This window comes from Microbacterium sp. Z12_35 (assembly GCF_058310475.1).
In genome coordinates this window covers 1,746,199-1,803,869 of the sequence record NZ_JBZEGJ010000001.1, presented here as the reverse complement: position 1 = coordinate 1,803,869, position 57,671 = coordinate 1,746,199, and the positions used below count along the sequence as shown (strand labels likewise).

Annotated in this window: 45 protein-coding genes (1 of these 45 running past the window's edge); 26 read left to right on the top strand and 19 right to left on the bottom strand. The window is 69.5% G+C overall.

Annotated elements, in window-relative coordinates; translation table 11 throughout:
* Positions 1–195: 195 nt before the first annotated feature.
* A complete protein-coding gene (gene coaA / locus AC4FS1_RS08760; protein ID WP_491154240.1) occupies positions 196–1,149 on the top strand; it encodes a type I pantothenate kinase in 954 nt (317 codons plus the stop codon).
* Between the two features lie 205 nt (positions 1,150–1,354).
* Here the strand turns inward: coaA and AC4FS1_RS08755 are convergent, their stop codons facing one another.
* Positions 1,355–1,675, bottom strand: coding sequence for a hypothetical protein (locus tag AC4FS1_RS08755; RefSeq protein ID WP_491154239.1), 321 nt, complete (start codon positions 1,673–1,675; stop codon positions 1,355–1,357).
* Positions 1,676–1,826: 151 nt separating this feature from the next.
* Positions 1,827–2,435 carry an acyltransferase gene (locus tag AC4FS1_RS08750; protein WP_491154238.1) on the bottom strand — a complete coding sequence of 203 codons (609 nt, stop codon included), beginning with the start codon at positions 2,433–2,435 and terminating at the stop codon, positions 1,827–1,829.
* Positions 2,436–2,647: 212 nt separating this feature from the next.
* Here AC4FS1_RS08750 and AC4FS1_RS08745 point away from each other — a divergent pair, with 212 nt between their 5' ends.
* From AC4FS1_RS08745 to AC4FS1_RS08705, 9 genes are read left to right on the top strand one after another with little or no spacing between them, the layout of a single operon-like run.
* Positions 2,648–9,067, top strand: coding sequence for a DUF4082 domain-containing protein (locus AC4FS1_RS08745; protein ID WP_491154237.1), 6,420 nt, complete (start codon positions 2,648–2,650; stop codon positions 9,065–9,067).
* Positions 9,068–9,113: 46 nt separating this feature from the next.
* Entirely contained in the window at positions 9,114–10,166 is a 1,053-nt protein-coding gene (locus AC4FS1_RS08740; RefSeq protein ID WP_491154235.1) for a Gfo/Idh/MocA family protein, read from the top strand.
* Between the two features lie 28 nt (positions 10,167–10,194).
* The gene (locus tag AC4FS1_RS08735) at positions 10,195–11,190 is read left to right on the top strand and encodes an NAD-dependent epimerase/dehydratase family protein (protein WP_491154234.1); all 996 of its coding nucleotides are present in this window, start codon (positions 10,195–10,197) and stop codon (positions 11,188–11,190) included.
* On the top strand, positions 11,187–12,335 hold the full coding sequence (locus AC4FS1_RS08730) for a DegT/DnrJ/EryC1/StrS family aminotransferase (protein WP_491154233.1): 1,149 nt from the start codon (positions 11,187–11,189) through the stop codon (positions 12,333–12,335). Before AC4FS1_RS08735 ends, AC4FS1_RS08730 begins: the two co-directional genes overlap by 4 nt.
* A 5-nt stretch (positions 12,336–12,340) precedes the next feature.
* Positions 12,341–12,967 (top strand): NeuD/PglB/VioB family sugar acetyltransferase, encoded by a 627-nt coding sequence (locus AC4FS1_RS08725; RefSeq protein WP_491154232.1) that lies wholly within the window; start codon positions 12,341–12,343, stop codon positions 12,965–12,967.
* Positions 12,964–14,094, top strand: a complete 1,131-nt coding sequence (locus tag AC4FS1_RS08720) for a DegT/DnrJ/EryC1/StrS family aminotransferase (protein ID WP_491154230.1) — start codon at positions 12,964–12,966, stop codon at positions 14,092–14,094. Before AC4FS1_RS08725 ends, AC4FS1_RS08720 begins: the two co-directional genes overlap by 4 nt.
* Positions 14,095–14,099: 5 nt before the next feature.
* Positions 14,100–15,338 carry a glycosyltransferase family 4 protein gene (locus AC4FS1_RS08715; protein WP_491154228.1) on the top strand — a complete coding sequence of 413 codons (1,239 nt, stop codon included), beginning with the start codon at positions 14,100–14,102 and terminating at the stop codon, positions 15,336–15,338.
* Positions 15,335–16,876 (top strand): oligosaccharide flippase family protein, encoded by a 1,542-nt coding sequence (locus tag AC4FS1_RS08710; protein WP_491154226.1) that lies wholly within the window; start codon positions 15,335–15,337, stop codon positions 16,874–16,876. Before AC4FS1_RS08715 ends, AC4FS1_RS08710 begins: the two co-directional genes overlap by 4 nt.
* A complete protein-coding gene (locus AC4FS1_RS08705; RefSeq protein WP_491154224.1) occupies positions 16,869–18,029 on the top strand; it encodes a glycosyltransferase family 4 protein in 1,161 nt (386 codons plus the stop codon). The genes AC4FS1_RS08710 and AC4FS1_RS08705 overlap by 8 nt, the downstream gene beginning before the upstream one ends.
* Here AC4FS1_RS08705 and AC4FS1_RS08700 read toward each other — a convergent pair.
* Positions 18,026–19,258: a rhamnosyltransferase WsaF family glycosyltransferase gene (locus tag AC4FS1_RS08700; protein ID WP_491154222.1), complete on the bottom strand. Its 1,233-nt coding sequence runs from the start codon at positions 19,256–19,258 to the stop codon at positions 18,026–18,028. The two genes, AC4FS1_RS08705 and AC4FS1_RS08700, sit on opposite strands and share 4 nt — an antisense overlap.
* 122 nt (positions 19,259–19,380) lie before the next feature.
* Here AC4FS1_RS08700 and AC4FS1_RS08695 point away from each other — a divergent pair, with 122 nt between their 5' ends.
* The gene (locus tag AC4FS1_RS08695) at positions 19,381–20,247 is read left to right on the top strand and encodes a DUF6492 family protein (protein WP_491155686.1); all 867 of its coding nucleotides are present in this window, start codon (positions 19,381–19,383) and stop codon (positions 20,245–20,247) included.
* Positions 20,248–20,257: 10 nt separating this feature from the next.
* On the opposite strand, the gene AC4FS1_RS08690 is transcribed toward AC4FS1_RS08695, so the two are convergent.
* From AC4FS1_RS08690 to AC4FS1_RS08645, 10 genes are all read right to left on the bottom strand, one after another.
* The gene (locus AC4FS1_RS08690) at positions 20,258–21,043 is read right to left on the bottom strand and encodes a chain-length determining protein (protein WP_491154220.1); all 786 of its coding nucleotides are present in this window, start codon (positions 21,041–21,043) and stop codon (positions 20,258–20,260) included.
* A 3-nt stretch (positions 21,044–21,046) separates the two neighbouring features.
* Positions 21,047–22,609: an O-antigen ligase family protein gene (locus AC4FS1_RS08685; RefSeq protein WP_491154218.1), complete on the bottom strand. Its 1,563-nt coding sequence runs from the start codon at positions 22,607–22,609 to the stop codon at positions 21,047–21,049.
* A 186-nt stretch (positions 22,610–22,795) separates the two neighbouring features.
* Positions 22,796–25,321: a DUF4082 domain-containing protein gene (locus tag AC4FS1_RS08680; RefSeq protein ID WP_491154216.1), complete on the bottom strand. Its 2,526-nt coding sequence runs from the start codon at positions 25,319–25,321 to the stop codon at positions 22,796–22,798.
* A gap of 86 nt (positions 25,322–25,407) precedes the next feature.
* Complete coding sequence (locus tag AC4FS1_RS08675; RefSeq protein WP_491154215.1) at positions 25,408–25,950, bottom strand: VanZ family protein; 543 nt, start codon at positions 25,948–25,950, stop codon at positions 25,408–25,410.
* Positions 25,947–26,975 (bottom strand): TolB-like translocation protein, encoded by a 1,029-nt coding sequence (locus AC4FS1_RS08670; RefSeq protein WP_491154213.1) that lies wholly within the window; start codon positions 26,973–26,975, stop codon positions 25,947–25,949. The genes AC4FS1_RS08675 and AC4FS1_RS08670 overlap by 4 nt, the downstream gene beginning before the upstream one ends.
* Positions 26,972–28,291, bottom strand: a complete 1,320-nt coding sequence (locus AC4FS1_RS08665; protein ID WP_491154211.1) for an MFS transporter — start codon at positions 28,289–28,291, stop codon at positions 26,972–26,974. Before AC4FS1_RS08665 ends, AC4FS1_RS08670 begins: the two co-directional genes overlap by 4 nt.
* A 5-nt stretch (positions 28,292–28,296) precedes the next feature.
* Entirely contained in the window at positions 28,297–28,866 is a 570-nt protein-coding gene (locus tag AC4FS1_RS08660) for a hypothetical protein (RefSeq protein ID WP_491154209.1), read from the bottom strand.
* 222 nt (positions 28,867–29,088) lie between these two features.
* Positions 29,089–30,918, bottom strand: coding sequence for a glycosyltransferase family 2 protein (locus AC4FS1_RS08655; protein ID WP_491154207.1), 1,830 nt, complete (start codon positions 30,916–30,918; stop codon positions 29,089–29,091).
* Positions 30,919–31,166: 248 nt separating this feature from the next.
* On the bottom strand, positions 31,167–32,045 hold the full coding sequence (locus AC4FS1_RS08650; RefSeq protein ID WP_491154205.1) for a WecB/TagA/CpsF family glycosyltransferase: 879 nt from the start codon (positions 32,043–32,045) through the stop codon (positions 31,167–31,169).
* 2 nt (positions 32,046–32,047) lie between these two features.
* Complete coding sequence (locus AC4FS1_RS08645) at positions 32,048–33,598, bottom strand: sugar transferase (RefSeq protein WP_491154203.1); 1,551 nt, start codon at positions 33,596–33,598, stop codon at positions 32,048–32,050.
* Between the two features lie 425 nt (positions 33,599–34,023).
* Between AC4FS1_RS08645 and AC4FS1_RS08640 the strand changes: the two genes are divergently transcribed.
* Together AC4FS1_RS08640 and AC4FS1_RS08635 are read left to right on the top strand one after the other, a co-directional pair.
* On the top strand, positions 34,024–34,572 hold the full coding sequence (locus AC4FS1_RS08640; protein WP_491154201.1) for an LPXTG cell wall anchor domain-containing protein: 549 nt from the start codon (positions 34,024–34,026) through the stop codon (positions 34,570–34,572).
* Positions 34,573–34,613: 41 nt separating this feature from the next.
* Complete coding sequence (locus AC4FS1_RS08635; protein WP_491154199.1) at positions 34,614–36,332, top strand: DUF4012 domain-containing protein; 1,719 nt, start codon at positions 34,614–34,616, stop codon at positions 36,330–36,332.
* A 38-nt stretch (positions 36,333–36,370) separates the two neighbouring features.
* Here the strand turns inward: AC4FS1_RS08635 and AC4FS1_RS08630 are convergent, their stop codons facing one another.
* The gene (locus AC4FS1_RS08630) at positions 36,371–36,916 is read right to left on the bottom strand and encodes a hypothetical protein (protein ID WP_491154197.1); all 546 of its coding nucleotides are present in this window, start codon (positions 36,914–36,916) and stop codon (positions 36,371–36,373) included.
* 577 nt (positions 36,917–37,493) lie between these two features.
* On the opposite strand from AC4FS1_RS08630, the gene AC4FS1_RS08625 reads away from it, so the two are divergent.
* The 9 genes from AC4FS1_RS08625 to AC4FS1_RS08585 all read left to right on the top strand — a co-directional run bounded on the left by AC4FS1_RS08625 (position 37,494) and on the right by AC4FS1_RS08585 (position 45,578).
* The gene (locus AC4FS1_RS08625; protein ID WP_491154195.1) at positions 37,494–38,171 is read left to right on the top strand and encodes a GTP cyclohydrolase II; all 678 of its coding nucleotides are present in this window, start codon (positions 37,494–37,496) and stop codon (positions 38,169–38,171) included.
* Between the two features lie 69 nt (positions 38,172–38,240).
* Positions 38,241–40,091 (top strand): glutamine--fructose-6-phosphate transaminase (isomerizing), encoded by a 1,851-nt coding sequence (gene glmS / locus AC4FS1_RS08620; RefSeq protein ID WP_491154194.1) that lies wholly within the window; start codon positions 38,241–38,243, stop codon positions 40,089–40,091.
* 145 nt (positions 40,092–40,236) lie between these two features.
* Positions 40,237–40,665, top strand: a complete 429-nt coding sequence (locus tag AC4FS1_RS08615; RefSeq protein WP_491154192.1) for a holo-ACP synthase — start codon at positions 40,237–40,239, stop codon at positions 40,663–40,665.
* Positions 40,662–41,786, top strand: coding sequence for an alanine racemase (gene alr / locus AC4FS1_RS08610; protein ID WP_491154190.1), 1,125 nt, complete (start codon positions 40,662–40,664; stop codon positions 41,784–41,786). The genes AC4FS1_RS08615 and alr overlap by 4 nt, the downstream gene beginning before the upstream one ends.
* Positions 41,783–42,286 (top strand): tRNA (adenosine(37)-N6)-threonylcarbamoyltransferase complex ATPase subunit type 1 TsaE, encoded by a 504-nt coding sequence (gene tsaE, locus AC4FS1_RS08605; protein WP_491154188.1) that lies wholly within the window; start codon positions 41,783–41,785, stop codon positions 42,284–42,286. The genes alr and tsaE overlap by 4 nt, the downstream gene beginning before the upstream one ends.
* A gap of 280 nt (positions 42,287–42,566) precedes the next feature.
* A complete protein-coding gene (tsaB, locus tag AC4FS1_RS08600; protein WP_491154186.1) occupies positions 42,567–43,199 on the top strand; it encodes a tRNA (adenosine(37)-N6)-threonylcarbamoyltransferase complex dimerization subunit type 1 TsaB in 633 nt (210 codons plus the stop codon).
* A complete protein-coding gene (gene rimI, locus AC4FS1_RS08595) occupies positions 43,196–43,816 on the top strand; it encodes a ribosomal protein S18-alanine N-acetyltransferase (RefSeq protein WP_491154184.1) in 621 nt (206 codons plus the stop codon). The genes tsaB and rimI overlap by 4 nt, the downstream gene beginning before the upstream one ends.
* Positions 43,813–44,892 carry a tRNA (adenosine(37)-N6)-threonylcarbamoyltransferase complex transferase subunit TsaD gene (gene tsaD / locus AC4FS1_RS08590; protein ID WP_491154182.1) on the top strand — a complete coding sequence of 360 codons (1,080 nt, stop codon included), beginning with the start codon at positions 43,813–43,815 and terminating at the stop codon, positions 44,890–44,892. The genes rimI and tsaD overlap by 4 nt, the downstream gene beginning before the upstream one ends.
* Positions 44,889–45,578, top strand: coding sequence for a hypothetical protein (locus tag AC4FS1_RS08585; RefSeq protein WP_491154180.1), 690 nt, complete (start codon positions 44,889–44,891; stop codon positions 45,576–45,578). The genes tsaD and AC4FS1_RS08585 overlap by 4 nt, the downstream gene beginning before the upstream one ends.
* 147 nt (positions 45,579–45,725) lie before the next feature.
* Here the strand turns inward: AC4FS1_RS08585 and AC4FS1_RS08580 are convergent, their stop codons facing one another.
* Entirely contained in the window at positions 45,726–46,916 is a 1,191-nt protein-coding gene (locus AC4FS1_RS08580) for a class I SAM-dependent methyltransferase (RefSeq protein ID WP_491154178.1), read from the bottom strand.
* 193 nt (positions 46,917–47,109) lie between these two features.
* Between AC4FS1_RS08580 and AC4FS1_RS08575 the strand changes: the two genes are divergently transcribed.
* The 4 genes from AC4FS1_RS08575 to AC4FS1_RS08560 all read left to right on the top strand — a co-directional run bounded on the left by AC4FS1_RS08575 (position 47,110) and on the right by AC4FS1_RS08560 (position 52,367).
* The gene (locus tag AC4FS1_RS08575) at positions 47,110–47,946 is read left to right on the top strand and encodes a hypothetical protein (protein WP_491154176.1); all 837 of its coding nucleotides are present in this window, start codon (positions 47,110–47,112) and stop codon (positions 47,944–47,946) included.
* Between the two features lie 82 nt (positions 47,947–48,028).
* Positions 48,029–48,868 (top strand): hypothetical protein, encoded by an 840-nt coding sequence (locus AC4FS1_RS08570; protein ID WP_491154174.1) that lies wholly within the window; start codon positions 48,029–48,031, stop codon positions 48,866–48,868.
* Positions 48,869–48,960: 92 nt separating this feature from the next.
* Positions 48,961–50,853, top strand: coding sequence for a dynamin family protein (locus AC4FS1_RS08565; protein ID WP_491154173.1), 1,893 nt, complete (start codon positions 48,961–48,963; stop codon positions 50,851–50,853).
* Positions 50,853–52,367, top strand: a complete 1,515-nt coding sequence (locus AC4FS1_RS08560) for a dynamin family protein (RefSeq protein ID WP_491154171.1) — start codon at positions 50,853–50,855, stop codon at positions 52,365–52,367. Before AC4FS1_RS08565 ends, AC4FS1_RS08560 begins: the two co-directional genes overlap by 1 nt.
* Here the strand turns inward: AC4FS1_RS08560 and AC4FS1_RS08555 are convergent.
* The 4 genes from AC4FS1_RS08555 to AC4FS1_RS08540 all read right to left on the bottom strand — a co-directional run.
* A complete protein-coding gene (locus tag AC4FS1_RS08555; protein WP_491154169.1) occupies positions 52,302–52,814 on the bottom strand; it encodes a hypothetical protein in 513 nt (170 codons plus the stop codon). The two genes, AC4FS1_RS08560 and AC4FS1_RS08555, sit on opposite strands and share 66 nt — an antisense overlap.
* A gap of 121 nt (positions 52,815–52,935) precedes the next feature.
* A complete protein-coding gene (locus AC4FS1_RS08550) occupies positions 52,936–53,676 on the bottom strand; it encodes an IniB N-terminal domain-containing protein (RefSeq protein WP_491154167.1) in 741 nt (246 codons plus the stop codon).
* A 128-nt stretch (positions 53,677–53,804) separates the two neighbouring features.
* Positions 53,805–56,357, bottom strand: coding sequence for a LuxR C-terminal-related transcriptional regulator (locus AC4FS1_RS08545; protein WP_491154165.1), 2,553 nt, complete (start codon positions 56,355–56,357; stop codon positions 53,805–53,807).
* Between the two features lie 18 nt (positions 56,358–56,375).
* Positions 56,376–57,671, bottom strand: the 3' portion of a protein-coding gene (locus AC4FS1_RS08540; RefSeq protein ID WP_491154163.1) for an Hsp70 family protein. Its footprint extends 708 nt past the window's final position; only the last 1,296 of its 2,004 coding nucleotides appear in the window; the start codon falls outside the window, past its right edge; it ends in the stop codon at positions 56,376–56,378.

The window sequence follows — 57,671 nt, the reverse complement described above, 5'->3', positions numbered from 1 at the left end:
GTGGGAGGTGACGCAGCATCCCGGGTCGAGGAGATCTGCCCGGACGAGGATGGATGCGGGCCGGAGCATCCTCGCGTCGGGAGATGTCCTCGCCTCGGGCAGGGTGGGGCCGGGTGCGCGGGTGTGTGGGGCGGGCGTTCGGGCAGGCACCCGCGCGCCGCCCGGGCGCGGATCGCGCGGGAGTAGCATGGGCGCGTGCCCGCCGCCGGAACCGCCGTGCCCGCTCCGTCATTGAGCCCGTACCGCGAGATCGATCGAGCCGAGTGGTCGCGTCTGGCCGCCGGGATGCCGCAGCCCCTCAGCGAGACCGAGGTCGTGCAGTTGCGGGGCCTCGGGGATCGGCTCGACGTCCGCGAGGTGCACGAGGTCTACCTGCCCCTCAGCCGGCTGCTGAGCCTCTATGCGAAGGCGACCAAGCAGCTCGGAGCGGACACCGCATCCTTCCTCGGCGAGCAGGACGTCACGACGCCGTTCGTCATCGGTGTCGCCGGGTCGGTCGCCGTGGGGAAGTCGACGATCGCGCGTCTGCTGCGCGAACTCATGAGCCGCTGGGCCGACACGCCACGGGTCGAGCTCGTGACCACGGACGGGTTCCTCTACCCCAACGCCGAGCTGGAGCGGCGGGGCCTCATGGACCGCAAGGGTTTCCCCGAGTCGTATGACCGGCGCGCGCTGCTGAACTTCCTCAGTGAAGTGAAGAGCGGGGCCGAAGAGGTGCGTGCGCCGTTCTACTCGCACATGCGATACGACATCATGCCTGACGCGCACGTCTCCGTCCGCCGGCCCGACGTCGTGATCGTGGAGGGGCTGAACGTCCTTCAGCCCCCGCCCGCGCCGAATGACGTGGCGGTGAGCGACCTGTTCGACTTCTCGATCTACGTCGATGCTGACCCCGCGAACATCGAGCAGTGGTACGTCGACCGCTTCCTCGCGCTGCGGAAGGCCTCGTTCAGCAACCCGAATTCGTACTTCCGCGTGTTCGCCGACATCAGCGACGACGAGGCCGTGGAGCGCGCCCTCGGGTATTGGCGCGACATCAACCTGCCGAATCTGCTCGAGAATGTGCTGCCTACGCGGCACCGGGCGAGCCTGATCCTCGAGAAGGCCGCCGATCACACGGTCGAGCGGGTGCAGCTCCGCAAGCTCTAGCGAGGCCCCTTCGTCTCGGTCGCTGCGCTCCCTCGCTCAGGGCCCGGCCGGGCGGCCCGTCCGCCCCCGCCGGTCGAGCGCGGGCGTCCCGTCCCGGGCCTGTCCGCCCCGCCGGTCGAGCGCGGGCGTCCCGGGCCCGTCGAGTCGCCATGAAACGCGCATTCTCGCGCGAAAACCCGACGTTTCCTGGCGAGTCGACCGGGGGTTAGCGGGTGCGGCGTTTGGCGGGCTGGAGCGCGGGGACCGAGGCGAAGTACTGCGCGACGAAGAGGGCCATGCCGAGCGCGCCGAGGGCGAAGGGAAGGCGCGCGGACAGGGCGGTGCTCCGGCGGTGCAGGAGCCCGGCGACGCCGAGGTTCATCGCGCCCCACACGATGTTCGCGGTGGGGGAGGACAGCCCACGCCCCGGCGGGTCAGCGAACGGCGTCGGGAAGGGCTGCCCGCGCAGGCCGCTCACCGTGTGCGGGATGGCGTTGACCGTCAGTGCGCCGGAGGCGGCCTGACGGAGGAATCGGCGGACGGACATGTGCCTCCTGGGTCAGGGATCCGCCCGAGCGTAGCCGCGGCCGCCCTGTCCCCCCGCGGGGCTTGCCTTCTCCCGGTCGAGTCGCCAATATCCGTCCCTTTTTCCGCCGAAACACCACATTTTCTGGCGAGTCGACGGGGGTGGAGCGGGGTCAGGGCGCCAGGGGATGCAGCGTGCCGGCGGACTCGCGGTAGCGCTCGCCGGTTTCGGGGCAGACCCAATCGTCGCCATCGGCCGTGAGCGGACGGCCCGCCCGGCCGACCCAGCCGATCCGCCGCGCGGGTACCCCCACGACGAGCGCATAGTCGTGCACGTCCTTCGTGACCACGGCGCCAGCCGCCACAAGCGCCCACGCGCCGATGCGGACGGGCGCGATGCACACGGCCCGCGCGCCGATCGAGGCACCGTCGCCGATCTCGACGCCGACGGCGTGCCAGTCATCCGCCGACTTGAGCTGGCCGTCCGGCGTCACCGCGCGCGGGAACTCGTCGTTCGTGAGCACCGCGGCCGGCCCGATGAAGACGCCGTGCCCGAGCCGGGCCGGTTCGTAGACGAGCGCGTAGTTCTGCAGCTTGCATCCGTCGCCCATCTCCACGCCTGGACCGACGTACGCCCCGCGTCCCACGATGCAGTCGGCGCCCACGACCGCGTTCTCACGCACCTGCGCGAGGTGCCATACCTTCGTGCGGTCACCCACGCGGGCGGCCTCCGCGACGTCGGCGGTGGCGGCGATGAACGGCTGATCTGTCGGCGAAACCATGGATGCTCCCTCTCCGTGCCCGCGGATTCTTGAAATTGCTCGTGCACGCGTCTCCACAAACGCTATACTCACGGCGGGGAGACGCACGATTCCAGCACCGGTCACCGGGCAGGGGTCGTCGTCATCGTTATCCGCCTTCGGGCGGACTGGGGTCCGCCGGGGGGCGGAAAACCCGCACGCGCTCTCACGTGCGGCGGGTGGTCTGGGGAAAAATGGGGAACTCGACGCTCGTCGTCCACAACCGACGTTCGCCGCGCGCACGCTTCGCCGCGCTCACGGCGCTTGCTGCGCTCGTCCTGTCGCTGCTCGTGGCGCTTCCGCCCGCAGCCCGCGCCGAAGCATCCAGCCCCTGCGGCCCCGACGTCAATGCGATCGAGTGCGAAAACCGCGAACCGGGCACCGACCCCGAGGTATGGGACATCGACGGTGCCGGCGACGCCAGCATCCAAGGATTCGCCACCGACATCAGCGTGAATGCGGGCTCCCGCATCGACTTCAAGATCGATACGGATGCCGCGGACTACGACATCGACATCTACCGCACCGGCTGGTACCAGGGCCTGGGCGCGCGCCTGATCGACAGTGTTGAGCCCTCGGCTCCGCTGCCGCAGGTGCAGGAGGAATGCCTCTCCGACATCTCCACGGAGCTGTACGACTGCGGCACGTGGGACGTGTCGGCAGCATGGAACGTGCCGGCTGACGCCGTCTCCGGCGTCTATGTCGCTCGCCTCGAGCGCGGCGACACCGGCGGTGCGAGCCACATCACCTTCATCGTCCGCCGCGACGGCAACACCTCCGACGTGCTGTTCCAGACGTCCGACCCGACCTGGCACGCGTACAACAAATACGGCGGATCGAACTTCTACCAGGGGGCGGCCAACCGCCGCGCCTACAAGATCAGCTACAACCGCCCGTTCGCCACCCGCGGTGGCATCGAGGCGCGTGACTTCTACTTCGCGTCCGAATACGCCACCGTCCGCTTTCTGGAGCGCAACGGCTACGACATGAGCTATATCGCCGGCGTCGACACCGATCGACGCGGCGGAGAGCTGCTGAATCACAAGGTCTTCCTGTCCGTCGGTCACGACGAGTACTGGTCGGGTGCGCAGCGGGCGAATATCGAGGCCGCCCGCGATGCCGGGGTCAACCTGCAGTTCCTCAGCGGAAACGAGGGCTACTGGCGCACGCGCTACGAACCCTCCACCGTCGGTCAGGCCACCGATCATCGGACACTCGTGTCCTACAAGGAAACGTGGGGCGACTACCACGACCACGTCGGCGGGGGCAAGATCGACCCGAGCCCCGAGTGGACCGGTACATGGCGCGACCCGCGGTACGCCGGTCCCGAGATGGGCGGTCAGCTGCCGGAGAACGCCTTGATCGGCACGATGTACATGGTCAACGACGACTACCTGCCGGTCACCGTGAACGCCGATGAGGGCAAGACGCGCTTGTGGCGCAACACCAACCTGTCGAACCTCGCCGCCGGCGCCTCCGTGGCGCTGGCCCCCAACACCGTCGGGTACGAGTCGAACGAGGACGTCGACAATGGTCACCGTCCCGACGGCCTGATCCGTCTATCGACGACGACCGGGCGGGTTCCGCAGTACCTCGTGGACTACGGAAACACGGTCGTGGAGGGTGCGACCACCCATCACGTGACGCTCTACCGCGCGGAGAGCAATGCGCTGGTGTTCTCAGCGGGGAGCATCCAGTGGGGATGGGGTCTGGACAGCGAGCACGACGGCGACAACGCCCCGGCAGCAGACCCCCGAATGCAGCAGGCGCAGGTCAATCTCCTCGCCGACATGGGAGCCCAGCCCGGATCGCTGATGAACGGGCTCGTGGCGACTCCCGCCAGCGGTGACCGTACTCCGCCCGCCACGACGATCACCTCGCCGGCTGCGGGCCAGCAAGTCACTCACGGTGCCATGGTGACGGTGACCGGGACCGCCTCCGACACCGGAGGGCGTGTCGCCGGCGTGGAGGTCTCCACCGACGGGGGAGACACCTGGCACGCCGCCAACGGCACGACTCAGTGGTCGTACTCGTACGTGCAGCAGGGCTTCGCCGAAACCCCGATCCTTGCGCGGGCCATCGACGACAGCGCCAATTTCTCCCGCGCGGGGGTCGGCGTCAACGTGGATGTCACCGGGCCCTACACCGTCTTCGCAGGGGAGACGCCGTCCCTCGCCTCATCGCCCGACGACGAGGCCGTCGAGCTCGGCCTCCGCTTCAGTGCGGGGGAGGATGGGTTCGTCACCGGAGTGCGCTTCTACAAGGGCCCCTCGAACGGTGGAACCCACACGGGCTCCCTGTGGGACGCGGGCGGGCGGCGCCTGGCGCACGTGTCCTTCGTCGGCGAAACGTCGACGGGATGGCAGACGGCGCTGTTCGATCAGCCGATCGCTGTGACAGCGGGAGCATCGTACGTGGTGTCGTACACGGCGCCCAACGGTGGGTACGCGTACTACGAGGACTACTGGCCGTATGAGTCGACGCCGAGCTACCCGCTGGTGGTTGCACCGAACGTCGGGGCCTCTGCGGCCGGGGTCTTCGGTGAGCCGGGGGGCTTCCCCAACCGGGCCTTCAACGCAGGTAACTACTTTGTCGACGCAGTCTTCGAGGCATCCGCCTCGTCACCGGTCCGACTCGCAACCCAGAGCCCGGCATCCGGAGCGGGGAGCGTACCGACCGACTCGCCGGTCACCGCGATCTTCACACGCGATGTCACGCCATCGTCCGTTGCGATTCAGGTGACGCCAGAGGGCGGCGCGCCCGTCGCGGGAACGGTGTCCTACGACGCGGCCACCCGGACGGCTCGCTTCGCGCAGGCGGAGCCCCTCGCACCGCTGACGCGCTACTCGGTCACGATCTCCGCGACACCGGTCGACGGGTCCGTTTTCGATCCGGGCGGCGAGTGGACCTTCCGGACCGCGGCCCAGGCGCCGCCGGCCGGCGAATGCCCGTGCACGCTGTATACCGATGACGACCGCCCCACCATCCAGTCCGACCCGGACGCCGACAGCGTCACCCTTGGCGTGCGGTTCACGCCTTCCAAGGCAGGGCACATCAGCGCTCTCCGCTTCTTCAAGGGCGCCGGCAACACGGGCCAGCACGTGGGCGTCCTCTGGCGTGCCGACGGTTCAGAGGTCGGACGAGTGACCTTCTCCGGCGAGACGGCGACCGGTTGGCAGACGGCGTACTTCGACCGTCCGCTCGAGGTCGAGGCGGGCGTGGAGTACGTCGCGTCCTACACCGCACCGAACGGCCGATACGCAGTGACGGCAGGGGCGTTCACGCAGCCCTTCACCCGCGGACCGCTGACGGTACCGGCTCGCGGCGGCTCCTTCACCTACGACGGAGCCTTTCCCGCTCAGCGCTCGACGACGAGCTACTTCGTCGATGTGGTGTTCGACGACACCGCAGACGGCCCGACGCTCATGGCTCGGACCCCGCAGGCAGGGGCCATCGATGTGGCGAGGTCGACGGACATCTCGGCCACGTTCGATGTGCCGCTGACGACGGCGCCCACATTCACCGTGGCGGCCGACGGGACGGCAGTCGCGGGTGTGGTCCGACTTTCGACTGACCGGCGGACAGCCACCTTCGACCCGTCGTCGGCGCTACCGGCCGCGAGTGAGGTCTCCGTCAGTGTCTCGGGCATCGTCTCCGCGGATGGCGCCGGCCGCGACATCCAGTGGGAATTCCACGTCGTCGCCGGCACGGTGACGTTCTTCGGGTCCGACACCCCGGTCGCCACCGCGGCGAACGACGGCAGCTCCCTGGAACTCGGCATGTCGTTCCGTTCCGCCGCGAGCGGGGCAGTGACGGCACTTCGGTTCTTCAAGGCCGCGGGCGACACCGGCACCCACACAGGCACCTTGTGGTCAGCTGCCGGGCGTGCGCTGGCCACCGTGACCTTCCGGGACGAGAGCGCGTCCGGATGGCAGCGGGCCGTCCTCTCGCAGCCGGTGAGCATCGAGGCGGGCGTCGTCTACACCGTGTCCTACCTTTCTCCGCAGGGCAGATACGTCAACGCGGTGGACTACTTCACCAGCGAGATCTCGCGGGGCCCCCTCACTGCAATGGCCGTCGACAACGGCAGCTTCCGATATGGAGCGGGCGGTGTGAAGCCGGATTCGTCCTGGCGGGCGGCGAACTACTTCGTCGATGTCGAGTTCGTGGCCGGCGCAGACGGCTCGCCGGCCGTGTCTGTGACGTCCAAGACGCCGCAGGGAACGGATGTGGCGACCAACGCCGCCATCCGCGCGACGTTGTCGGCCCCCGCCGATTCCCCGTCTCTGTCGCTCAGCACCGGCGGCAACCCGGTAACCGGCGGCTCCGTCTACGCGAGCGACAGTCGGACGATCAGCTTCAACCCGTCTACGGCGCTCGAGCCTGCGACGACGTACACCGCGGTCGTGCGAGTGGGCGGACAGGTCCTCGACCAATGGACGTTCACGACGGCGACTCCCGAGCTCGGCGGCGTGACCCAAACGCTCTTCGGCGATCGCCTTCCGGCAGTGGCCGCGACCACCGATTCGGACCCGGTCGAGGTGGGCACGGCATTCACCGTCGCCCGCGTCGGACAGGTGACCGCTCTCCGGTTCTACAAGGGCCAGGGAAACAGCGGATCGCATCTCGGCACGCTGTGGAACGAAAGCGGCGTCGCGATCGCGTCGGTGCGTTTCGAGAACGAGACCGCATCCGGGTGGCAGCGCGCCGTGCTGACGACGCCGGTGACGGTGACGCCAGGTCAGACCTACGTGGTCTCCTACTTCGCGCCCAACGGGCGATACGCCGTGGAGACGGGATACTTCGCCTCCGCCAAGACCAGCGGATCGATCACCGGTCCCGCGCAGAACAACGGCCGCTTCCGTTATGGCGCGCAAGGGGGCTATCCGACTCAGTCCTGGGGCGCGGCGTCCTACTTCGTCGATGCGGAGATCGTCTTCGGCTCGACCACCCCCTCGCCGACGCCGACTCCGACGCCAACCGCGACTCCGACGCCGACCGCGACTCCGACGCCGACCGCGACTCCGACGCCGACCGCGACTCCGACGCCGACCGCGACTCCGACGCCCACCGCGACTCCGACGCCCACCGCGACTCCGACGCCGACCGCGACTCCGACGCCGACTCCGACGCCGACGCCGACTCCGACTCCGACGCCCACGCCCACGACGCAGACGCTGTTCGGCTCCGTCACGCCGACGATCGCCTCATCCAATGAGTCGGATCCGGTGGAAGTCGGCACTGCATTCCGCGTGACGGCGCCCGGCAAGGCCACGGCTATCCGCTTCTACAAGGGCCCCGGCAACTCCGGCACCCACCGGGGCACTCTCTGGGGCGCAAATGGTGCACAGCTGGCCCGCGTGACCTTCTCGGGCGAGACGGCTGCCGGTTGGCAGCGTATGGCGCTCTCGACACCGGTGGACTTGGTGCCTGGCGTGACGTACGTCGTGTCCTATCTGGCGCCGAACGGCAACTACTCCTACACCACCCGCTACTTCGCGACCGAGCGCGTGGCAGGGGCGATCGTCGGACCGGCCGGGAACAACGGCCGCTTCCGATACGGCACCGCGGGAGGCTACCCAGAGGAGTCCTGGCAATCCGCGTCGTACTTCGTCGACGCAGAGGTGACCTTCGGGGGTTCTGGCACGACGCCGACACCGACGCCGACACCGACACCGACACCGACGCCGACCGCAACGCCGGCACCGACACCGACGCCGACCGGCACGCCGACACCGACGCCGACCGCAACGCCGACGCCGACCGCCACGCCGACACCGACGCCGACCGCAACGCCGACGCCGACGCCGACGCCGACACCGACGCCGAGCGCCACGCCGACGCCGACGCCAACCGCGATCCGTGTGAGTGCGCAGAACCCCGCCGGCGGAAGCACCGACGTCGCGCCGACCACGACGGTGTCGGCGACGCTCCAGCCCGCCCCCGCAGCTGCGACGCTCCGCGTGTCCGGGCCTTCCGGCACTGTTTCGGGAACCAGCGAGTACAACGCATCCAGCGGCGTCGTGAACTTCGTCCCGGCGAAGCCGTTGGAGTGGTCGACTGGCTACACCGCCACGGTGACCTCGTCCGCCGGCACGGTGAGCGGCGGATCGTGGAGCTTCGCCACCGCCGCCGCACCGCCCGTCGTCGACGCTCAGACGATCTTCGGCGACGCCACCCCGCAGCATCCATGGTGGGATGACCACGACAGCGTGCAGGTGGCCACTCGTTTCACAGTCAACTCGCCTGGAGAAGCAACGGGCGTTCGCTTCTACAAGGGTCAGACCAACACCGGTCAACACACGGGTTACCTCTGGAACGCCGCGGGCCAGCGCATCGCCGAGGTGGAGTTCGTCAACGAGACCGCCTCGGGGTGGCAGACGGCGAAATTCACTGCACCGGTCGCGCTCGTCGCTGGTACGGAGTACCGCGTGGGGTTGTACAGCACGACCGGGCGGTACGCCGTCGACGTCGGAACGTTGGCAACCGAGACACGCATCGGACCGTTCACGATCCCGGCCAAGGGGAGTGCCTTCGTCTACGGTCGGGAGTATCCGGCAAGTCTTTCGACCCACAACTACTGGGTCGACATCATCTTCGACGGCGCCGGCTGACGGCACGTCGATCATCTGGGGAATCACGAAGTGGATTGGGGAATCCGTGACTGACCGTAAGAACATCGCCGTCATCGGCGCTGGCTATTGGGGACCGAACCTGGCGCGGAATTTCCGCAACAGCAACGACTGGAACCTGGCCGCGATCTGCGACCTCGACGTCGACCGCGCACGCCGCGTGGCGGAGAGCGTCGGTGGCGTGCCTGTCACGACGAGCCTGAGCGAAGTGCTGGCCGACCCGCTGATCGACGCCGTCGCGATTGCGACGCCGGCGGGCACGCACCACAGGATCGTCATGGCGGCGCTGGATGCCGGAAAGCATGTCATCGTCGAGAAGCCGCTTGCCGACAGCAAAACGTCGGGGCAGGAGATGGTGAGCCGCGCCGCGGAGCGGGGTCTCGTTCTGATGGCCGACCACACCTACTGCTACACGCCCGCGGTGCTGAAGATCCGCGAGCTGATCGCCGAAGGGTTCCTCGGCGACATCCTGTTCGTCGACAGCGTCCGCATCAATCTGGGTCTCATCCAGCCCGACGTCGACGTGTTCTGGGATCTGGCGCCGCACGACCTGTCCATCATGGACTTCGTGCTGCCCGGCGGTCTCGACGTCACGAGCGTCTCGGCACACGGTGCGGACCCCCTGCAGACCGGCAAGGCGTGCGTGGGCTACCTCGCCATGCCGCTGGCCGGCGGTGCGATGGCGCATGTGCACGTCAACTGGCTCAGCCCGACGAAGATCCGTCAGATGGTCATCGGCGGAACCAAGCGGACGCTCGTGTGGGACGACCTCAATCCGCAGCAGCGGGTGAGCGTCTACGACCGGGGAGTTGACATCGCGGAGGTCTCGAAGGCCACCACCACCGATGCGCGCTCCGCGCACATCTCGTACCGTCTCGGCGACACTTGGGCTCCGGCTCTGCCCGAGGGCGAAGCGCTCGCGGGCGTGGCGACGGAGTTCGCCGCCGCCATCCGCGAGGGGCGGACCGCACGCACGGACGGAGCGGCCGGACTCCGGGTGCTTTCCGTTCTCGAGGCGGCGGCGGCGAGCCTCACCGGCTTCGGCGCACCGCAGCCCATGACGGCGTCTGTCGCCGCGTAGTTCACGAATTCACAGGGGAGAGATTCGAATGGTGAACATTCACAATGCCGACGTGCTGGTCACGGGTGGCGCAGGAACGATCGGGTCCACACTGGTCGACCAACTCGTCGCTGCAGGGGCGGGTCGGGTGCAGGTGATCGACAACCTCGTGCGCGGTCGCCGTGCCAACCTCGACGATGCTCTCGCTACCGGGCGGGTCGAGCTGATCGACGGAGATATCCGGGACGCGGCGCTGGTGGACGAGCTCACGGCCGGCAAGGACCTGGTGTTTCATCAGGCCGCCATCCGCATCACCCAGTGCGCGGAAGAACCGCGCCTTGCGCTCGAGGTGCTGGTGGATGGCACGTTCAACGTCGTCGAGGCTGCCGCTCGTCACAAGGTCGGCAAGCTGATTGCCGCCTCGAGCGCGTCGGTGTACGGCATGGCGGAGGAGTTCCCGACGACCGAACGCCACCACCACCACAACAACGACACGCTGTATGGCGCGGCCAAATCCTTCAACGAGGGTCTGGTGCGGAGCTTCCGCGCGATGCAGGGCCTCGACTACGTCGTGTTGCGCTACTTCAACGTCTACGGCCCCCGCATGGACGTGCACGGCCTGTATACCGAGGTGCTCGTGCGCTGGATGGAGCGCATTGCCGACGGACGTCCGCCGCTGATCTTCGGCGACGGCACGCAGACGATGGACTTCGTCTGCGTCCCCGACATCGCGCGCGCCAACGTCCTGGCCGCGGAGAGCGACATCGTCGAGGGTGTGTACAACATCGCCAGCGGCTCCGAAACGAGCCTGTTGGGCCTCGCCGAGGCGCTGCTGCGAGCGATGGACTCCGACCTGGACGTCGAGCACGGGCCCGAGCGGGCCGTCAACGGCGTGGTCCGCCGGCTCGCCGACACCGAGGCGGCGCGCCGCGACCTGGGCTTCGAGTCGTCGATCGAACTCGAAGAGGGCCTTCGGATGCTCGTGGAATGGTGGCGCCCGCTGCGCGACGAGATCTCCGTGGGCCGGACGGTGGTGGCGGCATGAGCGTCGTCCAGGAGTCGCGCATCAATGTGATGACGCCGTGGCTCGGCGCCGAAGAGGTAGCCGCGGTGACCGCGGTGATCGAGTCGGGCTGGGTAGCGCAGGGCCCCAAGGTCGCCGAGTTCGAGAGGGCCTTCGCCGCCGCGATGCAGGCCGGTGCGGCGGTGGCCGTATCGAACTGCACCACCGCGCTCCACCTCGCGCTCGTCGTGGCCGGCGTGGGAGCCGGGGACGACGTCGTCGTTCCTTCCTTCTCGTTCATCGCGACTTCCAACGCCCCGACCTACGTCGGCGCGCGGCCGGTGTTCGCCGAGGTCGACGCGCTCACGGGCAACGTCACCGCCGATACGGTCGAGTCGGCGCTGACGCCGGCGACCCGCGCCGTCATCGTCGTCGACCAGGGCGGGATCCCGGTGGATCTCGACGCCATCCGCGCCGTCTGCGACCCGCGCGGAATCGTCGTGATCGAGGATGCTGCGTGCGGCGCCGGGTCCACCTACAAGGGGCGGCCGGTCGGCGCGGGGGCTGAGCTTGCTGCGTGGTCGTTCCACCCGCGGAAGATCCTCACGACGGGCGAGGGGGGAATGCTGACCACGAGCAACCCGGAGTGGGCAGCCCGGGCACGCATGCTGCGCGAGCACGCGATGAGCGTCTCCGCCGCCGACCGGCACGCGAGCCTCGTCTCCCCGCCGGAGGTGTACGCCGAGATCGGCTATAACTTTCGGATGACCGACCTCCAGGCTGCCGTCGGCATCGCGCAGCTCGCGAAGCTGCCCGAAGTGGTGGGACGCCGTCGGGTGAACGCCGCGCGCTATCGTCGAGAAATCGACGCAATCGCCGGGCTCCGTCTGGTGGCCGATCCCGACTGGGGCACGAGCAACTTCCAGTCGCTGTGGGTCGAAGTCGAAGACACGTATCCGGTGGATCGCGAGCAGCTCCTCGCCACGCTGGCCGACGCCGGGATTTCCGCGCGCCGGGGGATCATGGCCGCGCACCGCCAGCCCCCCTACCGTCACCTCGCCGCGGAGGGCTCATTGCCCGTCACGGAGCGGCTCACCGACCGGACACTCATCCTGCCGCTGTTCCACACTCTGACGACAGCGGATCAGGATCGCGTGATCGCGGTGCTGCGCAATCCAGAGGGGTGACGGTCATGGGGGACGGGGTTCTGCTCGTGGGGGCGAGCGGCCTCGCGCGCGAGGTGCTGGCCGCCGGGATCACCGGCGTCACCGGCATCCTCGACGACGACGTGGAATTGCACGGCCAGGAGGTCGGCGGTGTGCCCGTTCTCGGGCCGATCGCCGATGCGGCAACCCGCAGCGAACAGCTGCTCGTCTGCATCGGACCGAGCGCAGGCCGCCGCGAAGTGGTGCGCCGGCTCGGCCGGCTGGGCGTGGACTCCGACCGGTATGCGACCTACGTCGCACGGTCGGTGCGGATCGGCTCCACGAGTGACGTCGCGGCGGGCAGTATCCTGCTCGATGGGGTCGTCGTCACGGCCGATGCGCGCGTCGGCTCCCACGTCGTGGTGATGCCGAACTGCACCATCACTCACGATGACATCTTGGAAGACTTCGTCACGCTGACCTCCGGGGTAGCGCTGGCGGGGGATGTGCGGGTGGGGGAAGCCGCGTACATCGGAATGAATGCGGCGGTGCGACAGGGGTTGTCGATAGGCGCCGACGCAACGGTGGGGATGGGGGCAGTCGTGGTCTCCGATGTCCCCGCCGGTGAAATCTGGGCCGGAGTACCGGCCCGCCAACTGGGGGAGAAGAAATGACCGAGAACGTTCCATTCCTGGATCTGTCCGCACAGCAGGCGGAGATCATCGACGAGGTGCTGCCGCGCTGGCGTGAGCAGTTCCGCTCGGCCGCCTTCATGGGCGGACCCGAAGTGGCCGCCTTCGAAGAGGAATACGCCGCCTACCTCGGCGTGGAGTCGGTCATCGGGGTCTCCAACGGTACCGACGCGCTCGAACTCGCCTACCGTGCCGTGGGCGTCGGCCCCGGCGACGAGGTCATCATGCCCGCCAACACGTTCATCGCGACGGCGGAAGCTGCCTCCCGCATCGGGGCGGTTCCCGTCTTCGTCGACGTCGAGGACGAGCACCTCCTCATCGACCCGGACGCGGTCGCCGCAGCCGTCACCGAGCGCACCCGGGCCATCGTGCCCGTGCACCTGTTCGGTCAGACCGCCCCCGTGGAACTTCTGACTCCGATCGCCGAGCGCCACGGCATCCCCATCATCGAGGACGCCGCCCAGTCGCAGGGGTCATACTCGGCGGCGGGCCGCTCGGGAGCGATGGGCCGCGTGGCGGCCACGAGCTTCTACCCCGGCAAGAACCTCGGTGCGGCCGGCGATGGCGGCGCCGTGATGACCAACGACCCCGAGGTCGCTCAGGCCGTGCGCGAGATGGCCGCGCACGGCAGCGCGGTGAAGTATGTGCATCACCGCGTCGGGTTCAACGCACGCCTGGATGCGGTGCAGGCCACCGTCCTGCGGGCGAAGCTTCGGCGCCTCGACGCATGGAACTCCGCACGCCAGGAAGCAGCGGCTTGGTACGGGCAGATCCTCAGCGGCATCGAGGGTGTCCGGCTCCCGTCCGTGCGGCCGGGCAACTCCGATGTGTGGCACCTGTACGTCATCCGGCTCGAAGAGCGCGACCGCGTGCTCGCCCAGCTGACAGCCGACGGCATCGGTGCCGGCATCCACTATCCGACGCCCGTGCACCTGACCGAGGCCTACGCCTCTCTCGGGTACCGGCGCGGGCAGTTCCCCGTCGCCGAGGCGGCGGCCGACCGCATCCTGTCGCTCCCGATGTTCCCCCACCTGCTCGAGGAGCAGCAGGAACGAGTAGCGGCGAGCCTGGCTCGCGCCGTCGTGCGCGAGCCCGCGCTGGTTCGATGAAGGGGATGACCCGCACCCGTGAAGGTGGTCGGGTGCTCGTGCAGATGAACGGGCTGGGTCTGGGGGGCACGGAGATCAACGCCGTCCAGTTCGCGGCCGCGGTTCGCGAGCACGGGTATGACTCGATCCTGGTCGGACCTGCCGACACGCTCCCGGCAGGCCCGTCGATTCGGGACGTCGCCTCCGAGTACGGCATCGAGGTGACGCCCTTCGAACGACCCACATCGGCCGTGCGAGCCGCGCGTCTGCTCGACGGGCTCGCGACAGAGGCGGGAGCGGATCTGGTGCACGTGTATGGGCAGGGCACGATCCGCGGCGCTTATCTCGGTCCCTGCCGGCTGGCACGGCGTCCGCTCGTTCAGACGGCGTACGAGATGGCCATCGACCCCTACACGCTCGACGCACCCGAACTGATCGTCGGCACACGCTACCTCCTCGAGGAGTGTGAGGCCCGCGTGGGGGAAACGACGCTCATCAGTCCGCCCGTCGATCTCGACCGCGACACCGCCGACGCCGCGGACGCGCAGCGCTTCCGCGCCGACTGGCGGATCGCCGCGGATGAGACCGCCGTCGTCTGGGTCGGCCGGCTCGATCCGGAGATGAAGGCGCCCGCCGTCCGCACTCTCATCGATGCCGTCGCCCGCATGCGCGACGAGCGCGTGCGGCTCGTCATCGTCGGGGGCGGCAGGTCGGAAGCGGAGCTACGGCACCGCGGCGAGCAGGCGAACTCCCGGCTCGGTCGAGACGCGATCGTCTTCACCGGGGCGCTCGGCGACCCACGCCCCGCGTACGCTGCCGCGGACATCAGCGTGGGCATGGGCAGCTCGGCAGCCCGGGGTCTGGCGTTCGGGGTTCCCCTCGTCGTCATCGGGGAGAACGGGTGGTCTCAAACCTTCACGCCGGGAACCGCCGCCGGCCTGTTCCGCAACAGCTTCTGGAGCGCAGAGGCACCGCCGGATGCGGCGGCCGATCTCGCCCGTCACCTCACAGCTCTGGTCGCCGACCCGGCTCACGCAGGGGCGCTCGGAACGTTCGGCCGCGAATTCGCTGAACGCGAGTTCGGTCTCACGGCAATGGGCGCTCGCCTCGCCGCGGTCTACGAGCGTGCACGCACCAGCTACACCGGGCGCATGTGGCTTCACGACCTCCACCGTGAGCGCCGCGCAGCGACGCACCTCGTCCGTCGTCGCCTGGGGTTCCCCACGCGAGGACGCGAAGACGGAGAGTATCGGTACCCGATATGACGACACACGCCGGCGAGGAAGCGCCCGAGCAGGCGGGCCCTGCGACGTCCGCGTCGAGTGCGGCCGCTGAGCCATCGCTCGCCGCACGATCCAAAGCGGGGGTCGGGTGGCTCGCAGCCCAGACATGGGTGGCGAAGGCGGGCGGCTTCCTGACCCTGGTCATCCTGACGCGTCTGCTCACGCCCACGGATTTCGGGCTCGTCGCGATCGCGATGACGGTTCTGCCACTGGTGTACCTCATCGCCGACCTGGGTTTCGGTACCTATGTGATGCAGCTTGCTGAGCTGGACCGGGTGACGACGAGCACAGCGTTCTGGTACTCGGCCTCGTCCGGTGTCGTGCTCGCGGGCGGGCTCGCCCTCTGCGCCCCGCTTCTCGAGGGACTGTTCGGTGTGCCCGGGGTCTCCATGGTCGTCCTGGGTATGACTCCGGCGATCCTTCTTGTGGCGATATCAGCGGTGCCCGTCGCCCTGCTGCGTCGAGGCATGCGGTTCCGCGCTCTGGCGCTGCAGTCGGCCGCTGCGGCGCTCATCGCTCAGGCGGTCGCCATCGGGCTGGCGTTGGCCGGTGCGGGTGTGTGGGCGCTGATCGCGCAGACGTGTGTGGCGCAAGCGGTCATCCTCGTCGGCGCCTGGATCGCGGCTCGCTGGAGACCCGACTTCACGTTCGGGCGGCAGACATTTGCGACCATGGTCCGTTTCGGTGGCAAAGTCGTCGGCGTGAACGTCGTGGCGGTGGTACGCATGTGGGCGGAGAATGCGATCATCGCGAACGTGCTCGGGGCGGCGGCCCTGGGGCGGCTGAGCGTCGCCCAGCGCCTGGTGCAGACCACGCAGGAGATCGCCTCTTCCGCCGTCTCTCCGATCTCCACGGTCGTTTTCGCGCAGGTGCGGGATGATCCGGAGCGTCTCCGCCGGGGATACGCGCGCGCATTGGGGCTCGCTTATCTCACCATCACGCCGGCACCGACGGCGATCGTCGTGCTTTCGCCGATTCTGGTCCCGTTGCTCTTCGGCCCGCAGTGGGGCGAGAGCGCGATCGCGTCGCAGGCCCTTGCCCTGGCGGCCATCTTCACACTGGGAGCGGTGCTGGATCACGGACTGTTCTACGGGCTCGGCAGGCCGGGGACGTGGCTGGCGTACGCCACGGTGATCGACACGATCACGGTGGGGGCCACCGTGATCGCCGTCTGGTCAGGCATCGTCGCGGTTGCGATCGGCTTCGCCATCGTCGCCGCGACCGCCACGATCGCGCGCTGGGTGCTCGTCGCCCGCGCGATCGGCTCTTCGGTGTGGACCGTTGCGCGACCGCTGACCTCCGCCCTGGTGCTGGCCGTGGTCTCGGGGGCGGCGGGGTGGGGAGTACTCGTCCTCGCATCCGGACTTCCGGCGCCGCTCGTCGTCCTGGCGGCGGGCCTCGTCATCCTGTCGGTGCACGTGCTGCTGGCGTTCGTCCTACTCCCGGCGTCGGCGCGAGAAGTGTTCACGTTGGTCCGCGGCCGGGTCGGCCGGGCAGCGCGGAAGGCGTCCGATGCGTGACAGGACAGAGGTCGCGCGCCCCCGAACGCAGGCGGCCATAGAACGCATCGCGTTCCTCTACCCCGACCGTGGCCCTCTCACACCCGCCCACTGGTCGGGAACGCCGGCTGCTCTCCTGTCGGCGTTCCGTGGGCGGGGACTTGACGTGCAAGAGGTGGGTTACGACGTTCCTCGCGCCATCTCCGCGCCCGTGCACATCCTCGCTTCGCTGCGGTCGCGCGGCACAGCAGAAAGCGACCACAGCCCGGTGAAAATGGGCGCCAGGGAACGCGCCATGAACGCATCGTTGCGCAGGATCGGCGGCATCGACGCGGTGGTGGCGGTCGGCACCGACTCCTATCGCCTCGGCCGACTGAGCCTCGCCGGTACCCGGATAGCCACGTACGACGACGCCACGCTGCAGACCATGTGGGCGCACCCGCACTCCGACACCCGGGCGGCGATGTTCCGCGAGGCGGCGGTGCAGCGATGGATCCACGTCCAGCGCGGCTCTTCCCGTGCCGCGACCGTGAACTGCGTCAGCACCGGGTGGGCCGCCAGATCGTTCGCGGAGGACTATGGGCTTCCCGCAGGCAAGGTACGCGTGGTCGGGATGGGACACCGCCCCCGCGCTGCTCAGCCCGGCATCGACCGGTCTCCGCATCCGTCCTTCTTGTTCGTCGGGGTGGACTGGAAGCGCAAGAACGGCGCCGCGGTCCTGCGCGCCTTCACGCGCGTGCGCGAGCGGTTCCCGGACGCCGAGCTGCACCTGGTGGGCGAACATCCCCCCGTACGCGCGGCCGGAATCATCGATCACGGACTGCTGCGGCGGGACGACGACGACGCACAGCGGCTCTTGGACCGGCTCTACCTGTCGTGCACCGCGTTCGTGCTTCCCAGCATGTTCGACCCCTCGCCCATCGCCTACCTGGAGGCCGCGTCCGCAGGTCTCCCGGTTGTTGCGACGATCGAGGGCGGCGCCGGAGAGCTTCTGCGGGAGGGCGCGATCACGGTCAACCCCTCCTCAGACGAAGCGATCTTCCAAGCGATGGTGACCCTGGCAGATCCCGGAGAGGCGGCCCGCCGCGGCGCGCTGGCCGCCCAGGCTGCGCAGTCCGCCACGTGGCACCACGTGGCCGGGCGGATACTCGACGCGCTCGAGCAGGCCGGCTAACCCCTCTCGGAGTCGCCCGCGACCGGGACGGGGGCATCCACTTCCTCGGCGATGATCGCGGCCAGGCGGCGGCCGGTCTCATCCCAGCCCGGCGTTGTGACACTCGCCGAGACGGCGCGGTGGTACTCGTCGCCACTGCCGGCGGACACGGCGGCGCTCAGCGCTTCCGCGATCCCCGCGGGGGTGGGGACCGCCCACGCGACGTGCGGATTCGGGAGGTCCGCGCGTGCGAGCGGGGAGTCGTTCACGACCGGGACCACTCCGGCGGCCAGCATCTCTTCGGCGACGAGAGAGATGTTGGTGAAGGACAGGGCGATGCCGGTGATCACGGTGTTGTACAGCTCGTTGAGTTGCTCCGGCGGCACGCTTCCGTGGTTGACGACCGGGAACGGCAGCTCCCGGGGCGGATCGCCGTAGGTGTGGATGGGCTCTTCGGGATGCCGGCGGTGAAACTCCGCAAGCGCCATCACCGCCAGCCGGTGCCCGCGCCGATCGTTGCCGCGCTTGGAGTAGAAGAGCACACCTGAACGGCGGGTTGCCGGCTCCAGCAGCCGATAGACCTCGGTGTCGCATCCGAACGGTACGTGGTCGGCGGCGATGCCCATCTCAGAAGCGAGCACATCGCGGACCATTGCCCCCAATGCGACGTTGCGGTGCCCGAGCCGGTAACTGTCCTCGGCGATCGCGTATTCACTGCCGCGGGGATAGAAATACGGCTCGAAGTCCTGGATGAAATACACCACCGGTTGGCCCGGGAGCCCGCGGCGCGCGGCCACGTGTGCGGTCGGCCACGAGGACGCGACGATGGCATCGAACCCCGCCAGCGTGTCCCCGACCGTCTCGATGTCGCAGGTCAGCCACGGCCAGGCGGAACGGACCACCTGTACGTTGCGGGCGTGGTCGCTGTGGTACCGGTCATAGAAGAGAAGCGTGTTCTGGAAACCGGCGGCGCGGGCCGCCTCCATCATCCGGAAGAGCGTCGTGTGTCCGCCGGACCCCGCCCCCGGGGGGACCACCATCCAGCCGACCCGGCGGCGGCCCGGCAGGCGCGTGGCCGGCCCGGCGGCGCCGGCGACAGCCTGGGAGTCGGCGATGTCACCGGGGAGGAGCGGGAAATCGAGCTCCGCGGCATGGAGGCGATCACTCCAACGTCGCACCGCATGCTGTGCGATCTCGCGAGGGCTCTTACGTGCAAGACTCCGGAACAACTGCCGGACTGATGCGGCCATTTTCTCCCCAGAACGTCGGCTGTGTGCGGGCAACCGAAGGCGCGTCACGATTCCCTCGACGAATGTACGCCCTGCTCCGGCAGGCCGCGACGACGAACGGTAACGTTACGCGCGTGCCGACCATGGAGATCATCACACCCAGCTACGCGCCCGACCGTGAACTGGCCGGTGACCTCGTCCGGAGCGTCCGCCGCTTCGCGCCCCAAGGGACGCGCCACACAGTGATCGTTCCCCCCCGCGATCTGGCGATGTTCCGGCCTCTCGAGGCGGACGGAGCCACTGTGAGGAGCACCCGCGAGGTCATGCCCCGGGGGTTCTTTCGCATGCCCTTGGCGAACGCGTGGCTCAGTGCGCGGTCGCCCTGGCCACCTGTGCGGGGATGGATCGCTCAGCAGATCGTGAAGCTTCAGGCGGCAGCGAACAGCACCGCGGACACGGTTCTCGTCGCCGACTCGGACATCGAGTTCGTCCGGCCGTTTTCGCTCACCGATTTCCTCATCGATGGGCGCGTCCCGTTGTACCGCCTCGAGGATGCCGTCACCAGCGCGCTGCCGCGACACATGATCTGGGATGGCGTTGCCCGTCGTCTCCTCGGATTGCCCGCCAGTACGGATCCGGCCAGATCCGATTACATCTGCTGGCCGTGCGTATGGGACCCCGCTGTGGTGCGGGGTGCGCTGCGCACCGTGGAACGGACGACCGGCAAGCCGTGGGCGGTTGCGGTCGGCCGGGAACTCCACTTCTCCGAGATGGTCCTTTACGGTGTCTACGCGGAACACGCCGCCACCCTGCACTCCCCGACGCCATTCACCACAGACATGCACTGCCCGAGCTTCTCCGATGAACGTGCGCTCGACGAGCCCGCATTGATGGGTTTCCTCGGCACGCTGGACCGAGGGGACGTCGCCGTCATGATCTCCGCCAAGTCAGGCACGGATCTCGAATTGCGACGCCGCTCGATCGCCGCGATCGCACACTCCGGACGCTGACGGCACCGGCCTACTGGCCGCGCACTTCGCTCTGCACGATGACCGTCGCATCCATCGGCTTGTAATGCACGCGGCGGCCCCGACGCGGGGGCTTTCCCGAGGGCGTGTCGGACTCGGTCTCGTCGGTCGAGTTGCGCTCGCGGGCGGCGCGCATGGCACGCTTCGCGCGCACGTTGGAGGTCCACGTGCCCAGCGAGATGGCGCCGAAGATCAGTACCAGGCCGGCGATGCCGACCACCACGACGGTGCGCAGACGGCTCGACAGCTTCTCGGTGGGCGTGCTCGGTGCGGAGACGGTGATGGCGGTGAACAAGAAGCGCTCATCCGCCCCGTTGACCGTTTGGACTTCATGCAGGTATGTCGTCAAGAGGGCGCCGAGTTCGTTGACAGCCTGCAACGACTCCTTCGGAGTGTCGCCCGCGGCCGAGATCGAAACCACGAGACCGCCCCCGAGCGCACCCGAGTTGACGATGTAGTCCGTGCTCATGCCCATGTCCTCGAGCTGGTCTGCTGTCTCCTGCGAATTCAGTCGCGTGATGACGACGTTGGCCACCAGGTTCGGATCGGATGAGCGGAGGTACGGGTTATCCGAGTTCAACTCGAGCAGCGACGGGTCTGCTTCGATCTCCTTCTCGGAAGGCAGTTTCGGGTTGGCCAACGCGAACGACTGCGTGGAGTCGTATGTGCGTGGGCCCTCGACATAGACGAAGACCGCCGCCGCGATGGCGATGACGATGGCGGGCAGGGCGAACCACTTCTGCCGCCATACCGTGCGAAGTACTGCTAAAGGATCCATGTCTCATTCCCCCAAGTTGTGAGACGTGAACAGCGCCCGGCGGCCGAGAAAGCTCGTCTCGCCTTGCACCATTCTCCAAACCGCGCCCGACAAGCCGACGAGCAGCGGATATACCAGAGCAAAAACCGGAAATGACAATGAGTCGAAGGTCACTGAGCAGACGGCCCCGACAGCCAGGCCGCCTGCGACCGCGCCTGCCAGAGCGCGTAGGGCCGGGGCCTTTGCCGCGCGTGCGGCGAGCACAGTCGTGAAGGCCGGCAACCAGAGGTAGACGATCAGGAAAGTCAAGCCGATCAGACCGAGGCTGACGGCCCCGTTCAGATACTGGTTATCCAGAATCTGCAGCGCGTTCTGCGCCTGATAGTTGCCGGGGCCGAGACCGAACCACGGATTCTCATCCACCAGCCGGACCACGCGCGGATAGTTGTTCGTCCTCGTCGAGATCGACGGGTCGGAGTTGTCGGCGGTGAGAGCGCTCGTGAGCGTCCCGATGAATCCAGGAACCGCGATGAAAAGGAACGTTATGGCGAAGGGAAGGGCGATCAGAACGACGCGCCTCGCGGCACGTGGCATGAACGGCACGAAAACCGTCAGAGCGACCGCCGCCCCGAGGGTGCCTGACCGCGAGACGGTCGATGCGATCGCGAAGACCAGGAGGGCTGTCTGCAGCCAGTGGAACCACCGCTTGCCCTTCGGGTCGTACAGCGCCCGCCAGATCGAGAGGGGGAGCAGCATCGCGCTCACCACCGCGAACTCGATCGAATGGAAGGTGCTTCCCGCCACACGCATCAGGTTTCCGCGCTGCTGGAACGCGGTGTCACCGCCGTTGTAGGTGAAGCCGGCCATCGCGGTCTGGATCCACTCCATCGGGTTGATGTGGGTGGTGAACTGCACCAGGCCCACGAGGCTGCAGAAGAACGCCCCAGCCAGGATCCAGCGGGTGAACTGCAGGACGTCGCCCATGGTGCGCACCGTCTCGCCGGCCGTGAGGATGAGGCCGATCGACGCGGCCACCAGGATCATCCACCGGTCCGCGGACGCCAACGCCGTTTCGTTGGTCCGGCCGATCCACCCGCCATGAAGCGCGATGTATGACCCGCCCACGGCGAAGAAGAACATCACTCCTGCGAGCCGGCCGGGGAAGCGCATTTCCAGGGGGCGATGCAGGTTCCACAGCCAGGACGCGAACCAGAAAGCCAGCAGAACGCAGCACAGCATGAGCGGCACGGTCCCCGCTGCACCGATCACGTCAATGACCATGCTCGAGGGGAAGAAGAAAATCGAGAAGGCTGCCAGGCGCAGCAGCAGCGGCACGCTCCCGCGCTGCCCGGCGAGCGGATTCTGCGCAAAGCGGGATTGCACGTGTCGCGCGCGAGCGAGCGAATGCTCGCGATCGCGCGCGGCGCGATCGTCGTATGTCGTCGTCACTGTGCCCCCCCGGACGCTTGGCTTGTTATCGAGGTCACGGCCGCAGAGGCCGATCCACCGAATCTCGTGCGCGGTCGATCGACTCGACAAGCGCCTGTGCGCTCGACTCGCTGGTGAAGTGCGCGCGCACGCGACCACGCCGTCGTGCTCCGAGTGCGCGCGCTTCGTGCGGCGCATCCCGCAGGCGGCGGATGGTGGAGAGGAAGTCGATCCTCTCGCCGGCAGCTTCCGGAGCCTCGATCTCGCGCCAGAAGAACGCATGTGTCTGCCCAGGGACCTCGGGCACCAGGTAGCCCGATCCGTTGCGAGGCGTTCGGCGACGGGTCATTCGATCGCCACCCGGTAGATATGGACCGTGTTCTCGGCCGCGAACCGGTCGGTGAACGTCCCGCCAGCCGCATCGAGGGTGCGGTTCTCGCCGACGACCTCGACTGCTCCGCTCAGCCCCGCCGGGAGAGCGAAGGACCTCTCGCCCGTGCCACCATCGGTCATCGCGAGAATGTAGGCCGCACCGTCGTACGCCTTGAGGGACGTTTCGAGGCCCTCACCGAAGCGCCACGTATACGTGGGCGAGTTGATGACGGGGGCCAATTCGGCGACCCCTGCATTGATCGCCGCAACGCCATCGCGGAGGCCCTCTCCGCAGTCGATCAGCGAGTAGTTCCCGCAGCCGTCGTTGTTGTGCTGGAAGTAGGCGATTCCGGCGGCACCGTGGATGATGCCGTTCCAGACGGCACCACGGATCTGATCGACCGTGATCGTGCGCGCGCCGGCTTCCGTGAGGTACGGCTGCGCTGTTTCGACGAACACCCAGTTCGGCTTGGATGCCGTCGGCGCCATAAAGGTCTCCATCCGGTCCTGCTGCCACCCGTACGCGCCCGCGGACGACGGATTCTTGCCGGCGGGCCAGAAGGGCGATCCTCGGAACAGATCCTGGACGTGGGGGCTCGTATACGCATACTTGTCGACGCTCGAGACGTCGACGAGCGCGAGGTGGTCGTCCATCGTGTTCGGTGACCAGTAACTACCGAGCACGCCGTTGCCGAAGTTGGCCTGCAGGAAGCGTCCGTCAGCCTTCGCGCGCATCTCGGCGACGAAACCCTTCTGGATCTCCAGGCTGCCCTCTTCGCCGGCGGTGCTGTCGCAGCCACCCAGGCCCATGTCGCACTCATCACTGACGTGCCAGCCCACCACGAGCGGATCATCGCCGACCTCGGCGTCGGTCCACTCGGACTGCGCCAGGACCGAGATGCCCTGACCGGTGATCGCGCTCACTCGTGAGCCGTCGTGCTCGGCGCCCATGAACGTGTTGATCCCGATATCGGCGAGCGCGCCGGCGTGGGACGGTTTGCCGAAGAAGACCGAGATGGGGAAGAAGGACGCATCGGTCCAGCCGGCCTGTGTGGCCTTATCCCACTGCCCGTAGTACGCCGGGCCACCCCACCAGGCCTCGGTCGGTAGATCGAGCACCGATGTCTCCCCCGGAGCAGTCGGTGACTCGGAAGGCGACGGGGATGCCGTCGGCTCCGAGCTGGGCGTCGCGGTGCTGGTCGGCGTGGGAGACGAGGTCTCGGCCGGGGCGAAGCGCACATCCACGTAGTAGTTGGAGTTGCGGTAGTTCTCTGTGGGGAACGCGCCGGACCCGTAGGCGTACACACCCGCGCCCGCAGGGACCGAGAAGTACTCGTTATCGATGCCGACGTCGAAGTAGTGCTCGTCGGCCGAGTACAGGCCTTCCCGCGCGAGATAGGACACGGTGTACCGCTCGCCCGCGACGACCTGCACCTGCTCCGACAATTCGGCTGTCTGCCACCCTTCGCCACCACTGGCGGGGAAGTCCACGCGTGCGAGAGCAGTGCCCTCCGCGTTCCACAGGGTGCCCACGTGCGGGCCGATGTTGACGGCAGACCGGTAGAACCGCAGCGCGGTCATGGCGCCGGCGACCTTGGGGATGAACACCATTCCGAGTTCCACCGACTCGCGGTCGGGGTCGACGGCCTGATCGGGCTCGGTGGCCTCGGGGAAGACCCCCTCTTCGGCGGCGCTCGGCACGGGCTCAGGAGTGACGGTGGGTTCGGGCGTCGGCCCGCCCGTGGGTTCGGGCGCGCTGGTCGGCGCCGGTGAACCCGTCGGTTCCGGCTCGACCGAGGGTTCGGGCGTGGGCTCGACCACTCCCGGTCGGAACGTCACGTCGACGTAATAGTTCGAATCGCGGTAGTTCTCCGTCGGGAAGGCACCAGGACCGTACGCGTACACCCCAGCGCCCGCGGGAACCGACAGAGACGCGGTCTCGAGGCCCTGCTCGAAGTCGTGCTCGTCAGAGGCATAGCGCCCCGTGGGTGCGAAGTAGGACGCGACGTAGGTCACCCCTGCCGCCACGGATACCGCGGGCGAGATCTCGGCGTTCTGCCATCCCACGGACGTGCTGTCGGCGAAGTTGATCCGCGCCAGCACCTCTCCCGCCGGACCCCACAGTGTCCCGACGTGCGGTCCGAGGTTCGCCGCGGTCTTATAGAAGCGAAGCGCGGAGATGGTCCCGTCGACCTTGGGTGAGAACCTCATTCCCAGCTCCACCGATCGCGTGTCGGGATCGACGGGCGTTTGAGGAGTTGCCGAGTCGGGGAAGACACCGCCCGGTGCGGTCGACTCGGGGACCGTCTGGGTTTTCACCATCGCGAGGTTCAGCGTCCCCTGCTGCAGCGTGACTGGCGCCGACGTCTCGGTGTCAGCGCTGCGGGGGACCGCATCGGATCGCGGGGTCGCCGCATCGGCGAACACGCTCACCGTCGCGGGCCTCGCCCCGGGAGAAGCATCGACGCCGGCGCGATGCACGATCAGCGATGCAACCATCAGCAGGGCCGTCGCCAGGGCGAGGCAGGTGAAAGCGAGGCTCGTGTGTAGCAGCCGCGCGTGTGACGGGGAAGGTGTGATTTCCATTAGGGGGCGCTCCACGGCTCGATGGCGTGCGTCGGACGCCCCTCCGGAGACCGTACCAGCGTTGACCCCGCTTGTCCCGGGATACTGATCCTTTTCTCGCGTCGACGACGCGCGGCCCGCACGGCCACGACGAGGACGGAACCCACCGCAGCGCCGAGCACGTTCGCCAGAACGTCGCGTGCGCTCGCCATGCGACCCGGTAGCAGGATCTGTGCAAGTTCCGCGCCCGCGGACAACATGACCGCCGCCGCGACCCCCGCCCACGCGGAACGGAACCCGAGCGCCACGAGGATGCCGAGGGGTGCGAACAGGACGACATTGGCGCCGAACTCCACCCATCCCTGCCGTACCGCGGCGATTCCCACGTCATCTCGTAGCCAGGCAGTTGTCGCCGTGACGAGTCCCTCCGGGGAAACGGGGGAGAGGAGGATCACGATCGCGCCCATGAGATAGATCGCCAACGCCGCCAGGACCCAGGTCGATCGCCCTCTCCGGCGAGACGGGCCGACGGTCACCGCCGGCAGCCCGACGTCGCGGCTCATGAGTCGCTCCGAACGACCGAGGGCGACCAGGCGTGCTCGATGAAGATGGTCGGGTCACTCGAGCCGTCGGCGGCGAGCTGCCACACGTCAGTGTCGCCGACGGCGCCCTCACGCGGCATCCCGTACAGGATGGTGTCGGCGTCGAGCCACTCGATCTGGTCGTCGATGCTGCGGGACTCCGGGAGGACGGTCACCTCGCCGGTGGCGAGGTCGTAGATCGACGGCGTCCACCGCACGCCCGCGCCCGACCCCGAGGTGACCCGTTTGAAGGCGACCCGGGTGCCGTCCGGTGAGACGGACGGGCACTCCACGTTCTCCGCCAGCGTCGTGAGCGTGCGCGCGGAGATGTCGCCGCGCACCAGGTAGGTGGCCCCCGAAGCCGTCAGACCCACCGTGGCGTAGAAGGTGGTGTCGTCGACGAAGGTGACGCCCCAGAAGTTGCGATCCTGCGGCGCGGATGCGGCCCCGTCGACGAGGAGACTCCACTCCTCGAGGTTGCCCATGCTCTCGCCGCCGGATGTGCGGATGACGGTCTCGGTGGAGAAGCCCACCGCCGCGTAGGAGTGCCCGGTCACGAACGACGTCGTCGCCACGAGTGACCCGTCCGCCGAGATCCGGGTGCGGCTCGGGATGCCCGGGAGCGGCCACTGCTCCAGCTGGTCGCCGTCGCGTGAATACAGCGTCGCCGAGTACGAGGGGACGATGCCGCGTTCGATCCGCAGGCACGAGAGCTCGACGTCCGTCGCGTCGACGCGGTCGCAGGCCACGCTGTCGACGACCCGCGTTCCATCCGGATCCGACAACGGGACGCGCGCGATGTGCCCGTACCCCGAGCCGGAGGCGGTGTTGCGGAAGACGACGTGATCTCCGTCGATCTCGTCCCCGGCGCCCGCGACGTCGACCGCACTGGGAGCCTCCGCGCGGGCCTGGTACTCGCGCCACGCGAAGATCCCCACGACCGAGGTCGCCGCCAGCGCCGCGCACGAAACGATCGCCACGATCATCCACTTGCGCCGATCGTTCACGCCCTCACCGCTTTCGGAGAGGTGAGGAGGGGCCGCAGCAGGATGGCCACGCAGGGGATCGCGATCACGAGGACCCCCGCGACCACGAGCATCGAAGCCTCGCGTCCGATGGCGAACCACAGCAGGCCGAATCCGGCCGCGGAGATGAAGCGGGCGATCGCCACGACCGTCTGCGCGGCCGCGATGCCCGTGCCGCGGGTCTCCGGCGTCGTCAGTTGCGCGGCCAGCGCCGCGAGCACTCCATCGGTCGCGGCGTAGAAGGCGCCGAGGAACACGAGGCAGAGGATGGTGGCGGCGATGTCGGCTACCGGCAGGGCGGCCATGACGTATGTCGCGAGGAGTGCGAGGTGGCCCAGCACGAAGACGCGAGCGCGGCCGATCCGGTCCGCCAGCTTGCCCAGCGGGAGGGCGAAGGCCAGGAATGCCACGTTGGTTCCGACATAGAGCAGCGGGAACCACTGGGCGGCGAAGTCGCTCCGCGCCTGCAGCACGAGGTAGATGAACCCGTCGCCGATCGTCATGAGGCCGAGGATGCCTGCCGCGGCCAGGACGCGACGAATCGGACCGCGCGTGATCACCGACCATGCGAAACGCTCGCGCTTCGGACGCGGCTCGCCCGCGGGACGCGCCTCGCGGCGGCGGGTGCGGACATTCGGGACGACGAGGGCGAGGATGACGACCCCGACGGTGGCGAAGGCCAGCGACGCCACGAACACGGTCAGGTAGCCGTCGGGGATCACCAGCAAGATCACGAACGCGATGAGCGGTCCGAGCGCGGCGCCGATGTTGTCCAGCATCCGGTGGACACCGAACGCCGTACCCAGCTTCTCCGGATCACTCGTGGCGGTGATGAGCGAGTCGCGCGGGGCGGTGCGGATGCCCTTGCCGATGCGGTCGGCGGTGATGACGGCGGTGAGCGCGGCGAACCCCGAACCGAAGAGGAGCCCGACGCGGGCGACGGCCGCGAGGGCGTAACCGACGAAGGCCACCCACTTGGGCTGGTCGATGCGATCGGAGGTGTAGCCGCCCGCGATGCGCACGAGCGCGCTGACGCCCTGATACAGGCCGTCCAGCACGCCGAACGCGATCGTCGAGAGCCCCAGGACCCCGGTGATGTAGAGCGGGAGGATCGCCGAGACGGATTCGGACGAGATGTCGGTGAGCAGCGAGACGATACCGAGCGTGACGACCGTCGATGACACGGTGCGGATGCCCGCGGGCTTGCGCTTCTTTCCCGTCGGGGCGTCTGCGCCTTCGGGCGACGCCGGTGTGCCTTCGTCTTCGGACGCGGGCTTGTTCGTGAGCGAGATGTACATTGCCGTCAGCCCGCTCTCAGCACGCCGAAGATCGTGTACACGGTGCCGGTGCCGGAGGCGTCCGCAGACACCGTCACCGAGGAGAATGCGTCGGTGTAGGACGCAGCTCCGGCCTCCGCGACCGACGTGGGTGTGAGTCCGAGCCCGGCCCACAGCGCGCCATAGTGGGCCAGGATGTCCTCACCCGAGGCGTCGGACCTGGCGACGAGGGTGAACTGCAGAACCTCGTTCTCCGTGGCCAGAGACGTATCGAGCACGTCCGATCCGTCCACCGGGGGCGCCAGGTCAGCGGGATACCCCTCCACGACTGCGCCCTGCGCAGACGCGGGGGTGGGAAGCGGGAGAGAGACGCGTGGAGCGGCGCCCTCGCGTGGCGGGAGGCGATCGTTCGGCGCCGTCGACTCCGTCGGCGTCTGGACTTCGCTGCCCGTCGTCGGCGTCGCCCCAGGGACAGGCCCGCTGGTCTGTGCTGCCACGGGCTTTTCTCCCGGCGCAACGGGCGCCACGAGGAGCCAGGCGCCGGCACCGAGGCCGAGGACCACGACGACTGCCGTGACGACCAGTGTGCCGCGCATACGCGGCGTCAAGATGCGCGAACGCGCAGATATCCCCATCGAGCAGTCCCCAGTCCCCACACGAAAACGCAGCTCGAGCGCCGTCGTGATTTGCCCCAAAGTGATCGATTCCCCCCGGAACCTGATCACCACTTAGGGGAGAGTGTACCGTCTCGTGTGGGCCAGCGGAAGCCGTCGGCCGGATTGCCGGCTCTCGGTTCGACGGCGGTGAGCCGAGCGAGGTCAGCCCGCGTCCACCAGAGAGCCAGGGGTCGATGACCTGCGGGATGTGTCGTCGCGCTCCCATCCGAGGGAGCCCCGGCGCGCGGCTTCCCGCGCGCTGCGTCGCGCATCCACGGCGAACGCGGCGTAGATCGCCGCGTCGGTCGCCGAGAGCGGCCCGCGAACGCTTCGGGCCAATTCCCGTGCGCTGGACGACCCCGTATCCACGCCCTGCTCTGCCGGCCCCCGCCGCATGCGCCTCAGGACGCGACGGAGCGCCCCCGCGTGACGGGGAACGGACACGATCACCGGTTCGGTCGAGGGGAAGACCTTCTCCGCCGGCGTGAAAAGAAGGTCGACGTAGAGGTCGTCGGCGGTGAGCGCGGGGAAGCGGCCGAGCCGCTCGTGTCCGGCGCGGCTGACCGCGTACACCCCCGCGCCCCACAGGGCCGACGAGGTCGACGACATCCGTTCGCGTGCTCGGTAGTACGCCCGCACGAGCGGCGAGGCACCATCCAGATCCAGACGGAACGAGGGACGACCGGCGAGGGCGGTGCCCTCATTCAGCGCGGTGGCCACGACGGCAAGGGCGTCCGCTGTCACGACGATGTCGGCGTCGAGGTAGAACCTCGGCCATAGCGTCGCGTGTGCATCGCCCAGGTTCAGAGCGGATGCCTTGGAAGCCTCGTCCGTCTCCACCACGCGCACACCGGCGAAGGCGCGGGCGCGCTGCGCAGTGTCGTCGGTGCAGCCGTTGCAGACGACGATCACCTCGACCCGGCCCGCGGCAGCCAGCGGGGCGAGCGGCGTGAGCGTGCGCTCGATGATCCCCGCCTCGTTATGGGCGGGAATGACGATCGACGCCGGGGGAAAGGCATCCGGCGGCAGGGGATCCTTGCGGCCGTGCGGCAGCGCGTGCCACCGCGTCCTCGTCCACAGCGCCCAGCGTGAGCGTGCATTCGCGGGGCTACGGCGGAGCTGCTCGCCGACGATGACGGCCGCGCGGAACGCCGCGGCGGACAGCGGGCGATGCTTCTCCATATACCGGACGCGATTGACGGTCAGAAGCGCGTTGAGGTCGGGCGAGGCCCCCGAGCCGCCTCGACGATGCGTCGCCGCAGCGGCGGGCTCGAACAGAACGAGCCATCCCGCATCGCGGAGGCGGCGCTGGAAGTCGGTCTCCTCCGAGTAGAGGAAGAAGCGCTCATCCCAGTCGCCGATGACCGCGGCGGCCGGGGCGGAGATCAGCAGTGCGGCGCCCGTGGCCCAGTCGACCGGGTGCGCCCAGCCGTACTCGGCGGGGTCACGAACGTATTCCGACAGCGGAGCCGGCCGAGCCTGCCAATAGCGGCCGATCACCGCGTCGGCGGCGGCGCGCAGCACAGTGGGTTCGCGGCGCAGCGAGAAGTACACCGACCCGTCCTCGTCGCGCAGCAAGGGAACGACGGCGCCGATCCGCGGGTCGCTGCGCAACCGCCGCAGCATGCGCGGGATGGCGCCGGCGTCGAGGCGCAGGTCGGGGTTGAGGATCAGGATGGAATCGGCCTCGCCCACGTGCTCCATCGCCACGTTGATCGCGCCCGAGTACCCGATATTGCCGCCGGTGCGAACCGCGACGACATCCGTGTGCTCGGACAACATCGCAAGGGTGCCGTCCTCCGACGAATTGTCGGCGACGATCACACGCAGACGCGTGGACCGTGTCTCGCGCCTCAGGTCGGGAAGCAGCTGGCGGATGTCATCCGCGCTGTTGTACGACACGACGACGACGGCCACGTCGACCCGTTCATCCCTATAGAAGGAGTCGTCAGCAGCGATGTGGGTGTTGTTGCTCAATTGTTCCTCGTTCACGATCGCTGTCCTTTTTTCGATGACCCTGTCGTTGCGTCACGCAACGAGCCCGCGCAGACGTCGCCTGCATGCGCTCCCCTTGGGTCATCCCCGTTCTCTTCTTCACATGCCCCTGTGGTGAGTCCGGGCGGGTGAGGGGCACACCCGCCCGGACCTTTAGTGCACTCGGGTGGGTGAGGGGCGCACCCACCCGAGGCAGCTGAGGAGGCCGTGCGGGATCGGCCCGCACGGCCATGTCAAGTGGCGACTCATGCCCTCTTGGGGAAACGCGACCGCCGCACGGCCAGATAAGCCGGCGGTCCTTCGATGAGATACCGGCGGGCAAGTCGCCGTGGCTCGAGCATGAGCCGCCACATCCATTCGAAACCGGCCTTCGCCACCCAGCGCGGTGCGCGTGAGACGCGCCCGGCCAGGAAGTCGACGACCGCTCCGAAGGCCAGCAGCGTCCCTGCGCCGGTGGCCGAGCCATACCTGTCGATCCACTCCTCCTGCCTCGGCTTACCGAGGCAGACGATCAGGATGTCGGTGCCCGCGGCGCGGATCTCCGTGGCGATCGCCCGCGAGGCCTCCGGGTCGTCCAGCACTTCGCGCGGCGGGGTCCAGTGCCCCGCGAAGCGCGCGTTCGGCCAGTCCCGCGACATGCGTTCCTGCAGCGGCGTCGTGACGTCTTCCGATCCGCCGAGCACGGCGACCGAGAGGCCGCGACGGTCGGCGTTGTCGAGGATGCCGGAGATGAGATCGCTGCCGGCGAGGCGCGGGACGTCCTCGTGCACCAGGCGCTCGGCCTGGGAGGCGATCGGTGCGCCATCGACGAGGTGCAGCCACTCCACCCCTGAGTCGCCGAGCTTTCGCCGGCCGTGACCGAAGTGGTGTACGTGGTCGAGGTTGATCGACGAGACCGCCAGGGGCGCGGGATGCGGCGGCACGGCCGACTGCGTGATGATCTTCAGTGCGCCGACCTCATTCGTGACGTGCACGGGGCAGGTGGCGATGTCGATGCGCGGCAGTCCGTCCAGCCGATGCGAGCGCTCGGGCGGTGCTGTGTGCATGCCGCCGACGATCACCCGGGTGCGTTCTGTCGCCAGTGATCGCCTCGTCGCGACCGGTGTGGGCTTGTGCAGAGTCATTCCTAGTACGCTCCCGTTCCGCGGAACATGACCTTCGCCGTACGGGCGATGATCATGAGGTCGGTCATGACCGACCAGTTCTCGACGTAGTGGAGGTCGAGCCGGACGCTCTCCTCCCAGGACAGGTCGCTGCGTCCGCTGACCTGCCAGAGCCCTGTGATGCCGGGCTTGATGTAGAGCCGGCGGAACACCGGCCCGTCGTAGTCGCCGACTTCGCTCGGCAGCGGCGGCCGAGGCCCGACGACGCTCATCTCGCCCCGTAGGACGTTCCAGAACTGCGGCAGCTCGTCCAGCGAGTACTTGCGCAGGATTGCTCCGACGCGTGTCACTCGCGGGTCTTTGCGGATCTTGAAGAGCGGCCCGGCACCCTCGCTGCTCTCGATGAGCGCCTTCAGTTCCTGTTCCGCCGTCGTCCGCATCGTGCGGAACTTGACGATGTCGAACTCGCGTCCGTCCTGGCCGACGCGGCGCTGGCGGAAGAACACGCCTCCGGGCGAGTCGAGCTTGATGAGCAGCGCCACGAAAGGCGTCAGGACCGCGATCGGAATCAGCGCCATAACGGCGATACCGAGGTCGAGTGCCCGCTTGTATGCGTGACGTGCACCCTCGAAGGTCGGGATGCGCACGGAGATCAGCGGCAGGCCGACAACCTGGCGGAGTGAGATCCGGGGGCCCGCCACGTCCGTGAGCTGGCTCGAGAGCACCAGATCGGCGGCGGTTCCCTCCAGCTGCCACCCGAGACGGCGGACGAAGTCCGGGTTCTCCAGGTGGCTGGCGACGATGATGGTGTCGGCGCCGAGGTCCCGCGCCACCTGGGCAGCCGTCTCCGGCGTGCCGTAGGTGCGGTAGGTCCGTGCGCTGACGACCAGCTCGGCGGCGGAATCCCCATCCAACGCCGTCCCTACGACGTGGAAGCCGAGCTGGCCGTCGCGTTCGAGAGTTCCGATGACGTGCGCGACGTCGGCGCGACGTCCCACGACGATGGCGCGCGACACGTACCGGCCCGTGCGCCGTTGCGCGACCAGCCAGCGGCGCCAGCGCCACCGAGCCGCGAGCAGCGCGAGCAGGCCGAGCGGCAGCGCGATGACGAGCTGGCTGCGCAGCCCCTGCCACTGGAACACGATGAAGGCGATCGCCATGATGCCGAAGGCGAGGCCTGTGGCGTGGGCGACCCGCTTGTACTCGGTGCTGCCTGCACCGGTGATGCGGGGTTCGCGAGTCTGAAAGGCGGAGAGCATCAGCAGCCAGACAGCGGCGCTGGCCAGCGGGATGCGGGCGAGGACCCACGGATCTTCGACGAGCACCCCCGGCGCGGAGGCCATCAGCTGCACGACCGAGGCGATGCACGCGACGGCCGCCACCACGACGGTGTCGGTGACCCGCAGGCGCAGGCGGTAAGCCCGCTCCCACGTCAGCCGACGCTCGAGCGCAGGCGTCGCCCGCGGTCCGACGGCGAGTCCCCACGTCGGCGGGCGGCGGACTGTGAGGTCGGCGATAGCCGGAACGGATGCGGGCAGCGCGCTGCCGCGCGCCCCGATCTCGATGGCGGTCACGATCGCGCCTCAGAACAGCGCGGCGGTCCCTCTACGCGTTCCCGCGCACCGTCGACGGCGCACGGTCGCGCACCTCCGACGGTGCGCGGGTACGCCAAATAACGTCTCCCCATGGACGTTGTCCCCAATTTTCCCCAGTGAGCGGGCCCAATCCCGCTTGTGCACCTGAGGTGACCATGTTCCCGACCCCAGATCGGGAGGTCTCGCACCCCCGACCCCTCGGAGATACGACCTCGGCATCTTGCGATACCTGGTGCGGGATGAATACAACCACAGGTTTGGTCGCGGCGAAAGTCCATGTCGCGCCACCGGCGTGTCGCGGCGAGATTGCTCTCGCGACGAGTTTCACGGTACAGTCTCGATTCTGCAGGCACTCCGCTGGGGAGTTGAGCGCCTGCGCAGCCTATTGGGGAGGGGCAATCCGCATGCGAACAATCGCAGCGGCCATGCTCGTCGGCGTGCTTATGGGAGCACCGCTGGCGGCTGGCGTCGCATCAGATTCCAGATACACACCGACCGATCCGTCGGCCGCCACATTGGCCGGCTCGGCAGTCGTCATGGAATGCCGGTCAGGCGATCCATGGATCGACTATCGGGTTCAGGTCACCGATCCGGATGGGGCCATCGTCGGCGGCAACGCCGAGCTGGTCCTCGAACGGGGCAGCCGGTCGACCACCGTGGCGCTGGGCGCGCTGTCGGACGGCACCGTCGCCGGGCAGGTTCGCTGGCCCGCGGATGCGGTCGCCGATGCCGCGTCCGATTCGTCGATCACCGCTGTGCTCCGTGTGGAGCCGTCCGTGGCACCGGACCTCCGCGTGCCGCTGACGCTCAGCGAATGCGACTCGGTCGCATCGTCGGCGACACTGCCGCTCACAGGCCTCGCGGCTTGGGTGCCGATGCTCGGCGTGGTCGGCGCTGCCCTGGTGGCAGCCGGCGTCACGCTGGGCGTTGTTCGCCGGCGACGCGCAGGCTGACGGTCGTGGCATCCGTCGCATCGCGGCGGAGGCGACGGACGGTGATACTCGCGTGCGGCGGCGCGGTGGCCCTGGCCACCGGCGCCGCCGCATGGGTGGGCGCGCAGGCCTGGCAGGCGAAGGACGAGCTTTCGGCCGTCGTTCCGCTGGCTGACGAGCTCGTCACCGCCGTCTCCCTCCGCGACTTCGACACCGCCCGTGAGGTCGCCGTCCGCTTCCGTGAGCACGCCGACCGTGCCGAGGAACTCACTGCCGGTCCACTGTGGTCGGTCGCGGGTCTCACTCCAGGTGTCGGAGCGAACCTCGCCGCCGTCCGCACCGTGTCGGTGCAGCTGTCGGTGGTGGGGGAGTCGGTGCTCGAGCCCGTCCTGGATGTGGCCGGGTCGCTCGGTGGTTCGGCAGACCCGAGCGCCTTGTCCGGCGCGAGCGAACCGCTCGCGCGGGCCTCGGCCGCGCTCACCTCTGCACGCGACGCCATGCAGGCGATCGACGGCGACGCCGTGCTGCCGCCCGTGGCCGCCGGTGTCTCCCAACTGCAGGGTGCTCTGGACTCCGCCGCGCCCGTGCTCGACGGACTGGCGCGCGCGGGCGCTGTGCTGCCGGGTCTCATGGGCGCGGACGGGCCCCGCGAAATCCTGGTCATGCTCCAGAACAGCGCCGAGGTACGCACCGGCGGGGGCATCACGGGCAGCTTCGTGCACCTGCACGCCGAGGCGGGGACGCTGTCGCTGGTGCAGCAGTCCGACTCCGCCCGCTTCCCGATGCGTGACACCTCGATCGCGCCGGTGTCTGCGGCCGCGACGGCGCTGTACGGCGACGTCGTCGGGCGTTTCGTGCAGAACGCCACGATGACGCCCGACTTCACGACCTCCGCCGCCCTCGCGTCGGCGTGGTGGCAGTCGCAATACGGCGTCGTTCCGGACGCGGTGGTCGCGATCGACCCGCTCGTGCTGCGCGCTCTGCTCACCGCACACGGACCTATTCCGCTGGCGGACGGGACGCAGGTGAGCGACGCCGATCTCGTCCAGCGCCTGCTCATCGACCCGTACCTCCACCTCGATCCGGACGCGCAGACCGCGTACCTGCAGCAGGTGACGTCATCGGTGCTGACCACGCTGATGACCGACATGGATCTGGTCGCCTGGGCCGAAGCACTCGTGCCCGTCGTCGCGGAAGGCAGAGTCTCGGTGTGGAGCGCCGTACCGGAGGAGCAGGCCGTGCTGGCGGATTCCGCCGTGGGTGGCCCGCGGGCTCGGCTGGACGCGGCCGGCGAGGCCGCGCATGCGGTCTATCTCAACGATGCGACGGGCGGGAAGATGGACAACTATCTCGACGTGGCCATCGAATCGGGCGTGGAACGGTGCAGCGAGGACGGTGCGGCGGAGAGCGTCGTCCGCGTCACGCTCTCCAACACGGCACGCCCCGAAGGCATCGCGGAACTGCCGATGAGTATGACCGGCGGCGGCCTGTTCGGCACCGCGATCGGCGATATCGGCACGAGCGTCACCGTAGCCGCGCCGGCGAATGCCGGATTCGGGGGAGTGACGGACGCCGAGGGCGCGGTGGCGTCGGCGAACGAGGTCGACGGTGGGCGCCCCTTCACGGCGGTGCGGGTCAACGTCTCGCCGGGTGAGACCGAGACGGTCGAGTTCCGATTCGTCCTGGCGGCGGGTTCCGAAGACCCGCCCGCCGTCCTGCACACGCCCCTCCTCCGCGAGGTCCCGGTGTCGTCAGCCGTGGCGGCGTGCACCGATCGCTGAACCGCGTTCTCGAGCGTCCGGCGTCGCCCCTTCCCTCGTCAGGGAGCGGGCGGCGCCGGCGCCGTTCCGACAAGCGACCAGCCGTTCTCATCCACGCCGCCGTAGGCTGCCGCATCCGCATCCGCGTCGGCTGATCGGCGGTCGGGATACACCAGCCGCACGAGGCCGCGGCGATCCCACATCTGCTGCGGGACGTAGGCGTCTTCATACATGGCGAACCATCCGCCGTTGGTGCGGCGCCGGAGCTCGGCGAGCCACGCCACGTACTCCCGGTCGGCTCGGAACGCGCCCGGATAGGCCTGGGCCGCCGCGGCCAGTCGGCCGGCGATGGCGTCCACATCCCACTCCGTTCTGCCGTCGCGGAACAGGTCCCAACCGAGGGAATTCGAGTACGCGAGCAGCACGTTGCGCTCGGCCGCCGGCCCGCTGGCGTCACCGGGGTCGGGGACGAGCACGCGGCACCGCCAGTGCCCGGTCGCGTAGAAGTTCGCGGTGATGCGGATGCCCTCGAAGCCGCGCGCGTGGAGGGTGGCGACGGCGGCCACGATCGCCGCCTCCGGGCGGTCCGAGTCATCCGCAGACATGCGATGAGCCTAGGGTCTGGTTCCGCAGGGCCGGCCCGACGACGCCACCCCGCGGGTCATATCGAACCCTGTGCGCAGCGTGTGTGTCGCGCGCCACACACAGGGTTCAATATCGCGGAGCGAACTCCCCAGTCACTCCTGCGCGGGTCAAGAGGTGGCATGATCCTCGTCCCCTCGAGGTCCCCCTCGTGGCCACCCTTGGCCGGTGTCCACGATACCGCCGGGCTGCTGTGTCCGCCATATGGGGGACACGTTTGGGCCTTTAGTCCCTGGAAATCATCCGCGAATTTGCGGACACGCCGCAGGAATAGCGCCGATCTCGCGATAGGTCAGTGCAGTACACTGGCCTTGCCTCCGGCGCGGCATCCGGGCTGTCCCCAGCAGTCTTTTCCGGGTCGTTTCCCCAAGCGATTCCGCGGGTCCGTGCCGGAGTAGTGGGCCCTCTCGTGTCATCCAGTCCCTAATGGGAAACTCGAGAGGGCCCGCGCCCTGTCCGGGTGTCGACGCGCACGTGGAATACGTCGGCAGGGGCGCCGGTTGGCCGTCCAAGTACGTGAAACTCATGCTTGGGATGGAAATGACCGATCTCCTCGTTCCGGTGCCGGGCGCCGCACCGGCGAACCTCGCGACGGTTCGCACCGCCGTCCGGGTGCCGCTGCGGTTCCCCGAGGGATTCGCCGCCGTTGCCGACGTCTCCACGTTCGACGGGCTGGTCGACGGCAAGGAGCACCTCCTCCTGGGGCTCGGCGACTGGCGAGGCGCCCTCGAACGCATGCGCGCCGGCGGCGAAGCGCCCCTGGCTCGGCTGCACAGCGAGTGCCTCACCGGCGACGTCTTCGGCTCGGAGCGGTGCGACTGCGGCCCTCAGCTGCACGAGGCGCTGGAGCGCATCGCCGACGAGGGCGGCTTCCTCCTCTACCTCCGTCAGGAAGGGCGCGGCATCGGACTGTACGCCAAGCTCGACGCCTATGCGCTGCAGGATGCCGGCCTCGACACATACGAGGCGAACGTCGCCCTCGGACATGGCGAAGACGAGCGCGATTACACCGTGGCCGCCCAGATGTTGCGGGCGGTCGGGGTCGACCGCGTCCGGCTGCTGAGCAACAACCCCGACAAGGCCGCGCAGCTCGAGAGCCTCGGGATCCGCGTGGCGGAGAAGGTGCCCACCGCCGTCCACATCTCGGCCGCGAATGCACGCTACCTCGCCGCCAAGCGCGACCACACGGCGCACACGATTGCGCTTCCGGCGGCCTGACGCGGGGCGTCGCAGCGGCCGCGCGCCACGCGGCAGGCCCTCAGCATCCCCCGTTTAGGATGAGGAACTATGTGCGGAATCATCGGTTACGTCGGTCCGAGGCAGAGCCAGGACATCCTGCTGGCGGGCCTCGCGCGGCTCGAATATCGCGGCTATGACTCGGCAGGAATCGCGGTTCTCGACAGCGACGGCCACCTGGGTATGCGCAAGCGCGCGGGCAAGCTCGCCGTGCTGCGGGATGACCTCGTCGAGTCACCGCTCGCGGACGGCACGACAGGCATCGGCCACACTCGCTGGGCCACGCACGGCGGACCCACCGACGGCAACGCGCACCCGCACCTCGCCGACGACGACAAGCTCGCGGTCATCCACAACGGCATCATCGAGAACTTCGGCGAGCTGAAGGCGGAACTCCTCAGCGAAGGCTTCACGTTCCGCAGCGACACCGACACCGAGGTCGCGGCGGTGATGCTCGGACGGGAATATGCCGCCTCCGGCGACCTCGCACAGGCTTTCCGCGCCGTCGTCGCGCGGCTGGAAGGGGCGTTCACGCTGCTCGCCATGCACCAGGATCAGCCGGGGGTCGTCGTGGGCGCCCGCCGCAACTCGCCCCTGGTCATCGGCCTCGGCGAGGGTGAGAACTTCCTCGGCTCCGACGTCGCCGCCTTCGTCGAGCACACCCGCAACGCCCTGGCCATCGGCCAGGACCAGATCGTCGTCATCACGCCCTCCGGCGTGGAAGTGACGGACTTCCACGGAACGCCGGTGGAGGTCGAGCCGTTCGAAGTGACGTGGGATGCCGCGGCCGCCGAGAAGGGCGGATGGTCCTCGTTCATGGCCAAAGAGGTCTCCGAAGAGCCGGAGGCCGTGGCGAACACGATCCGCGGGCGTATCCACGACGGCCTGGTCGAGATCCCCGAGCTGGACGGCCTGGATGACCTGCTCCGCGGCATCGACCGCATCCTCGTCATCGCCTGCGGCACCGCCGCCTACGCCGGCATGGTCGGCAAGTACGCGATGGAGAACTGGACCCGCGTGCCGGTCGACGTCGAACTCGCTCACGAGTTCCGCTACCGCGACCCGGTGCTGTCGCCCTCGACGCTGGTGGTGTCCATCAGCCAGTCCGGCGAGACCATGGACACGCTCATGGCGGTGAAGTACGCCCGTGAGCAGGGTGCGAAGACGCTGTCGATCTGCAACACGCAGGGTGCCACGATCCCGCGGGAGTCCGACGCGATCGTCTACACGCACGCCGGCCCCGAGGTCGCGGTTGCCTCGACGAAGGCCTTCGTTGCGCAGATCACCGCGCTGTACCTCCTCGCCCTGCACGTCGCGCGCCTGCGCGGCTCACTGTCGTCCGAGCAGATCGCCGACAACGCCGCCGAGCTGGAAGCCATCCCGGCCAAGATCGCGCGGGTTCTCGAGACCGAGCAGGAGCGCATCGAGCAGCTCGCCCACTGGATGGGCGACACCCGGTCGGTGCTGTTCCTCGGCCGTCACGTCGGGTACCCCATCGCGCTCGAGGGGGCACTCAAGCTCAAGGAGCTCGCCTACATCCACGCCGAAGGATTCGCCGCCGGCGAGCTCAAGCACGGACCGATCGCACTCATCGAGCCCGGGCAGCCGGTGTTCGTCATCGTCCCCTCGCCGCGGGGCAGCGGTGACATGCACCGCAAGGTGGTCTCGAGCATCGAGGAGATCCGCGCCCGCGGCGCTCGGGTGATCGCGATCGCCGAAGAGGGTGACGTCGCCGTGCTCCCCAAGGCGGATGAGGTGCTCCGCATCCCGCTGGCCGCTCCGATGTTCGAGCCGCTCCTCGCCGTCGTGCCCCTCCACATCTTCGCGATGGGGCTTGCCACGGCCAAGGGCCTCGACGTCGATCAGCCGCGCAACCTCGCCAAGTCCGTCACGGTCGAGTAGCCGCGGCGCGCACGGGGCTGCTCGCCTGCGGCGAGCCTGGCGCAGGGAGCCTGCCGCGCGCGGCGGATCACCCCGGCGTCCGGGGCCCGTATGGTGCACCCGGACTAGGCTGAATCCGGCCCATTCGGGGGCGGGAGGAGAGCGGATGATCGAGGGAATCGGGATCGACCTCGTCGACGTCCCGAGGTTCGAGCGATCGATCGCACGCACCCCGCGCCTGCTCGCACGCCTCTTCTCGCCGAGCGAGCGGATGCTGAAACCCCGGTCGCTCGCCGCCCGGTACGCCGCGAAGGAAGCGCTCATCAAGGCGCTCGGCGGGTCGGACGGCGTGCACTGGACCGAGATCGAGGTCGTGTCGGAGTCGTCGGGGCGTCCGCGGTTCGCGCTGTCGGGGTCGACCGCCGCCGCGGTTGCCGCACGCGGCATCACCCGCGTGCACCTCTCCCTCAGCCACGATGCGGGCCTCGCCACCGCGTACGTCATCGTCGAGTCCGTCGAGTCGCCGCAAAACGTCGGGTTCCGGACCGAAAAGCCCACGGAAGATGGCGAGTCGACGGGGATGTGGGCGGAATGAATCGGCTTCCGGACGGAGTCATGCGGGAGGCGCGGGTCGACGTCGACGCGATCGCCGACAACGTGCGGCACCTGCGCCGGCTGACCGGCGCGGAAGTCATCGCCGTGGTCAAGGCCGACGGGTACGGGCACGGCGCGTTCCGCTCCGCCGTCGCAGCACTGCAGGGCGGAGCATCCCGCCTCGGCGTCGCCGACGTCGCCGAGGCCTTGCAGCTGCGCCGCGCCGGCATCACCGCACCGATCCTGGCGTGGCTGCAGGCGCCGGGGACGTCGTTCGTCGAAGCCGTCGCTTCCGACATCGAGCTGGGGATCTCCGGCATGGATCAGCTCCTCGCGGCCGCGGCCGCAGCATCCGGAGACCATCCCGCGACGGTGCACCTCAAGATCGACACGGGGTTGTCGCGCAACGGTATCCCGCTGGCGGAAAGCCGCGTCGTGTTCGCCGAAGCCGCCCGGCTCGAGCGCATCGGGAAACTCCGCGTCACGGGACTTTTCTCGCACCTGTCCAACGCATCGCCGGAGGACGACCGGGCCGCGCTGCGCGTGTTCGAAGAGGCCGTGGTCGTCGCCGCATCCCTCGGACTGAACCCGCCGCTTCGCCACATCGCCGCCACGCACGCGGCGATCGCGCTGCCCGAGGCGCGTCTGGGATGCGTCCGCATCGGCATCGGGCTGTATGGCCTGTCGCCCTTCGCCGACCGCACGTCGGCCGAACTCGGGCTCCGGCCCGCGATGACGCTGCGGGCCGCCGTCGCCGCGGTGCGGCGGGTTCCGGCAGGGCAGGGCGTGTCGTACGGATACGACTTCCGTGCCGGACGGGAGACGACCCTCGCGCTCGTACCGCTCGGGTACGCCGACGGTGTTCCGAGACAAGCCTCGGGAGCCGGCCAGGTCTCGATCGCCGGACGGAGCTTCGCCGTGGCCGGCCGTATCGCCATGGACCAGTTCGTCGTGGACGTCGGCGACACCCCCGTGGCGGTAGGCGACGAAGTTGTGCTCTTCGGAGACCCGACGCTCGGAGCGCCATCGGCGAACGACTGGGCGGATGCGGCGGGCACCAACAACTACGACATCGTCACGCGCATCGGCCCGCGGGTTCCCCGACGGCAGGTGGCCGGATGAGCGTTCCCGACGGCCTGCTCGGAACGCGCGAGATCGACACACCCGAGGCGATGCGCGACCTCGGCGTGACGCTCGGCCGGGCGCTGCAGCCGGGCGATGTGGTCGTGCTCACCGGCGGCCTCGGCGCAGGCAAGACGACGCTCACCCGCGGCATCGGCGAGGGACTCGGCATCCGAGGACCGGTGCAGAGCCCCACCTTCGTGCTCGCGCGCACGCATCCGTCGCTGGTGGGGGGCGCCCCGCTCGTGCACGTGGATGCGTACCGCCTCGGCTCGGCGGTCGAACTGGACGACCTCGACATCGACGTGGCGCATTCGGTGGTGATCGTCGAGTGGGGGCGGGGGATGGCCGAGCACCTCGCCGACACGTGGTGGGAGATCGAGATCACACCGCAGACCGGCGGCCGCGGCCTCGACTCCGCATGCGGCACCATCGCCCGCCACACCGCCGAACTCGACGACGACGCGCCCCGCACGGTCACCATCACGCGCCGCCCCTAGGCCGTCCTCGTCGCACTCCGGCCCTGTGCCGCCGCTGGCCGCTCTCCGGCCCGAAGCCGCCCCTCGCACTCGGCGCGGTGCCGCCGCCCGCCGCACTCCGGCCCGGTGCCGCCCCTCGCCCCTCGCCGCCCCGCGCCGGCCCTCGCCACTCTCCGAGGTTTGGGGCGCGAAAAGTGCCTTGGGGCGCGACCGGATACGCCCCAAGACACGAAATGCGCCCCAAACCCGTGAGGTTCCCGCGGGCGGGGACCGTGGGACCGGGGCGGATTACGCTGGAAGGGTGTTCCTCGGCATCGACACCTCCCTCGGCACGGCTGTCGCCGTCGTCGAGGTCGACGGGTACGTCCAGGACGAAGCATCCAGCGACAACCCGCTCGGCCATGCCGAGGTGATCGGGGAGCTGCTCGCGCGCGTGGATGCGGCGGGCCTCACCCATGTCGCGGCCGGGATGGGTCCAGGGCCCTTCACCGGCCTCCGGGTGGGGATCGCCGCCGCTCGCGCCTTCGCGCTCGGCCGCGCCTTGCCCGTGGTCCCCGTCGTCAGCCACGACGCCGTCGCGCTCGGCGTCCTGATGGATGCCGCCCTCGCCGGCGCTCCCGAGCCGGGCCGCTTCGCCGTCGTGACCGATGCGCGTCGCCGGGAATTCGCCTTCACCGTGTACGCCGGACTCGACGACGACGGACTGCCCGTGCGCGTCACCGAGCCGGCGCTGATCCCGCGCACCGAGATCGACGCGCGTCTGGCCGAACTCGGCGCGGACCGCCGGGACGCCGCATCCGTGCCCGCCGCGATGGTCGCGCTCGCCGCTGCCCGCGCGACGGCGGCCGGGCGCACCATCGGCCCGTCCGAGCCGCTCTACCTCCGCTCGCCCGATGTGACGCTCGGGCACACGCCGAAGAAGGTCCGCACGTGAATCTCCGCGCCGCCGACCCGTCCGATCTCGACGCCATCATGACGCTCGAGCGGGCCTCGTTCCCCACGGATGCGTGGAGCGAGGCGATGATGCGCGAGGAGCTCTCCTCCCGCCACGGGTGGTACGTCGTCGCGGAGGAGGCGGGCCGTCTCGCCGGCTACGCGGGGCTCCGCGCGCCCCGCGGGGCGAAGGACGCCGACATCCAGACGATCGCGATCGCCGAAGGCTTCCGCGGACGGGGGCGGGGGCGGATGCTGCTGACCGCGCTGCTCGAAGAGGCGTTGCGGCGCGACGTGCGGGAGGTTTTCCTCGAAGTGCGGGCCGACAACCCCGTCGCGCAGGCCCTGTACGCGTCGGAGGGGTTCGCCGAGGTCGGCCGTCGGCCCCGGTATTACCAGCCGGACGACGTGGATGCGATCGTGATGGCTCTCGACCTGGCCGGATGGGCGCACGCCCGCGCGGCCGCACCGTCGGAGGATCGCACGGAGGTCGGAGGATCCGCGAGGAATGCTCCGACATCGAGCACATCCTCCGACCTCGGTGCGGCGGGGCAGGGACTCCAGCCGCTCGGCGCCGCGGGGGCGACCTGCGACCTCGAGACCGGGTGGTGCACATGAACCGCGAGCCCCTGGTGCTCGGCATCGAGACCAGCTGCGACGAGACCGGCATCGGCGTCGTCCGCGGCCGCACGCTGCTGAGCAACACCATCGCCTCGAGCATGGAAGAGCACGCGCGATACGGCGGCGTCGTCCCCGAGGTCGCCGCGCGCGCACACCTCGAGGCGCTGCAGCCCTCGATCGAGGCGGCGCTTGCCGAGGCATCCGTGCGCATACATGACCTGGATGCGGTGGCCGTCACCAGCGGCCCGGGGCTCGCCGGCGCACTCATGGTCGGAATCGGCGCGGCCAAGGCCCTCGCCGTTTCGCTGAACAAGCCGCTGTACGCGGTGAACCACCTCGTCGGACACATCGCCGCCGACATCCTCGACACCGAGGCCGGACCGCTGGAGTACCCCACGGTCGCGCTCCTGGTGAGCGGCGGCCACACCTCGCTCCTCCTCGTTCGCGACCTCACGAGCGACGTGGAACTCCTCGGCGAGACCGTCGATGATGCCGCCGGCGAGGCGTTCGACAAGGTCGCCCGCCTTCTCGGGCTCCCCTACCCCGGGGGCCCGGAGATCGACCGCGCCGCCGCATCCGGCGATCCCCGGGCGATCGCCTTCCCGCGCGGGCTCTCCCGCGCCTCCGACCGGGAGCGGCACCGCTACGACTTCTCCTTCTCCGGACTGAAGACGTCCGTCGCGCGCTGGATCGAACAGCGCGAGGCGGCGGGCGAGCCGGTGCCGGTGGCGGATGTCGCGGCATCCTTCCGCGAGGCCGTTGTCGACGTGCTCGTCACCAAGGCGCTCGATGCGTGCGAGCAGTTCGATGTGCCGCGCCTTCTCCTGGGCGGCGGCGTCATCGCCAACCGTCGGCTGCGCGATGTCGCGCTGGAGCGCGCGGGCGCGGCCGGGGTGAGCGTGCGGATTCCGCCGCTCCGCCTCTGCACCGACAACGGCGCGATGATCGCCGCGCTCGCCTCCGAGCTCATTCGCTCGGGGAGCCGGCCCTCCACTCTGGCGTTCGGTGCCGACTCGACGCTGCCGGTGACGCAGATCCAGGTCGCGGAAAACCGCGAAGAGGATGCAGCATGAGCGACGGCTCGCCGCGCCGCCCTCGCCGTCTGGACGGCCCCGCGGAACCGCGACCGGCGCCCACGACGGCGGAGACCGCGGTCCGGCAGGCGGCTGCTGCCCCCGATCTCCGTGGGGTGGATGTCGCGCTCGCGGCTGCGTCGGCGGGGCCTGCGCAGGAGGCCGCGTCGGACGCCCGGCCCACCGACCCGGCGAGGACCCGCCCTGCGCCGGACGCCCCGGACGCCCCGCGCGCGGCCTCCACCGCCCCCGCGCGCACTGCCCCGGCCATGTCCCGCCCACCGCTCGTGGAGCCGCCCTCACCCGACGTCGTCGTCGCCGCGACCTCCCGCATCCCGGGTTCCGCGCGCACCGGGTACACCCAGCTCCCGACCGCGCCCGTGATCGTCTCGGCGGAGGGCCCTGTCGAAGGTCAGCACTTCGAGTGGGCTCCGCCGCCACCCGCCAAGCGCGCCGCCGTCGCTCCCTGGGCGCTCGCACTCGCGATCGTCGCGTTGGCGGCGTCGATCTTCGTGGGCTGGATGCTGCCCATCGGGCTGGCGGGCGCCATCACGGCGATCGTGGCCCTCCGTCGCGCCGGCGAGTCGCGCGCGGTCGCGGTGTGGGCGCTCATGCTGAGCCTCCTCGCCATCGCTTACAGCACGGGATGGCTGCTGTGGGCCATCCCGCGGCTTCCGCTCGGCTGAACCGCATCCGCCGTCTCCATATGTCCTGGGCGAGACCGCACGTTGTGGTCACCCAGAGCGTGTGGTTTCGGCGAAACCATAGGGGCTCGCCGCTGAGGGGCCCCGCGCCCCAGCGACGCCCCGCCCGCAGAAGGTCGAGTTGGCGGGTCAGGGGATGCGGTCGGCCAGCACCGCGAGGCGGCGCTTGCCGACGCGCGTGAGGATCAGCGTCGCCGAGTCGTCACCGCGGAGGCCGAGCTTGGTGCGCAGGGCCGCAGGGTCGACATCGACGCCGCGCTTCTTGATCTCCAGAGTGCCGATTCCGCGCTCGCGGAGGGCACGGCCCAGCGCGCGGGTCTCGAACGGCACCTCTTCGCGCACGCGGAACGAGGAGACGAAGGGACTCGTGAGCGCCGCGTCCGACGTGAGGTACGCCATGCCGGGGGCGAGCATCCCCGCCTGGAGCGCGCGAGCGACCTCGCCGATCAGCCGCGCACGGATGACCGCGCCGTCGGGTTCATGCACGAACGCCCCGAGTTCCCGCACCGGTTCGTCCTCGGCATCCCCGCCCGCGGTGAGTTCCCACGCGTCGTCGCCGCGCGTGACGAGGGCCGCCCGACGTACGCCGTCGCGGGCGAGCGCACGCGTCCATACGACGAGTTCGACGGTCGAGCCGTCGGCGCTGACCCACTGGGCCTCGGCATCGGCGGGGATCGCGTCGCGATCGAACGCCGGGCCGAGCTTCATCCCGCCGGGCCTCCGGTCCAGCAGGTCGAAGGCCCACTCCAGAGGCGGCGAGTAGTCCGCGGCGCGAACGCGCACGGTCTCGGTGTGCCCGGCCGTCCGGCGCGCCGGGTCGAGCCACACGCCGTCGACGTCGGACAGGTCGGATGCTTCGGCCGTACCGTGGCGGACCTCGACGGCATCGCCGAAGGGGGCCAGGTTGTAGGCGGCGACTGCTGCGGTGACCTCGTCGGCGTCGACGGCGAGCACCCCGAGGCCGAGCGCGGCGAAGCCCAGGGCGTCGCCCCCGATGCCGCAGCCGAGGTCCGCGACGCGGGAGATCCCGGCCGCCCGGAACCGCCCGGCGTGGCGCGCGGCGACCGAGAGGCGGGTGGCCTGTTCGAGTCCGGCACGAGTGAACAGCATGCGTTCGGCGAACGGTCCGAACTTCGTCCGGGCGCGCGCACGAAGGCGCGCCTGGCCGACGACGGCTGAGACCAGGTCGGGGGAGTGCCCGGCGGAGCGCAGTTGCGAGACCGCCCGCGTGACGTCGGTTGTCGACGAGATCTCGCCCGCCTCATCCAGAAGCCGGAGGCCTTCGGGAGTGAGCAGCGCCGTCAACTCCGCCATATCCACCCCTCCACCCTAGGCGCGGCCCCGTACGCGTCCGAGTCGGTACCCCCTGCCGATAGGGGGTTGGGGGGAGTGGACCCCCTCCCAACGACCCCGAATCCCCGGAGGCATCCCCGATGTGGCCGAGTGCCGTGCGTTCGTACTGTGAGGCCACGAACTCACGCGGGGTGCAGAGCCCCGGGAATGGACAGGGATCATGGCCTTCGACGACTACACCCTCAACGCCGCGCTCAGCACGACGGTTGCGGACTCGTTCAACGACGACGAGACGAACACGCTGGATGTCGACGTTGCCGTCACAGACGCGGGCAACACCGACGAGTCGGTGAACGACAGCAACAACGCCACCGCCACGGCGACGGACTCGTTCCACTGGGGGTCGCACAACACCGACACCGACACCGACAACTCGGGCAACACCGACTCGTACAACGACTCGTGGAGCTTCACCGACAGCTCGACCACCGACAACTCCGACAACTCCACGAACGACAACTCGATCAACGCCGGTCTCCGCAGCTACAACACGGGCTTCGGCGACGTGGGCGGTGCCGCGGCAGCCGCCGGAGGCGGCGGCGACATGATGATCGACAGCCGCTCGACCATCGTCGACCAGTCGGTCAACGGCAACGTCGCCGCGGACGGCCCGGTCTTCTCCTCGGTATCCAGTGACGCGGTCGTCAACTCCGGCGACGGGGCGTTCGTGGCCGGCGACGACGTGAGCGTCACCTACAACATCGACGAGTCCACCTCCATCAGTGCCGACGGCGACATCCTGATGGACAGCACGAAGACGGTCAACACCTCGATCAATTCGGGAAACGACTACTCGTTCACCTCGAACTGGACCGACACCTCGCAGGACTGGGACATCGACGACTCGAACAACGCCTACGACTGGTCGAGCACCGTCAGCGGCTCGTACAACGACTCGGGGGTCTTCGACTCCACCACGAACGTCGACGTGGACGTCAACGCGATCGTCGACAGCGTCGGCTCCGGCATCGCGGACGGCACCGACCTCGGCATGTGAGACCCGCTGCCGGCCGCCGCCAACCGGCGGCCGGCATACCAGCATCCCGGCGCTCGCGCCTTTCGAGAAAGAGAGCAAGGACATGGCATTCGACGACTACACCGCCGACATCGACGTCACCGCGGAAACGCGCGGGTCGTTCAACACGACGACCGCCAACACAGCGAACCTCGCCGCCGATGTGAGCAACGTCGGCAATGTCGACGCCTCGACGAACGGCTCGGGCAACACCGACGCGACGGCGACCGACTCGTTCCACGCGGACTCGCACAACACCGAGACCGACACCGACCACTCCGGTAACGAGGGGTCCTACAACGACACCGTGACGGTAACCGACGACTCGGACACGGACAACTCCGACAACTCCACGAACGACAACTCGGTCAATGCCGGCCTGCGCTCGTACGACACGGGCTTCGGCAACGTGCTGGGGGCCGCCGGCGGCGGTGGCGACATGATGATCGACAACCGGTCGACGATCGTCGACCAGTCGATCAACGCCAACGTCGCCGCCGGCGGGGGGCTCGACCAGTGGGTCGCTCCGGATGCGGTGGTCAACAGCGGTGACGGCGCCTACGTGGCGGGTGACGACGTGAACGTCACCTACAACGTCAACGACGCCACGACCATCGATGCCGGAGGCGACATCCTCATGGACGGCAGCTCGAAGGACGTGAACTTCGCCTACAACTCGGGCAACACCACCACGGTCAACACCACGGTGACCGACAACTCGCAGGACTGGGACCTCGACAACGTGGACAACACCTACTCCGCCACGCTGGACGTCGAGAACTCGTTCAACGACGAGTTCACGACCACGTCGACGAACACCTGGGACGTCGACGCGAACGTCATCTGGGACAGCGGCATGTCCGGAATCGCGGACGACGATCCCGACGTGGACGTCGATCTGTGACGACTGCCTGATGTGGCGATGACCCCGGGTCATGACCCGACCCGGGGTCATCGCCCTCTGCTGTCCCCGCCCGTCCACCTGAGGAGAACACCGTGACCGCACCCGAATCGGCAGGCGCCGTCGCCACGGCCGCGGGCCCTCGAGCTCCGGAGCCGACACCGGTGCCTGTGCCGCCAGGAGAGCTCGTCCGGCTGGTGGAGCAGACGCGCTCGTTCTCCGGCGCGGTCGGGCGAACGGATCTGGCCAAACGACTCGACGACACCCGCACGCGCCTCCTCGATCCGCATGTGCGGGTGATCGTCGTCGGACAGTTCAAACAGGGCAAGAGCAAGCTCGTCAACGCGCTCATCAACGCGCCCGCATGCGCCGTCGACGACGACGTCGCCACCGCGGTGCCGACGTCGGTCGGGTACGCCGAAGAGCCCTCCGCTGCCGTCTTCCTGCGGCCCGAAGGGGGCGGCGACGAAACGGTCGAGCGGCTGCAGATCTCCTTCGACGATCTGGCTTCGTATGTGTCTGACCGTGCGCAGATGCCTCCGGGGCGGGCGATCGTGGGCGCCGAAGTGCTCCTGCCCCGGGAAATCCTCAAGGGTGGCCTTCGCCTCGTCGACTCACCAGGTGTTGGGGGCCTGGAGTCCACGCGGGCGTTGGCCACTCTTGCGGCACTGTCGACGGCGCACGCGGTCATCCTCGTTTCCGACGCCTCACAGGAGTACACCGAGCCGGAGATGACGTTCCTCCAGCACGCGATGCGCATCTCCCCCAATGTCGCCGCGGTCCTGAGCAAGACAGACATCTACCCGCAGTGGCGTGACATCCACTCGATCGATCGCACCCGTCTGGATGACCTCGGCGACGTGCCGATCTTCGCCGTCTCCAGTGACCTGCGCCTTCTGGCCGCAGAGCACCAGGATCGCGAACTCAACGACGAGTCCGGGTTCCCCGCACTCGTCGCGCATCTGCGCCGCGACGTGCTGGGACGCGCCGAGCTGCTGCACCGGCGCGCCGCCGTGCACGACCTCACGACCGTTGTCGACCAGCTGGGGATGTCGGTCCGCTCGGAGCTCAACGCCCTGGTGCATCCCGAAGACACGCCGCGCATGATCGCCGAGCTCGAGGACGCGAAGGCGCGTGCCGACGAATTCCGCGGCCGCTCGGCCCGCTGGCAAGTCACGCTCAGTGACGGCATCGCCGACCTGATCGCCGACACCGAGCACGATCTGCGCGACCGCCTGCGCAAGGTGCAGCGCGACGGAGAGACGGCCATCGACGAGGGCGACCCCGGGCCGATCTGGGATCAGATCGCGGAGTGGCTGGACCAGCGCGTCTCCGCCGCCGTGTCGGAGACGTTCGTCTGGACCAACGAGCGCTCGCAGTGGTTGTCGGAGCGGGTCGCCGAGGAGTTCATCGCAGGGGAGTCGGGCATCCCCCTCATCGACGTCGGCGATGTCACGGGCGTGCTCGACCCGGTTGAGCAGCTGCAAGTGCTCGACGAGGGGCGCATGAGTGCCACGGAGAAGATCTACATCGGGGTGCGCGGCTCGTACGGGGGTGTGCTGATGGTGGGGCTCGCGACGAGCCTTGTCGGCCTCTCGCTGATCAATCCCCTGTCTCTGCTGGCGGGCGTGCTCGTCGGCCGCCGGGCCTTCCGTGAAGACATGACCGGCCGGCTGACGCGACGGCAGATGGAGGCGAAGAACCTCTTGCGCCGGCATATCGAAGACGTCGTGTTCCAGGTGGGCAAGCAGCTGAAAGATCGTCTGCGCCTCGTTCAACGTGCCTCCCGCGATCATTTCGGAACGATCGCCGACGAGCTCCACCGGTCGCTGTCGGAGTCCGTGCTCGCCGCCAAGCAGGCCGCTGCGACCTACACCGCCGATCGCGACGGGCGGGTGAAAGAGCTCGAGACGCGGCTGCGTCAGATCGAGAACCTCCGCCAGCAGATCCCCGCGATCGAGGCTGCGGCCGCGCGGCGGGCGAACTGATGCGGACCTCGCTGAGCGACGTCGCCGACGTCATCGATGCCACCCGCATCCTGTACGAGGATGAGCCCGAGACGGTGGAGCTTCTCGACGGTTACGCCCGCCGGCTGCGCGAACCGCTGCGCGTCGCGGTCGCGGGTATCGTCAAGGCCGGGAAGTCCACGCTCCTGAACGCCCTGATCGGCGAGCGGATCGCCCCCACCGATGCCGGTGAATGTACGCGGGCGATCACGTGGTACCGCTATGCGCCGACGGCGGCGATCACGATGCACCTCGTCGACGGAACGGCGGTGCGCCTGCCTGTCCGCCGTGTGGAGGGGCGGCTCGATCTCGACTTGCAAGGCCATCCCGTCGAGGACGTCGCGTGGATCGACGTGGGCTGGCCGTCGGAGAGCCTGCGGTCGACGATCCTCATCGATACGCCCGGAATCGCGTCGGTGACGCGGACGAACTCGGCGCGGTCGATGAAGTTCCTCGTGCCGGAGAACTCCCCCTCCGCCGCCGACGCGATCGTGTATCTCCTGCGGCACGTGCACTCCTCCGACGTCTCGTTCCTGCGCGCCTTCCACGACACCGTCGCCGGGCCGTCCTCCACCGTCAACGCCGTGGCGGTGCTGTCCCGCGCAGACGAGATCGGCTCGGGTCGCATCGACTCCCTGCTCTCCGCCGCGGCGATCGCCGACCGCTATCGCCGCGACGGCGAGCTGAGAGCGCTCGCCCTCGGGGTCATCCCGATCGCCGGCCTGCTCGCGGAGGGCGCGCGCACCCTTCGCGAGAGCGAGTTCATCGCGTTGCGGGAGCTCGCGCGACTGGACCGCGACGTGCGGGAGCGCCTGCTGCTGTCGGCCGACCGGTTCGTGCGTCCGACGACGGCGACCTCGCTCAGCATCCCCGTGCGGGAGAACCTGCTGCAACGCTTCGGCATCTTCGGCGTCCGATTGGCGGCTGCCCTCATTCGCGGCGGGGCGACGTCCTCGTCCGCCCTCGCCGAGCGGCTCGTGCAGCAAAGCGGCATGGTGACGCTGCAGCAGTTCGTTGTCGACCACTTCCGTGCCCGGGCTGTCGCGCTGAAGGCGCGCGGGGTCTTGCAGGGTGTGGAACAGGTCGTCCGGGAACGGCCGCGCCCGGGAGCGGACGCCGTGCTCGGTGGCATCGAGCGGATCGTGTCGCGCAGCCACGAGCTGCGCGAGCTCACCCTTCTCGCTGACCTGCGCACCTCTTCCGTTGCTCTCTCGCCGGCCGACGTCGCCGAGGGGGAGCGGGTCCTCGGCGGCCTGGGCATCTCGGCATCCGCGCGGCTGGGTCTGCCCGAGACGGCGAGACCCGAGGAGCGCACGGCCCGCATCGGAGCACTGCTCAGCCGCTGGCGCGCGCTGGGAGAGTCGCCGATCAACGACCGCTACACCGCGCACCTCTGCCGCATGGTCGTGCGCAGCATCGAGGGAATCGCGTCAGAGGTCGCCGCCCGCAGCGCCGGCGCCGCGGACGACGTCGTGTTTGCGCGCGGTCCAGCGTAGGGCGCGCGGGAAGGTCGCGAAGAGCAACCCCACCACGGCCAAGGCCAGAGCCAGCAACAGCACGCGCTCGAGCGGGATGCCGCGTTCTCCCACCGCCACGAGTTCGCGGCAGACCAGGAAGACGCCGCCCTGGAGGAGCGTCGTGCCCAAAAGCCCCCAGCGGATGTGGGGTCGGCGGTTCGAAAAGGAGACCAGCAGGGTGACCTGGACGAGCCAGAGGGCGACGAGCACCCCGAACACCGACCAGAACACGATGTCGGCTGCGGTGTCGTAGGTCGCGTCAGCGCGGCTCTCGTCGACGCCTTTGATGACACCGACGATCTCCGGCAGCTGCGGCTCTCGAATGATGAAGAGGTAGACCACGGCAACCGCGCTCACCGCGAGCGAGAGCACCCATGACAGCTGGCTGAGACGCACCGACGCCGGTGCGGGCAGTTTCACCAGCACCGGCGCGGCCTCTTTGTCTGAGAGGGAAGGACGCGCAGGGGCTGCACGTCCTTCCCCGGTCGTGTTCGAGGGGAGGCCGCGACCCGCGACGCCATTGTCGGGGTCGCGCCTCCGCTCGAGATCAGAAGTTGTCATCGGACGGGATCTCCTCGATCACGGCCGAGTCGGAAGAGTCGAACACCGCGGACGTGTCGCTGTCGACGGTGGTCTCGGTATAGGTGGACGCACTGTCGTTGAAGGAGTCGTCGGCCGTGGCGGTGCCCGTGGTCTCGTTCATCGAGTCCGTCACGGTCGTCGTCGTCGACGCATCCGTCGTCGTCGTGGTGTCGGTCGTGGTGTTGCCCGAGTCGGTAGCGGTGTTCTCTGTGATGTCGCTTCCGTCGATCGCCACGTCGTCCCCGGCGTCGATGTCCGTGGAATTGTCGATGTCGGTCTCGACCGTGGCGTCGTCGCCGGCGGCCATGGCGTCATCGCCCGAGGCCACGACGGCGTCCTGGTCGAACACCTGGGTGACGTCGCCGTCCGCCCAGATGTTCTGATTCACCGACTGGTCGAGAACGGTGTCGCGGTCATCGACGTACGAGAAGCTGTTCGTGATCGCGTTGATCTCCCGCACGGTGGGACTGACCTCTGGCGGCGCCGGCCGTGGGTCGGGGGCCACGGCGGCCGGGACGATCTGTGCCCTTTCCGCGATCACCGGCGCGACGGCGCACACATCCGCGGCTGTGGCATTGCTCAGCCCCCGCGAGGACAATGCCGCCTGCGGGTCCTGGTCGAACTCCGCGGCCGCTTCGGGATCACGGAGGAGGCTGAGGATGAACTCGATCAGCGCGTCGGCGATCGTGGCCAGTGTGACGCTCATTTCGGCTCCTTAGGGTGATGATGACTCGACGCTATTGCTTCCGCTCCCGCCCCGCGTCGGGGGCTACCCCCATGCCGGAGGGGGTGCACTAGGGGGTGGGTGGGGGCACGCGGGGGGTCCCCTGGTGCTCAGGCGAACTCCGCCGTGCGGGCGGATCGGCGGAGGTCGCCGGGCTCGGCGGCGTCTTCGAGAACGAGACGTAGTTTCGCGATGAGATCGGATCGCGACGTCGCGCCCAGGCGCCGGCGAATGCGGGCGATGTGGTGCTCAGCCGTGCGAGGTGAGATGAAGATCGACTCGCCGATCTCTGCGTAGGTCTTCCCCTGAACGACCAATACCGCCACGTCGCGTTCGCGCGCGCTGAGAACCTCGATCGCCCGGGTGAGGGACCCCGTCGTCCCGCTCGCTTCGTCGTCGGGCGTCCGGTCGAGTTCTTCCCGCGGGTGAAGCTGCCGTGCGCATGCCAGCAGGCGTGCGATGACGCGGCGGTCTTCGGTCCGTCCGGCCCCGTGACCGGCAAGCCGGGCGCCGTCCCACGCGAGGCCGACGGCTGCAAGCCCCAGGGCGGCGTGTTCGATGTCGTCCACGTCGACCTGACCGGTCAGCACTTCGGTCCACACCTTGCCCGCCCGGGCCATCATCTTCGCCAGCCGATTGTGCGGTGCCGCGGCGAGGAGCGCCCGCGCGTGCGGCGCCAGATCACCGGGCTGGTTCAGAATGATGCTGCAGTGCAGCCCCGCCCAGTTCAGGTGACTCGACCACATGGGCGGCGACCCCAGGCGCTCGACGGCGGCATACGCCTCATCGAGGTTGGGGCGGATCCGATCCATGTCGCCCAACCGCGCCGCGCTGACGGCGAACTCGGTGAGCGGGAGGAGGGAATAGAGGTCGAAACGCGCGCGGAGGATGCTCTCGCGCGCGAGCCGCCAGGCCGGCGCCAGCGCCGAGGAGTCCGCGTATCGTCGGGTCAGAGCCATGGTGATCGCGTCGGCCAGGATCTGCTCGCGCGGTGCGAGTTTCCGCCCGATCTGAGCGTGCTGAAGAGCGATCTCGGCCTCGTGCGGCCGCTCGCGCTGGACGGCGATCCACGCCTGCCAGAGCAGAAGGCGGGAGCGCGCCCAGGTGCCGCCGTGGCGGGTCTGCACGGCCGCGTCGATCACGGTGTGGGCCACGTTGAGCTCTCCGAGGCTGAGCGCGGCGATGGCAGCGATCACGGCCGGCAGCTCGGGGGTGGGGGCATCGCACGCCGAGGCCGTGTACATCTCGGTGGCCCGCACAAGGTCGCTCAAACACGTGCGCGCCTGTGTACCGAGGCTCGCGCGGAGACCTCGCGCGAGGAGGTCCTGGGAGACGATCAGGGTCGACGGGACCGCCCGCGCGGGGCGTACGTCCGCGAGGCGGTCGAGTTCCTCGACGTCGCCCGCGCCGATCGCCGCGATCGTGGCATGGGCCACCGCATCGGGAGAGCCCAGCGCGGTGTGCGTGAGGACGGTGGACGCCATCCGCATGTCGCCTCGCGCCGCCCAGACGGCCGCCGCGATCGAGCCCGCCTCGGCGAAGGCCGCGTGCGGGGGTTCTATCGCCGCGGCGTCCAGCACCGTCCCGGCGGTGTCGATCGCCCCGGCGTTCCACGCCGCCCGTGCTCGCCGCACGGCGACGGTCCGCGGATCGGCGCCGGCCTCGCCGGCGGCCCGGAACAGCTCGTCGGCACGACGGGGGTCACGCGGAAGGGCCGCGTCGCCGTCGATCAGGAGCGCCGTGGCGACGCGCGGATGGTGCAGGCCGCCGAGAAGCTCACGCAGCGTGGGATCCGTCTCCGTCATGCCCGATTCCGCGTACAACCCGACCAACCGGTCGATGCAGATCGTGGCGCGCACGGTGTCACGGACCACCGGTGCCGGCTGTCCGTTGCGCAGCAGCAGCCCTTTCGCGTGACCGGCGTGCGACCACTGCGCTGCCTCCTCCGAGGGGAGACTCTGCGGCGTGAGGCACAGTGTCTCGATCGCCCGCCGGAGGTCATCCTCCAATCCGGCGATGCGGTGCGCGATGAGGTCGCGCAGTTCTTCCCGCACGCTGTGGTGCGCCGCATCCTCGTCGCAGTTGTCGCTGTGCACCGCGAGCGCCTCCGAGACGAGCCACGTGAGATGGCCGGTGAGGTCGAGGATGCTGTCGATACAGCGCGGTGTGATCCGGCATCCCTTCTCCGCGCATTCGTCCAGCACGTCGGCACGCGTCACATGGCCCAGCACGATCGCCGGATGCACCTTCTCCAGCTCCTCGGCGACCGCACGCAGCTCGTCGCCGGCGGGCCACGGGCGCATGGCGATGACGATGCCCGCGCCGGGGATGCGGAGCCGCTCGGCCACCGCGGCGAGGTCGTCCGGGTGAAGGAGATGAGCATCGTCGACGACGACGACCTCGGTGGCAGACGCGGACGCGATGGCGCTCGCCGATTGCGCCGGCACGACGGTACGCCCGTCCTGCGCGAACTGCGCGAGAAGCCGCCGGATCAGGCGCGTCTTCCCCGAACCCGCCGTCCCGACGAGCAGCACGCGCGGGGCGCGCTCATCGTGGACGAGCGCCTCCACGTGCATGCGCGCCGGGCGCGTCAGGATCATCGGAACGCCGTCGAACTCCTCGTGGAGCAGGGGAGAGATGGGCATGGTCGCCGTGGTCGCCATCGTCCGGACCCGTGCGGCTCAGGCAGCCGAGATCGGCGAGGGAGCGGGTGCGGGCTCCTCGGCGGGCGGGGTCGACTCGCCGCCACCGTTTCCGCCGCCGTCGTGATCGCCGCCGCCGCCGTGGCCGCCGCCACCACCGCCACCGTGGCCGCCGCCGTCGTGGCCGCCACCACCACCGCCGTGGCCGCCACCGCCTCCGGTGTCACCGCCACCGGTGCCTGCGTCGCCACCGGTGCCTGTGTCGCCCCCGGTGCCGGAGTCGCCTCCGCCGGTGTCGCCTCCACCGCCGGTGCCTGTGTCGCCTCCGGTGCCCGTGTCGCCTCCGGTGTCACCGCCGCCGGTGCCTGCGTCGCCTCCGGTGTCGTCGCCCGTGCCGCTCCCGGTGGTTGCCGGGTCCGCGGCGGGGGAGCCGGTGGACGGTCCCGCCGGCGTCCCGGTCGATGCGGGATTACCGGAGCCCGACGGTGTCGACGGCGATGCGGCCGTCGACTTCGGTGCGGTCGCCGTGCGTGGAGCCTCCGGCGCCGCAGTCCGCTTCGTGCCGGGGGTCGGGCCCGCCGGCTTCTTCGCGGGCGGGCGCTGGGAGGACTGGACGGACGGTGCGGACGGGGTCTGCACCTCGGCCACCGGCTCGACGATCGCCTCCGCGACGGGCGCTTCGACCGAGGCTGAGTCGTCGACGTCGTCCAGGGCGACGGGCGCTGTCGTCATCCCTGCCCGCTCGGACGCGGTGACGACGCCGGTGCCGAGCGCCGGTGCAGCCGCGACCCCCATGCCGGTGACGAGGATCGCCGCGCCCACGGTGATGTACGCGGAACTCGGCAGCCGCCGGAACCAGGCTCGACGCGGAGCGGCAGACGCCGGAGCCGGCGTCTCGAAGATCGCGAGCGCCGCATCCGCGTCATCCGCGTCGTCGCCGGCGTCCGCCGCGACGGCAGCTCGGGCGGCGTCAGCGGCGGCCCTCGCCGCGCCGAGCGCGATGATCGCCTTCGGGTCGGCGTCCAGGGCGATCGGACGGTCGAACCGCTCCGACAGCACCTGCGCGACGCGCGGGATGCGTGAGGTTCCGCCAGTGAGGAGGATCGCGTCGACATCCGCGAGGTCGACGTCCGCGGCATCCAGAGCATCCTGGAACGCCTCGACCGTGCGCTCGAGGTCGTCGGCGATCATGAGCTCGAACTCGTCGCGGCTCAGGCGCACGCTGCGCTGGTCGCCGCCGACGAGCACGGGCACCACGGCCTCCGAATCGAACGACAGCGACTCCTTCGCGTCGACGCACTCGCGGCGGAGCGCCGACAGGGCCATCCGCCCCGC

Coding starts and splice junctions, on each gene's coding strand:
- AC4FS1_RS08755 (WP_491154239.1), bottom strand. CDS start 1,675: ATGTCCGTCCGCCGATTCCTCCGTCAGGCCGCCTCCGGCGCACTGACG.
- AC4FS1_RS08750 (WP_491154238.1), bottom strand. CDS start 2,435: ATGGTTTCGCCGACAGATCAGCCGTTCATCGCCGCCACCGCCGACGTC.
- AC4FS1_RS08745 (WP_491154237.1), top strand. CDS start 2,648: ATGGGGAACTCGACGCTCGTCGTCCACAACCGACGTTCGCCGCGCGCA.
- AC4FS1_RS08735 (WP_491154234.1), top strand. CDS start 10,195: ATGGTGAACATTCACAATGCCGACGTGCTGGTCACGGGTGGCGCAGGA.
- AC4FS1_RS08730 (WP_491154233.1), top strand. CDS start 11,187: ATGAGCGTCGTCCAGGAGTCGCGCATCAATGTGATGACGCCGTGGCTC.
- AC4FS1_RS08725 (WP_491154232.1), top strand. CDS start 12,341: ATGGGGGACGGGGTTCTGCTCGTGGGGGCGAGCGGCCTCGCGCGCGAG.
- AC4FS1_RS08720 (WP_491154230.1), top strand. CDS start 12,964: ATGACCGAGAACGTTCCATTCCTGGATCTGTCCGCACAGCAGGCGGAG.
- AC4FS1_RS08715 (WP_491154228.1), top strand. CDS start 14,100: ATGACCCGCACCCGTGAAGGTGGTCGGGTGCTCGTGCAGATGAACGGG.
- AC4FS1_RS08710 (WP_491154226.1), top strand. CDS start 15,335: ATGACGACACACGCCGGCGAGGAAGCGCCCGAGCAGGCGGGCCCTGCG.
- AC4FS1_RS08705 (WP_491154224.1), top strand. CDS start 16,869: ATGCGTGACAGGACAGAGGTCGCGCGCCCCCGAACGCAGGCGGCCATA.
- AC4FS1_RS08700 (WP_491154222.1), bottom strand. CDS start 19,258: ATGGCCGCATCAGTCCGGCAGTTGTTCCGGAGTCTTGCACGTAAGAGC.
- AC4FS1_RS08695 (WP_491155686.1), top strand. CDS start 19,381: ATGGAGATCATCACACCCAGCTACGCGCCCGACCGTGAACTGGCCGGT.
- AC4FS1_RS08690 (WP_491154220.1), bottom strand. CDS start 21,043: ATGGATCCTTTAGCAGTACTTCGCACGGTATGGCGGCAGAAGTGGTTC.
- AC4FS1_RS08680 (WP_491154216.1), bottom strand. CDS start 25,321: ATGGTTGCATCGCTGATCGTGCATCGCGCCGGCGTCGATGCTTCTCCC.
- AC4FS1_RS08675 (WP_491154215.1), bottom strand. CDS start 25,950: ATGAGCCGCGACGTCGGGCTGCCGGCGGTGACCGTCGGCCCGTCTCGC.
- AC4FS1_RS08665 (WP_491154211.1), bottom strand. CDS start 28,291: ATGTACATCTCGCTCACGAACAAGCCCGCGTCCGAAGACGAAGGCACA.
- AC4FS1_RS08660 (WP_491154209.1), bottom strand. CDS start 28,866: ATGCGCGGCACACTGGTCGTCACGGCAGTCGTCGTGGTCCTCGGCCTC.
- AC4FS1_RS08650 (WP_491154205.1), bottom strand. CDS start 32,045: ATGACTCTGCACAAGCCCACACCGGTCGCGACGAGGCGATCACTGGCG.
- AC4FS1_RS08640 (WP_491154201.1), top strand. CDS start 34,024: ATGCGAACAATCGCAGCGGCCATGCTCGTCGGCGTGCTTATGGGAGCA.
- AC4FS1_RS08630 (WP_491154197.1), bottom strand. CDS start 36,916: ATGTCTGCGGATGACTCGGACCGCCCGGAGGCGGCGATCGTGGCCGCC.
- AC4FS1_RS08625 (WP_491154195.1), top strand. CDS start 37,494: ATGACCGATCTCCTCGTTCCGGTGCCGGGCGCCGCACCGGCGAACCTC.
- glmS (WP_491154194.1), top strand. CDS start 38,241: ATGTGCGGAATCATCGGTTACGTCGGTCCGAGGCAGAGCCAGGACATC.
- AC4FS1_RS08615 (WP_491154192.1), top strand. CDS start 40,237: ATGATCGAGGGAATCGGGATCGACCTCGTCGACGTCCCGAGGTTCGAG.
- alr (WP_491154190.1), top strand. CDS start 40,662: ATGAATCGGCTTCCGGACGGAGTCATGCGGGAGGCGCGGGTCGACGTC.
- tsaE (WP_491154188.1), top strand. CDS start 41,783: ATGAGCGTTCCCGACGGCCTGCTCGGAACGCGCGAGATCGACACACCC.
- tsaD (WP_491154182.1), top strand. CDS start 43,813: ATGAACCGCGAGCCCCTGGTGCTCGGCATCGAGACCAGCTGCGACGAG.
- AC4FS1_RS08585 (WP_491154180.1), top strand. CDS start 44,889: ATGAGCGACGGCTCGCCGCGCCGCCCTCGCCGTCTGGACGGCCCCGCG.
- AC4FS1_RS08575 (WP_491154176.1), top strand. CDS start 47,110: ATGGCCTTCGACGACTACACCCTCAACGCCGCGCTCAGCACGACGGTT.
- AC4FS1_RS08570 (WP_491154174.1), top strand. CDS start 48,029: ATGGCATTCGACGACTACACCGCCGACATCGACGTCACCGCGGAAACG.
- AC4FS1_RS08560 (WP_491154171.1), top strand. CDS start 50,853: ATGCGGACCTCGCTGAGCGACGTCGCCGACGTCATCGATGCCACCCGC.
- AC4FS1_RS08550 (WP_491154167.1), bottom strand. CDS start 53,676: ATGAGCGTCACACTGGCCACGATCGCCGACGCGCTGATCGAGTTCATC.
- AC4FS1_RS08545 (WP_491154165.1), bottom strand. CDS start 56,357: ATGGCGACCACGGCGACCATGCCCATCTCTCCCCTGCTCCACGAGGAG.